The sequence below is a fragment of the Marinobacter sp. genome, assembly GCF_041690615.1.
Taxonomy (GTDB): domain Bacteria; phylum Pseudomonadota; class Gammaproteobacteria; order Pseudomonadales; family Oleiphilaceae; genus Marinobacter.
In genome coordinates this window covers 1-57,671 of sequence record NZ_JAWLGY010000015.1, presented here as the reverse complement: position 1 = coordinate 57,671, position 57,671 = coordinate 1, and the positions used below count along the sequence as shown (strand labels likewise).

Below are 57,671 nucleotides of genomic sequence, written 5' to 3'. Positions count from 1 at the left end.
TCGGTGCGCACATGGGACATCTCCACCGCCGCCCAGCCGATAGGTTCCATGGTGTTTGGCGGGGTGCTGCGGGACTCCAGGTCCAGCAGGTTCTCCAGCATCAGGTCCTGCAGGTAGACCGGTGACATGAACACCGTGTTGCCAGCCGAGGGCCAGTGGGAAACGGCGGCGCGCGGAAACTGGTCGGGCCTGTCAAACGTACTGGCCGGGCCGGTATGAAGCAGGCGCTCCTGGCGGGCGTTGTAAAAGGTGATCGAACGGACGTCCTGCTCTTCCAGCAGGGCATTGGAAAGGCTGCTCAGCAGACTGCGGTTGGCCGTGAACATGCCGTACTCGGCGGCGGCTGCCAGTTGCCTTGACAGGGAGTCACCGCGATCGTCCAGCAACTGATTGATGTTCTGGACCCAGCTCCAGGTAAAGAACAGCCCCAGCAGGACGGTTGTGACCAGCGTGGGAACCAGGGTGACCAGCAGGACTTTTTTACGAATACCCCAACGACGCATACGGTTCTTCTACCTCTTTTCCGATCCCTGGTCGGCTTCCATGGTGTGTCCGGTGCCTGTGCTCACCACGGCATACAGGACTTATAGCCGCCTGTCATGGCAATAGCGGCATCGCTTATTGGGCGATCTGCCCCGATGCGGGTATGATGCGCACCTTGGCAGTGCGCTGCCAATCGGCCTTCCCGAGCCTGCTTCAGAAGCGTCATAAGTGTAACATAGGCGGACTGAAAAGCTGTGAAGGCGTCTCTGATTCACAGGGTCACCCGATGAAGACAGCCCATCTCGACGAGGAGCGCGAACGCCATGCATTTCCCCACCATTGAGGATTATGTCGGTCATACCCCCCTGGTCCGCCTGCAGCGTATGCCGGGCGATACCAGTAACGTGATCCTGGCCAAGCTGGAGGGTAACAACCCCGCCGGCTCGGTGAAGGACCGGCCGGCTATAAGCATGATCCAGGAGGCGGAGAAACGAGGCGAAATCCGCCCCGGCGATACTCTCATTGAAGCCACCAGCGGCAACACCGGCATCGCCCTGGCGATGGCAGCGGCTATCAAGGGTTACCGCATGAAGTTGATCATGCCGGCCAACATGAGTGAAGAGCGCCGCGCATCCATGCGTGCCTATGGCGCCGAAATTATTACCGTCAGCAAGGAAGAGGGTATGGAAGGGGCCCGGGACCTGGCGACCCGTATGCAGAGAGAGGGTGAGGGTACGGTGCTGGACCAGTTTGCCAACCCGGACAACCCGCTGGCCCACTACCGCACCACAGGGCCGGAGATCTGGGAACAGACCAGGGGCCGGGTCACCCATTTTGTCAGTTCCATGGGCACCACCGGCACCATCATGGGTGTGTCCCGTTACCTGAAAGAGCGTAACCCGGATGTGCAGATCATCGGCCTGCAACCGAAGGAAGGCTCCTCCATTCCGGGCATCCGCCGCTGGCCCGAGGAATACTTGCCCAAAATTTACGATGCCAGCCGCGTGGACCAGGTGCTTGACGTGGGCCAGGACGAAGCCGAGAACACCATGCGGGCGCTGGCCCGGGAAGAAGGCATCTTCTGTGGCGTATCTTCCGGTGGATCGATCGCTGCGGCCCTCAAACTTTCTGGGCAGGTTGAAAACGCCGTGATCGTGGCCATTATCTGTGACCGCGGTGACCGTTACCTGTCCACTGGCGTATTTCCCGGCGCCTGATACTTACCGATTTCCAGAGAGCGTTCTATGAGTCGCAGACGCAGGAAACCCCTGCCCAAAGAGCCCTTGCCGTGCACTATTGAAACCCTGAGCCATGACGGCCGGGGCATCGCGCGGGAAGAGGGCAAGACCCGCTTCGTGGACGGGGCACTGCCCGGTGAGCGGGTAATGGCAAAGATGATCTCTACCCGCAGCAAATTTGATGAGCTGCGTACCGAAGAGGTGCTGGAGGCGTCCCCGGAGCGGGCCACGCCGCCCTGTGACTACGCGGACCTGTGCGGTGGCTGCAGTCTGCAGCACATGGCACCGGACGCCCAGATCCGGTTCAAGGAGAACACCCTGCGGGAACACTTTGCCCATTTCGGGGGCATTGAGCCGGAACAGTGGATCGAGCCCATGCGCTCGCCGCCCCTGGGCTACCGGCGCAAGGCCCGCCTCGGGGTGCGCTTCGTCAGCAAGCGCGACTCGGTGCTGGTGGGGTTCCGGGAGAAGCGCAACAGCTTCCTGGCGGATATCGACCGCTGTGTGGTTCTGGACCCGCGCATCGGCGAGCGCATTGACGATCTGAGAAAGCTGATCTACCAACTGGAGTCCTTCCAGAACATCGCCCAGGTGGAAGTGGCCTGTGGTGACGATGTGGCCGCCATGATCTTTCGCAACATGATCCCGCTGAGCGAGGGTGACCGTGCGGCCCTGGTAGCCTTTGGCCAGGCCCACGAATTGCATATCTATCTGCAGCCCAAGGGGCCGGATACGGTGCATCGCATCTGGCCGGAAAGCGGCGAAGAGCGGCTCAGCTACCGGCTGCCTGAGTTCGACCTGACCATGAAGTTCCATCCCATGGACTTCACCCAGGTTAACGCCGACATCAACCAGCGTATGGTACACCGTGCCATGGAGTGGCTGGATGTGCAGCCCGGCGACCGGGTGCTGGACCTGTTCTGCGGACTTGGCAACTTCACCCTGCCACTGGCCCGCCAGGCCGGTCAGGTGGTTGGTGTGGAAGGCGACGACGCCATGGTGGTGCGTGGGCGCGAGAATGCCGAACTTAATGGCCTTTCCAATGTCACTTTCCACGGCGCCAACCTGCACGGTGATTTCACCCGGGAAAGCTGGGCCTCGGAAGGGTTTGACCGGATTCTGATCGACCCGCCCCGGTCTGGCGCCCAGGAAATCTGTGAGCACCTGACGGCCTTTGGTGCGAAGCGCATTGTGTATGTTTCCTGCAACCCGGCCACCCTGGCACGGGACGCAGGCGTGATCGTCAGCAAGGGGTATCGCCTGAAACAGGCGGGGGTGATGGACATGTTCCCTCACACCACCCACGTGGAGTCCATCGCCCTGTTTGAAAGAGACTGAGAAGAAAAGGGCGTGGCCTGGCAACGGACACTAACGGCAGCGACAGCATGGTAAAGGTACGGGAAGATTACGCGGTTACCGCAGACGGACAGGTGGATATCGAGGGCTGGGTTCGGCAGATCGAAGCCCAGACCCGCCTGGAAAACCCGGATCAGTTCCGCAGGGCCTGCGAGCTCAGTGCGGAAATCGACCGCCGGGCCGTGGAGGAAGACCGGTTGTGGGCACCGGGTGCCAGCAGCTTTCTCACCGGTATTGAAATGGCCCAGGTGCTGGTGGAGCTGCACCTGGACCAGGCCAGCCTGGTTGCCGCCATCCTTTACCGGGCGGTCCGTGAAGGCCGCATCGAGCTGGAGGAGATCCAGCGGGAATTCGGCGACGAGGTCGCCGGCCTGATCCAGGGCGTGGTCCAGATGGCCGCAATCTCCGCCATTCACCACCCGCTCAAGGGCAATGTGCTGGGGCAGACCGAAGGCCAGCTGGACAATGTCCGCAAGATGCTGGTCACCATGATCGATGACGTGCGGGTGGCCCTGATCAAGCTGGCGGAGCGGACCTGTGCCCTGCGGGCGGTAAAAAACGCCGCTTATGAAAAGCGCATGCGGGTGGCCCGGGAAGTCTTTGATATCTATGCCCCGCTGGCCCATCGCCTGGGCATCGGTCATATCAAGTGGGAACTGGAAGACCTGTCGTTCCGTTACCTGCACGAAACCGCCTACAAGAAAATCGCCCGTCAGCTGGACGAGAAACGGCTGGACCGGGAAGGCTACATTCAAAAGGTGCTCAAGGATCTGGGGGACGAGTTGCGCCGGTCCGGCATCCAGGCGGAGCTGGCCGGCCGGGCCAAGCACATCTACAGCATCTGGCGGAAAATGCGCCGCAAGGGCATCGACTTCTCCCAGGTCTACGATGTGCGTGCGGTACGCCTGCTTGTGCCGGAGGTGCGGGACTGCTACGCCGCCCTCGGTATCGTCCACAGCCTGTGGCGCCACATCCCCAACGAGTTTGACGACTATATCGCCAACCCCAAGGAGAACGGCTACCAGTCCCTGCATACCGCCGTGATCGGGCCGGAAGGCAAGGTGATGGAAGTACAGATCCGCACCCACAAGATGCATGAGGAGGCCGAGTTGGGCGTGTGCGCCCACTGGCTCTACAAGGGTACCGATACCGGCAACCGCTCCACCGGTTACGAGGCCAAGATCAACTGGTTGCGCCAGGTGCTGGAATGGCAGGAGGAGCTGGGGGACCTGTCGGGACTGGCGGACCACCTCACCGGAGATATCGCCTCGGACCGGGTTTACGTGTTTACCCCCGAGGGTCACGTGGTGGACCTGCCCCAGGGTGCCACGCCGGTGGACTTTGCCTACCGGGTGCACACCGAGGTGGGCCATGCCTGCCGTGGTGCACGGGTGAACGGGCGCATAGTACCACTGACCTATCCCCTGAAGACCGGCGACCAGGTTTACATTCTCACCTCCAACAACCAGGCACCGAGCCGGGACTGGCTTAACCCCAGCCTGGGGTACATCCAGACTTCCCGGGCCCGGGCCAAGGTAACCCACTGGTTCAAACAGCAGCATCGGGACCAGAACATCGCCGATGGCCGCGCCATTCTCGAGGATGACTTCAAGCGCCTGTCCCTCTACGACGTGGACCTGGACGAGTTGGCCCGCAAGGTCAACTACCCGGCCGCTGACGATATGTTTGCCGCAATCGGGGCCGGCGACCTGAGGCCTACCCATGTAGCCCATGTGGCCCAGGAAATGCTGGAGCCCCGGGAAAAACAGCTGGACCTGAAACTGCTGGGCAACCGCAAGGGCCAGTATGAAACCGATTCCGACATCCAGATCCGTGGCGTGGGCAAGCTCAAGACCCAGGTGGCCAAGTGCTGCAAGCCCCTGCCCGGGGATGCCATCGGTGGCTACATTACCGTGGGCCGTGGCGTTACCGTGCACCGGCAGGACTGCCTGACCTTTCTGCACCACAAGGAATTCGAGCCCAACCGGATCATCGAGGTGAGCTGGGGCGGCCGGCCGGAAGCCACCTACCCGGTGGATATCGAGATCCAGGCCTACGATCGCTACGGCTTGCTGCGGGACATTACCCAGGTGCTGACAGCCTCACGCAGCAACGTGCTGTCCCTGAATACCCTGTCAAACATTGATGACAATACGGCCACCATGCTGGTGACGGTGGAAATCCGCACCCTGGAACAGCTGGCCCGGTTGCTGGCCCAGATCCGCAACCTGCCCAACATTATTGAGGTAAGGCGAAAGCGTTCATGAGCTATACCATCGACGACCTGCAAACCCTGATGGTCCGGCTGCGGGACCCGGAAACCGGTTGTCCCTGGGATACCAAGCAGACCTTCCGCACCATCGTGCCCCATACCCTTGAGGAAGCCCATGAGGTCGCGGACACCATCGAGCGGGAGGACTATGGTCACCTGAAGGAAGAGCTGGGGGATCTGCTGTTCCAGGTGATCTTCTATGCCCGCATGGGTCAGGAGCAGGACCTTTTCAGTTTTGCTGATATTGTCGATACCCTGGTGCGCAAGCTGCTGCGCCGGCATCCCCATGTGTTTCCCGAGGGCACCCTGGAAAGCCGGGTGGATCCGGACAACCGCCCCACCGATGAGTGGATTGCCGCCAGCTGGGAGCGCATCAAGGCCGAGGAGCGAGCGGAAAAAGAAGACGAAACGGAGCAAGGGCCGGCCAGCCGTCTGGAGGACATTCCTGCAACCCTGCCAGCCCTGACCCGGGCCGACAAGCTGCAACGGCGCGCTGCCCGGTATGGTTTCGACTGGCCGGATATCGGCCCTGTGTTTGACAAGCTGGAGGAGGAGATCGGAGAGTTGCGGAAAGCCTGGGACAATGCCCGGCAGGACCCGGCAGACAGGGATGCGGTGGAGGACGAGCTGGGTGACCTGATGTTTGTCTGCGTCAACCTTGCGCGCTTCATGAAGGTCAATCCGGACCAGGCCCTTCGTCGCACCAACCGCAAGTTCGAGGCACGCTTCCGGGCAATCGAGCAGGTGCTGGCCGAGCAGGGCAGGGTAATGGAGGACGAACCACTGGAAACCCTGGATGCCATCTGGAACAGCGTCAAGGGCGTGGAGCGCTCACCGGGCAAGTGAGTACCCGTTCAGCAAAAACAACAAATAAGTACAAATCGTTACCGATTTTCCCCCTTGTATTCTGCACGATTCAACTACACTGCGGGTTGAGGGAAGGTGAATGTACTTTTCCCGGCAATAGCCCTCAGAATCCAAAACAATCGGGCAGCAGTCGAAGGCAGGAGTCATTATGAAGATCCGTGATCTGGTCGCACACTGGGACAAGCACGCCAGGGGGCGTCTGACCCGTGACGCCTATTACGTCAAACTGGCAGATGTACACCACGAGGAGCTGTCCCGTCTGGCAGCCCTGTACCCCATGAAATCCCCCCAGGACCTGATGCGGGACCTGCTTTCAGCCGCCCTGGATGAGCTTGAAACCTCGTTCCCCTATGAGCAGGGTGAGAAAGTCGTGGCCTACGATGAAGAAGGTTACGAGATCTACGAAGACGTGGGGCTGACCCCCCGTTTCGTGGCCCTGAGCCAGAAGCATATGGAAGAGCTCAAGAGCCGTCAGCTCGTATCCGTGGCCTGACGGCTTATTTTTTTACAGGTCCAATCGTAGCAGATTTTACGCCCTCTCCCCTTGCGGGAGAGGGCTTTAAAGTCTGTATCAGCCTTTCTTCAGCTTGTCCTTCAACGGCGTACTCTCCGCCAGATCATCCAGCGCCGCCGCAATCATATCGTTGAGAATATCCGTCTCACTGCGCCCCGGGTACATCTCCGCCAGCGCGGCTACCCGTGCCGCGTCCTCCAGCGGCAGGCGCAGATTGTAGTCGTGGGTCCGCTCGGCGGGTTTCCTGTCTTCCTGCCAGTGTTTGGGTAAGTCAGTAACTTTCATGGTATCTCCTGTTGATCACCCTTGCGATTGGGCGGCGACGTCGTTATTAGTATCAGTAAGTATCAGTGTACTGTTCAAGGTGCGTCAATCGACATCCCACTATTAACCAAGGAAATGCCCGTGGCCGAACTGCATCCCGAATTGCGAGAGAACGTCCGTCTGCTGGGGGAGTTGCTGGGTGACAATATCCGCAACTATCCCGGTGAGGAGATCTATCAGCTGATCGAGGAAATCCGTGCCGCCGCCAAGGCAGACCGGCGGCAGGAAAGCGGCTCCGGCCAACGGCTGGTGCGCCTGCTGAGCAACCTGCGGGATGACCAGTTGCTGCCGGTCACCCGGGCGTTCAACCAGTTCCTCAACCTGGCCAACCTGGCCGAACAGTATCATGGGGTTCGCCGTAAACGGGGGCACCAGTCCGACCTGATGGTCGAGTCCCTGGGGGAAGTGTTCGGGCGGCTGCAGAGCGGCGGTGTGGACGCCGGTGAGCTGCACCGCAAGGTGTCGCAGCTACGGCTTGAATTCGTGCTTACGGCTCACCCCACCGAAGTGGCCCGTCGTACCCTGATCATGAAGTACGACGAAATGTCCGCCTGTCTGGCGGCGCTGGATCATGACGACCTGTTACCGGCTGAGCGGGACGAGGTTCTGGATCGTCTGCGGTTGCTGGTGGCAGAAGCCTGGCATACCGACGAGATCCGCCATGAACGTCCCACGGCGGTGGATGAGGCCAAATGGGGCTTTGCGGTGATCGAGAACAGTCTCTGGGAAGCCGTGCCGCGGTTCCTGCGTAGCCTGGACCAGGCACTGGACGGCGCCACTGGCAAAGGCCTGCCACTGGATGCCACACCGATCCGGATCGCTTCCTGGATGGGCGGTGACCGGGACGGCAATCCCAATGTGACCCACGATGTGACCCGCACGGTATTCCTGCTGGGGCGCTGGATGGCGGCGGACCTATACCTGCGGGATATCCAGTCCCTGCGGGCGGAGCTATCCATGTGGCAGGCCAGCGATGAGCTCAGGGAACAGGCCGGTGACAGTCGTGAGCCCTACCGGGTCATCCTCGGCAAGTTGCGGGAGCGCCTGATCCGTACCCGGGAATGGGCTGAAACGAGGGTCAACGGCGAACCGGCGGACGAGACGGACATCCTCTTTGAGAACGAGGACCTCACCGGGCCGCTGGAGCTGTGTTATCGCTCCCTTATTGACTGTGGTCTGGAAACCATCGCCAATGGGCCGCTGCTTGACACCCTGCGCCGGGCGCACACCTTCGGCCTGCCATTGATCCGGCTCGACATCCGCCAGGAGGCTACCCGTCATGCCGAAGCAGTGGCCGAGATGGTGGAGTACCTGGGCCTGGGCAACTATCTGGAGTGGAATGAGGAGCAGCGCCAGGCATTCCTGGTGAAGGAGCTGCGCGGTCGTCGCCCCCTGGTGCCCCGTAACTGGGAGCCGTCGGAGCCGGTGCGTGAGGTGCTCGCTACCTGCGAGGTGGTGGCGGGACAGACGCCGGAAGCCCTGGGTTCCTATGTGATTTCCATGGCCAGCACCCCTTCCGATGTGTTGAGCGTGATCCTGCTTCTGCGGGAAGCTGGTATGAAATTCCCCATGCGCATCGTGCCCCTGTTTGAAACCCTGGACGATCTTCGCGGTGCCCCTGCGGCCATGGAGGCCCTGTACTCCGTGGACTGGTACCGGGCGTATTGCAGCGGTCAGCAGGAAGTCATGATCGGCTATTCCGACTCTTCCAAGGACGCGGGCCAGATGATGGCTGCCTGGGCCCAGTACCAGGCCCAGGAAAAGCTGACCGAGGTGGCGCAGCGCTTCGACATGCACCTGACCCTGTTCCATGGCCGCGGGGGTACAGTGGGCCGCGGCGGCGGCCCGGCCAACCGGGCAATCCTGTCCCAGCCGCCGGGGTCGGTGAACGGCAGTTTCCGGATTACCGAGCAGGGGGAAATGATCCGCTTCAAGTTTGGCCTGCCCAGGCTGGCTGAACAGAGCCTGACCCTCTACACCACCGCGGTGGTGGAGGCCACTCTGGCGCCACCCCGGGCCCCGGAGCCGGAGTGGCGGGAAGCCATGGACTGGCTTACCGAACGGTCTCTCAAGGCGTACCGGGACGTGGTGCGTGAGAACCCCGATTTCGTGCCCTATTTCCGCCAGGCCACCCCGGAGCAGGCCCTGGGCAAGCTGGCCCTGGGCAGTAGGCCCGCCAAGCGCAAGCCCAGCGGGGGTGTAGAGAGCCTGCGGGCGATTCCGTGGATTTTCGCCTGGACCCAGATGCGTCTGATGCTGCCCAGCTGGCTCGGCAGTGACGTGGCCCTGGCCGAGGCCGAGAAAGCCGGCAAGCAGCCGTTGCTGCAGGCCATGCGCCAGGACTGGCCATTCTTCCGCACCTACGTGGATATGCTGGAGATGGTACTGGCCAAGTCGGACCTGCGGATCGCGAGCTACTATGACCAGATTCTGGTCGAGCCCGGACTGCGCCCGCTGGGTGAGCAGTTACGGGAGCGCCTCGCGGGCTGCATTGACCATGTCCTGGCCCTTAAGGAGCAGCAGACATTGCTGGAGGACGAGCCGGTATTCGCCCATTCCATGAAAGTACGCAACCCGTACACAGACCCGCTGCATTACCTGCAGGCCGAGTTGCTGCGCCGTAACCGGGAGGCGGAGCAGAACGTCGCTGCGGAGGGTTCTGACGCCGAAGTCGTGCCCATGCCGGAACTGGTGGAGCAGGCCCTCAAGGTCACCATGGCGGGTATTGCTGCTGGCATGCGAAATACCGGCTGACGCCCGCCATTCTGTGATGCGATTCACAGGGTTGGCGGGTTTGCCGGTGCCGCTCACCGCGTATCTGTCGTCGCACCGGACGCCTGTCCGGGGATGTGGTAATCTCAGCGCACCCCGGTCGTGAGCCTGCCCCTGGCAGCGTGGCAGCGTGGCAGCGTGGCATCGGGGCGGCGCAGTGACAGTATCAGTAAGGAGACCCCCGTGGCAGCGGCGGCCAGAGTCGAGCAGTATCTCAATCGCAAGGGCATTGCCCATGAGCTGATCCCGGTTACGGCGGATCCGCGCGGTGGTCTTGAAGCGGCGGTCCTCGATGCGGATGTGGAGCGCCGGCAGGTTATTCGCAGCACGGCCCTGATCGACGTGAAAGGGGTATTGCTGGTGGTCCATCCCTTTGACAGCTCGCCGGACCTGGACGCGATAGAGACCCGCACCGGCCGTCGCATGCAGCCCCTTACCGCCAGTCAGGCAGGGAAGGTATTCAGCGATTGCGCCCCGGGATTTGTGCCGCCATTCGGTTCAGCCTATGGCATACCGGTACTGCTGGAGGAATCCCTGTATCAGCTTGAGCGGCTGGTTATGGCCTGTGGTTCGTCGTCCCGCCTGCTGGCGATGGCAGGCCGGGAGTTCCGGCTCGCCATGGCAGGTGCCGACAAGGGCCATGTGACTATCCGTCACAGCGGCCAGGCCGCCAGCACGATCACTCTGGAAGAAGTTGCCGACAAGCTCCAGAAACTCTACCGCCTGCCCCCCATGCCGGCCCTGGCCCTGAAAATCCTGCGCCTGACCAGCGATCCGGAAGCTTCGGCCCGGGAGCTGGCGGAGCTGATCGAGTTCGACCCGAGCCTGACGGCGCAGACCATCCGCTATGCCCGCTCGGCGCTGTTCAACTACCCCGGACAGATCGAATCCGTGCAGGAGGCCGTCACGCGGGTGCTGGGTTTCGAGCGGGTGGCTCATATCGCACTGGGTATCGCCTCTGTACGGGCCTTTGATATTCCCCGTCAGGGCCCGCTGGGTATGGATCAGTTCTGGAGGCACTCGCTCTATTGTGCGTTTGTCTGCCAGCGGCTGGCACCCCAGTGCGGCGCCGACGCATCCCTGGCTTACCTTTGCGGGCTGTTGCATAACTTCGGCCTGCTGCTGGTGGGGCACCTGTTTCCGGCAGAATTCGAGGAGCTTAACCGTTTGCGGGCGGCCAACCCCGAAGTCAGCATGAAGGCTCTGGAACAGCAGGTGTTTGGCACTGGCAGCGACCAGGAAATGCTGACTGTGGGCCACGGTGTGATCGGCGGTATCCTGCACAAGTTGTGGCAGCTGCCGGATGCGGTGGTCAAATCCGCCGGTGTTCACCAGCAGTCCCATTACCAGGGGGAACACCGTAACTACGTCATTATGGTGCAGCTTGCTAACGGGCTGCTCAAGGAGAAGGGCGTAGGGGATGAATTCAACCCCGATGATATCGAGGCCCTGGCCGCAGAGCTCAACCTGCCAGCCACACAACTCGACCGACTGCGGGAAGACGTGGACCAGGTTGCCGACGATCTGGACAGTCTCGCCCACTCTCTGTCATCCTGACCGGCTCGCACAATTCCCGCTACCCGCGGGAGATTACTTATTGACTGCGACTGACGTCGACTTTCTCTGACGGGCCCGACTTCGTATAATGCCCGCTTTCCGAATCCCCGCAGGGGGGGTGAGAGGCTGTTGCCAAGCCTTGTAGTAGCTGGTCCAGGGTTTGGCAACCGCTTTTCAATTCAAAGACATAATTATCCAGGAAATGGGAGCACAACGTATGCGTATTATCATGTTGGGGGCGCCGGGCGCCGGCAAGGGGACCCAGGCCCAGTTCATCACTGAGCGGTTTGACATCCCCCAGATCTCCACCGGTGACATGCTCCGCGCGGCCGTCAAGTCCGGCTCCGAGCTTGGCAACAAGGTCAAGGCCGTGATGGACTCAGGCTCACTGGTCTCCGACGACATCATTATCGCCCTGATCGAGGAACGGGTGCAGCAGGATGACTGCCGTAACGGCTTCCTGCTCGACGGTTTCCCCCGTACCATCCCCCAGGCTGAAGCCCTGAAAGACCAGGGCATCGATATCGACTACGTGGTCGAGATCGCTGTGGACGACGAGGAAATCGTACAACGCCTGGCCGGACGCCGTGTTCACCCGGCCAGCGGCCGCATTTACCACGTCAAGTACGACCCGCCCAAAGAAGAGGGCAAGGACGACGAAACCGGTGAGCCGCTGGTTCAGCGCGAAGACGACAAGGAAGAAACCATTCGCCACCGCCTTGCGGTTTACCACGAGCAGACCGAGCCGCTGGTAGGGTACTATCAGGACTGGGCGAAGGAAGAGCCGCAACAGGCGCCCAGATATGTTCGCGTTGATGGCGTCGGTTCCCTGGACGATATCCGCGAGCAGATTCTTTCCAAGCTCGGATAATGACAGGTCCCGTCTGGCTATGGACCAGGCCTTGAGGGGCTTAACCACCAACCGACCAGACGGGATAATGGAATCTTGAAGTTACTGGCACTTGATACCTCCGCTGATGCCTGCTCTGTGGCGCTGCTTGATGGCAGCGAACTGAGCGGGCATTTTCGTGTCGAGCCCCGGGGCCATACCCGTCTGATCATGCCCATGGTCCGGCAGCTGCTGGATGAGCAGGGTGTGGCCCTGGCGGATCTCGACGCCCTAGCCTTTGCAGCGGGCCCGGGATCTTTCACAGGATTGCGTATCGCCACCGGGGTGATCCAGGGGCTGGCCTGGGGGCTGGATATCCCTGTGGTGCCGGTTTCCTCCCTGCAGTCGGTGGCCCTCGCTGTGGCTGAAGGGCAGGGCGCGCAAGAGGGCGACGGCATCGCCGTTGCCTTTGATGCACGGATGGACGAGGTATACTGGGGCTGTTACCGTCATACAGCTGGCCTTCCTGAGCCACTGGCGCCGGAGCGGGTTTGCCCCCCGGAACAGGTCAGTTTGCCCGAAGGGCCTTTACGATGGCTGGCAGGCGGCAGCGGATGGCGCTATGCTGAGCGCATGCCTGACGAGGTGGTGAACCGGGTAGGTTCCCCCGAACTGGATATGATTCCCGATGCCCGCTTTGTCGTTCGCCTGGCTGCCGATGCGTGGAAGAAAGGTGCAGCTGTACCGGCAGCCGATGCTCAGCCCGTTTACCTGCGGGACGAAGTGACCTGGAAGAAGCTTCCAGGGCGATAACCAGACACGGTCCGGAAACCAGCCATGATCGGTGGACTCAACCCCAACAATCCGTATATCGGTACCAGCGTTGCCCGCGAACGCAACGATGGCGCCCGTTCGCCGGCGGCCCGTCCCGAGGCACTGACGGATGAACGCCAGCAGGCCCGCCCTGCACCGGCCGGTGACGGAACCACCGACAACGCCGGAAAGTCACCGGCGGAGGACACCGAAGGCTACCTGCGCCGGGTGCAGGCCCGGGCTGCTGCCGAAGACACCCGCCTGGAGTCTTTCCGCGCCGACGACATACCCATGGCCAACCTTCGCGCCCTGCAAACCTTCGCCACCGTGGCCAGCCAGCGGGAAGGCATGGATGGCTACGACGCCGAACTGGCAGGTATCGATATCCGCGTGTGATTCGCTTTCTCCGGATTGTCCCACCCGTTGCTGCACCGGCCATAGCAGAACCTCTTTCCCATGACCCAGCCTAAGGACCAGGACCTCAATGACGCAGAACGCCTGCCACCGGTTGGCTGCGCAACCGCGGAGCTATCGGGGAGGGCGGAGACGCTTGCGACCCGGCTGGGCGCCCCCTGGCTGGGTGTGGTATCACCAAAACACATTGCTGATCATCCGAGAATACTGTTCCTGGACGAGAACGGTCTTTGCCTCCAGGCCACCGGCCGCAAGGCTCCGGGCCCGGTAAGAGCCGAATTCGTTGCCGGCAAGGCCGGCTACCGACTGGCCCACGGCGGCGGCACCGGCCAGCTGATCGCTCGTGCTGTCGGCCTCAAGCGCACCCACCAGACCCTGCACATCCTCGACGCCACCGCCGGCCTGGGCCAGGACGCCTTCGTCCTCGCCGGCCTCGGACACCGGGTCACAATGCTGGAACGGTCCCCGGTCATCCACGCCCTGCTGGAAGACGGCCTGGCCCGTGCCGCGGCAGACGAAACCACCGCCCCGGTCATCGCCCGCATGACCCTGATCCACGCCGACAGCATCCGGTGGTTACAGCAAAGGGCAGGGCAGGAGCCCGTTGCCGACGTCATCCACCTGGACCCCATGTTCCCTCACAGGGACAAAACCGCCGCGGTCAAAAAAGAAATGCAACTCTTCCGCCCCGTCGTCGGTGACGACCCGGATGCCGCCAACCTCCTTACCGCAGCCCTCGCCTGCGCCCGCTACCGGGTCGTCGTAAAACGCTCCAGACGAGCCCCGGCCATCACCGGCCCGGTCCCGGCCTTGAAGCTGGAAGGCAAAAGCAGCCGGTATGACGTTTATCCATTACAAGCGCTCCCTTCCGGCACCCAAACATGACAGCGTAATCCAGTAGCCAGAATCAGTCAGTCCGGCTTAACTGGGTAACCTGCGCAATCGCCTGCCGCTTCTCCACACTCAACACCAATCGCGCATCCTCGGAAACCTCCTCCAGCTCCCGGGTATAACCCAGACGCCCGTCGTCGCCGGCCACAATCACCCCGTTACCCGAAAGCTCGCCAATAAAGTTGCGGAACAACGTCTTGTCAAAAAACTCCGGCGCATTCAGGCCGAACAGAATCGACATACGCTCCGCCATCAGCGCACTCTCCTCTTCCAGCTCTTCGGCGGTCAGCGCCCCGGGGCCGTGCTTGCGAAGCGTCGCAATCACAATGTAATACCGCTCCAGGGTCTGGATGATAAACCGGGACAGGGTGTGCAGCTGGAGCCGCTCATCGGTGCCTTCCTCCGGGCCCATCACCCGGTCCCCGTCGGCCCGCAGTACCCCGTGGTCAGACAGGGTACTGATCCAGCGGTCCACCTCCACCCCCACCGAGTCCGGGTCATAGCGGATAAACAGCTCTGACTGGAGGTACGGGTAGATGGCACTGGCCAGGAAGATCACCTTGTCCCGTGCCATGGAGGTGCAGTTCTCGAACAGGCAGGCGATCAGTGCCGGCAGGGCGAACAGGTGCTGGATATTGTTGCGGTAATAGGTCATCAGCGTGGCATTGGTGCCGTCCAGCCCGATGATATCTCCCAGTTTCTGGGGGTAGCGGCCCACCAGGCCCATGGATTCACAGTAACGGATCCATTCCCGGCCATCCCCTTCCGGGAAGGTGACCGTTTCGGCGTAGGGGTGGGCCTTCAGCAGGTCCAGGTACTGGTCGAGCATGGTCGCCAGTTGCCGCTCATCCATGGCCAGGCGCTCGGTTGCCAGCAACAGGGTTGCCACCAGGTTGACCGGATTGATGGCGGCAGCGGAATTGATCCCGGTGGTCACCTGGCGGGCGAGGTGGTTCACGGCTTCCGGTAACCAGGCCGGGCGGGCCTCTGCGCCGACGGCTTCATGCTTCCACCCGGGCCGGGCCTGTTCCAGGGCATCATCCAGGTAAATGGCCTCGCCAAAGTTCACCGACACCTTGCCAAAGGAACTGCGCAGCTTGCGGGCGGTCCTGGCCAGGCCGACCACACTTTCCTGCTTTTTCTTCTTGCCCCGCAGTTCACCCAGGTAGGAGCGGCCTTCCATCACCTTCTCATAACCGATGTATACGGGCACCAGCACGATCGGCTTCTGGTGATCCCGCAGGAAACTGCGTACGGTCATGGACAGCATGCCCGGGCGGGGCTGCAGGGTGCGCCCGGTCCGGCTGCGACCGCCCTCCACGAAGTATTCCACCGAATAGCCCCGGGTAAATATTACATGCATGTACTCGTTGAACACGGCGGAGTAGAGCGGGTTATCCCTGAAGCTGCGACGCATGAAAAACGCCCCGCCGCGACGCAGGATCGGCCCCACCACCGGCATGTTCAGGTTGATGCCCGCCGCAATGTGGGGTGGCATCAGGCCATTGCGGTAAAGTACATAGGACAGCAGCAGGTAATCGATATGGGAGCGGTGGCAGGGGACATAGACCACGGCGTTCTCTTCCGCGACTTCCTGCACCTCACGGATATTGTTGATGCGGATGCCGTTGTAGATCCGGTTCCACAGCCAGCTCAGCAGCACCTCCAGAATGCGGATGGTGGCGATGGACATGCTGGAGGCAATTTCATTGGCGTATTCGTAGGCCCGCGCCCGGACCTTTTCCGGGTGCTCGTCCTCACCGCGGGCGGTTTCGCGGATGGCCTCACGAACGGCAGGTGTGCGGATCAGGTCTGTCACCAGCGTACGGCGGTGGGACAGGTCCGGTCCCAGCACCGCCTGGCGAACCCGGCGGAAATGGGTGCGCAGCAGGCGGGCGGTCTTGCGGCTGGCCCGGGCCCTGCTGTGGTGGTGTTCACGCACAATGTCCGCCAGTGACATGGGCTCACCGAAACGCACCAGGGTATTGCGGCCGTGCAGAAGGATGATCAGAAACTTTTGGAAGCGCCCCGCTACAGACCAGGTATCGGACAGCAGCAGCTTGAGCACGGACTTTTCCTTGTCCGGCGACCGGCCCCAGAACAGGGATACCGGCACCAGCTGGATGTCCAGGGTCGGGTCCTCCGCGGACAGGTTCACCAGCTGTTCCATCTGTGACGTCATGACCGGCGTCAGGCGGGGGCTGAAGCTGCTGCGGGCGCGGCGGTACAGAAAGCAGAAGGAGTGGTCCGGTCCGCCGTGCACCGGCATGGGTGCCCTGGCGGGCGGCAGGCCGGCGCGGGCCACCTCCTGTTCCAGTACCAGTCGGCTGGAGAGTGAGCTGTACTGCATGATGTAGCAGACCGGCCGGTCGGGATCCAGGTTCAGCTCGTCCCTGCCGGCTCCCAGTACATCGGTACGGACCCACAGGAACAGGAGTTTGCGCATCAGTGTCGTGATAGCACCGGAAACAGCCGGGAACAATCGCATTCAGTCAGACTCCGGACAGGGCGAAACAGGGCAACAAGTTTACTTGGTCGGGGCCGCCGGACAAAGGCGAGAATATGGTACATTTCAGGTTTTCAGACGACGCTGGAGTACCCGATGGCAAACTGGAACGCAGGCTGGTCCCGCAAGGCCCCGGAGGCAGATGACCTGGTCATCGCCATGAACGGCCCAGAGCTCTGGTGTCCGGAGGACGACTGGTACCATCGCTGGGGCAGTGTTGACGGTGCCCTGGACGAGGGTACCGAGCCGGTTTATGTGGGCGAGCTGGACGGCCGTAGTGTGTATGTGGCCAGCGTTGACCCGGGGATGCTTCTCTATCTGACCCGGCCGGTCCATCTCCGGGAAGCCCTGCTGACCATGCCGGATGCCCCGGCGGAAGTATTGGGCACTGCCGCCCAGGTTCAGCAGTGGTTCCGGGACCATCGGTACTGCGGCCGCTGCGGAACCGAAACCGGCTTCCATACCCATGAACGGGCCCGCTGGTGTGAGCCCTGTGGCATGCCGTTCTACCCGCGGCTGGCGCCCTGTGTGATTGTGGTGATTCGCCGGGGTGACCGCTTCCTGCTGGCCCGTTCCACCCGGGCGCGGAGTTATTTCTTCAGCCTGATTGCCGGTTTCGTGGAGCCCGGGGAGAGTGCCGAAGAGGCGGTTGCCCGCGAGACCCTCGAGGAAACCGGTCTTACGGTCACTAACGTCCGCTACTGGACCTCCCAGCCCTGGCCCTTTCCACACCAGCTGATGCTGGGCTTCTTTGCCGACTACGAATCCGGCGACCTGGTACTGCAGGAAGACGAAATCGCCGAGGCGGACTGGTTCACGCCGGACGAGCATCCCCCCATACCGCCGGAAACCACCATTGCCGGTCGCCTGATACTCCGGCTGAAAGAGGAAATGCAGGGAGAGCGCGGAGTTTGAAGCCGGGGGCTCCGGGCAGGGTGCCCGAAATACTGGTGTTTGACTCAGGCATTGGCGGTCTGAGCATTGCCCGTTGCCTGCATCGGCAGGTGCCCGCGGCGAGGCTCACCCATGTGGCTGATAACGCCGGTTTCCCTTACGGCAACCAGCCCGAGGAAACAGTGATCGAGCGCACCGTGACCCTGGTGATGGAGCAGCTCCGGGAACGTCCGTTCGATGTCATTGTGGTGGCCTGCAACACCGCGAGCACGGTGGCCCTGCCGGCCCTGAGGGCGGCTACCGACGTCCCGGTGGTAGGGGTGGTGCCCGCCATCAAGCCGGCCTCCGCCGTCTCGGAGAATCGTCGTATCGGACTCCTGGCCACCCCGGCCACCGTCCGTCGCCCCTACCTGGAAGATCTCATCGGCGACTTCGCGGCGGATTGCCGGATCGAGCGGGTAGGGCACCCGGAACTGGTCACCTGGATTGAAGACTGGGCCAGGGGGCGGCCCCTGCCGGAGCCCGCATTGTCAGTGGCTCTGCAGCCTTTCCGGGACGCCGGAGTCGACACCCTGGTGCTGGGATGTACCCACTACCCCCTGATTACCGAAGCCCTGCAGAGACTGTTGCCCGAGGTTCGCTTCTGGGTGGACTCCGGCGACGCGATCGCCCGGCGCACCCTGTACCTGCTGGAGCGGGCGGGGTTCGACGCAGATGCCTTGCAACGCTTTCAGTCCTCTGGTCACCGGTGTCTGTTTTCCGGGCCGGTGATGGATGACATTGACCGTTTCCTGGATGCCCTCGGTTTTTACCGGTCCTGATTTCGCCGGCGGTCTCCCCGGAAACCGTCTGTTGTCACGCACTGCTGGCGATGGGTAGTGCGTGGCAGTCCAGCAGTTCGGCAATCCGGTCACCCGGCTGGGCCCGGCCAAACAGAAAGCCCTGCACAAGGTCGCAATCGCTGGTGGACAGGTACTCCAGTTGATCCTGTGTTTCCACGCCTTCTGCCACGATTTCCAGCTTCAGCCCCTGGGCCATGGCAATGATGGCGTTCACGATGCAGGCGCCGTCGTTGCCTGAGCGGACACCGTGCACGAATGAGCGGTCGATCTTGAGGGTATGAATGGGCAGGTGGTGCAGGTAGTTCAGCGAGGAATAGCCGGTACCGAAGTCGTCGATCGCAATGCGAACACCGTGGCGGGCCAGCTCCCGCAGGGTATGGCTGACCTGCTCCAGGTCGTTCATGATGACGTTTTCGGTGATTTCGATCTCCAGGTTGGCCGGCGGAAAGCCAATATGTCGCAGCTGCGACATCAGCCGTTCAGTGAACATCGGGTGTTCCACCTGAACCGGGGACAGGTTGACCGCCAGGCGGAGATCCCGGTGCCCGGCGGCTATCCACTGGCCCACTTCCTCACAGGCACTGGTCAGGACCTGATGGCTGATTTCGGAGATCAGGTTGGTCTCCGAGGCAAGGGGCAGGAAGTCCGCTGGCATCAGCAGGCCACGTTCCGGGTGCTGCCAGCGTACGAGGGCCTCAAGGCCGGTTATCCGGCGGGTGCGCAGGCACACCTGGGGCTGGTAGTGCACCCTGAGTTCACCGTCGCTGATGGCCCTGCGAAGGTCCCGCTCCAGGGTCAGCCGTTCACTGGAGTCTACGGTCATGCTGCTCTCAAAGAAGCAGTAGCTGTCCTTGCCCCGGGACTTCACCTGGTACATGGCCAGGTCTGCATTGCGGATCAGCTGTTCAATGTTGTCGCCGGCTTCCGGGAACATGGCGATGCCGATACTGACACCGATAAAGATATCCTGGTTGTCCAGCTGGAAGGGCTCGCGCAGCGCATTGATCAGTTTGTTGGCGATCACTGCGGCGTCTTCCCGGTCCGGTACCGCCGGCAGCAGCAGGGTGAATTCATCACCTCCGAAACGGGAGAGCGTATCGCCCTTGCGAAGGCACTTCTCCAGGCGTTGGGTCACAGCCTGTAGCAGGCGGTCACCCACGGTATGCCCGAGGGTGTCATTGATGATCTTGAACCTGTCCAGGTCCAGGAACATGACCGCCAGCTGCTGGTGATGACGGCTGGCGTGGTTGAGGGCCATGGTCAGCCGGTCCCTGAACAGGGCGCGGTTGGGCAAGCGGGTGAGCAGGTCATGGTAGGCCTGGAAACTGATGAACGCCTCGGCCTCCTTGCGCTCGGTAACATCGCGGGCAATGCCGTAGTAGCGGGCATGAAGACTCAGGTCGCTGTATTCCCTGTCGCCCAGTGTCCGCCAGCTGTCATCACTGATGGGGAAAGCGGTAATCTCGAAATGTCGGGTCGCCCGGTCCGAGCCGCTGGCCCGCAGGCAGACCTCGAAGGAGACCGGGTGGTCAGCGCTGATGCCCGGGTCGTTAAGGGCCAGCTTGCTTCTTGAGGCCTCCTCGTCGTCGAGTAACAGGCGGAAGTGTTTTCCCAGCAGGTCTGCCGGCTGATATCCCAGCAGGTTAACGACTTTGCGGTTAAGGAAGCAGAAGCGTCCCTGACCATCCAGCATAAAGACAATGTCCGGCGAGTTGTTGACGATATATCGGTGCAGGGATTCGGACTTCTCCAGCCTTTGCTGGACATCTTCGTGGGCCCGCAGCAGCGACTGCTTGCCCAGCACGTTCTCCAGTGTGGCCAGCACTTCGTCCGGATCGAAGGGTTTGCGGATGTAGTCACTGGCTCCCCGTCGCAGGGCCCGGCTTACAGCGCGGAATGAGGTCTCGCCACTGACCACGACCAGGGCGCAGTCCGGCTGCAGGCGTGAGGCCTCTTCCATCACCTGGAAGCCATCCCTGCCCGGCATGTTCAGGTCCAGCAGCGCCATGGTGAACCGGTGTTCCCGTAACAGCTGGCAGGCCTCGCTGCCATTGCTGGCGGTTACCGCCCGGAACCCGTGATCACCGAGCAGGCTGGCAAGGCTCGCCAGCAGACGCGGGTTGTCGTCGGCCACCAGAACCTGTTGCCGGGCCCGGAGCCGGTCGGACTCAGAATCGCTTGTCTGGATCATCGCACATCGCTCATTCACCCGTGCCGGTTTGACCTCCGCCTGCCGGAGGTTGTCCTGGTACCCTGGTGGCGGTTGCTACCCTGGGGCGTTACCGGTCTTCTGTTGGTGTCCACGCCGGAAACAGCAGGCGGAACAAGGTTCCTGACTGACTGCTCTGGCAACTGATGATGGCGTCCATGTCATCCATTAACTGCTTGACAATACTCAGGCCAAGGCCGCTGTGTGCCCCGCCCTTGGCGGAGGCGACCGGTTCGAACAGCTGGCGCCTGACCGCATCCGGTAGCCCGGGGCCATTATCCTCGATGATAAGCTCCACCCACTGCCGGTTCTGTTGCCAGACCGGTGCGCTTGACCGGACCAGCACGTGAACGCCACCCTCCGGACGGCTCTCCGCAGCGTTACGAAGGAGATTCAGCAGTACCTGACGGATCGGGGCAGCCGGTACGTCGACGGCGGTGCTCTCATCGCAAAGATCAAGGCTGCAATGGGTATGCAGCTCGTGGAACAGGCCGTCCGTCAACAGGTCCGTCAGGGCCAGTACCTCCTGGTTTATAACAGCTTTGCCGAGATCTGACTGTGACAGGAGGTCTGCATCAGTGCCCTGACTGGTGAGTTCCGCCAGCAGGTCACTGGCCCTGGCCAGTTCCTCTTCGATAATGTCGATATCCCGCTCACCGCCGGAGTCTGACAGGTGAGAGCGCAGCCGGGCGAGATATTGTCGCACTACCGTCAGCGGATTGTTGATTTCATGCACCTGGCGCCGTATCTGTTCCGGGGCCACGGTGGTCGTTGCCCCCTCGATAAGGTCACCGGCCAGCAGGTCACGAACCGCGGCAACGGTCAGGCGTCGGGTTGCCCCCGGGCCGTCATAGACCGCTTTACCCGGTATGCCCATGTCACGGGCCAGGTCCAGGGTTTCCAGCCGGATACGTCGCAGTATCTCCGCACTGAGTTCCTCTTCAAGTCCGAACAGGGTTCTGGCCATGGTCAGGCCGTGGCCTTCCCTTGTCACCAGTTGCACCGCCACCGCCGTTATTCGCCCCAGGTGGCCGGCGCTCATGAGTGGGGTTGCATCTTCCAGCTGCCGGCTGAGGGCCTGCTGTATCTCACTGTCCAGACGCCAGTGTGCGGCAAGTTCCGCGCTGAGTTCCGGGTAGGGAGGAGCACCGGACCTGTCGGGTTCCGCCAACTCCCGCCTCAGAAGCAGCAGGCGCCCTGAATTGTGGAGCATTCCGGCGAGAAAGGCCGTATCGGGTTCAGAATAGCGGGTCAGCCGTGCAAGCGCACGGGAGGTCAGCGCCACAGCGAGGGCGTCATGCCAGAAGCCGTGAAGCTTCTGCCAGAACCCCTCAGCCATTTCAAACAGGACTTGCTGCAGTGCCGCCGTCAGTACCAGGTTACCGAGCCGGTCGGTGCCCAGCCTGAGCAGTGCCTGTTCCAGGGTTGTTACCGGCTGGGGCAGGTGCACTGCTGCGCCGTTTGCCAGGGTGAGAACCCTGGCGGTAAGGGCCGGGTCCTGGTGCACGATGTCGGTTATCCTGCGATAGCTGTCGTGCCCACGGCAGGCCTCCAGGGCCCTGAGATGGACCTCCGGTAGAGTGGGCAAGGGCTCGGTAACCGACGTCTGTGTCATGATGTTTTGTTAAGTTGCGTAAACAAATGTTACATGTCAGTGGCTTAGCATAGCTAATAAAAGTGACATATCAAGCTATTCCTGTCGATTAAATAAACAGTTTCACTGGGAATAGCTGAGAAGGGTATGATAGTCGGGCATTAATGCGCGCCTGTCACCTGGCGCTCGTGGAACAGGATTATGGTCCGGGATGGCTGTCAGCGAATCGTTTAGTCAGAAGTCAGATGGTCTTGCTGCTACTGGTCCGGCGAGTGGGGGCAGAACCCCTGATATTGTCGCCCTGACCGGCGGCAAGGGCGGGGTGGGCAAGACCTCGGTCGCGGTGAACCTGGCGCTTACCATGGCCCGGCAGGGCCGGCGGGTATTGTTGCTGGATGCAGATACCGACCTGGCGAACGTGAGTATCCTGCTGGGGCAGTATCCACAACGTACCCTGGAGCATGCCGTCACCGGCGATTGCCCGCTGGGCGACGTGATCATGGAGGGGCCCTATGGCCTGCATGTGATCGCAGGTGCCTCCGGTGTTCAGCGGTGTATGGACCTTGATACTGAAGACGCTGGCCTAATCCTTCAGCAACTGGCCTCCCTGGAGCGCAATTACGACATTGTGCTGATTGATACCGCATCCGGCCTGCGCCCTGCCGGGCTACACATGATTGCCCTGGCGGCCCTGGCCTGTGTGGTGATCACCCCGGATCCTGCGTCACTGACCGATGCCTACTCCCTGTTGCGAGTGCTGCAGCGTCGCGGTTACCGGCGAGTGCCGGGGGTGATTGTGAACATGGCAGCAGGGCCGTCACAGGCGCAATCAGTCTATCGCCGATTTGCCGGCGCGGTCCGCAAACACCTTGCCATGGATGTTGACTACATCGGCGCCGTCTGGCGGGACGAGTCCATCCGTCAGTCCGTGGAGCTGCAGAGGCCGGTGGCCACGCTGTCCGAGGCGGACCCCTCCTTCAAGCAGTTCATTACCCTGGCCGACCAGGTGAACCGGCACCTGATGCACCGCCCCTCCAGCAAAGCCGGATTAGCGGCTTATTGGGAACACCGCACCCGGCTTGCCGAGGTCCCTGCCGAGCGAACCCCGCCCCAGGCCGCTGCCGGGTCATCTGTTGAGTCACTCCAGGCCGATCCGGTGTTGACCAGCCCCGACCAGGTCCCGGCAGTAGCTGCCAGCCCGCCCCATGCGCGATGCCAGGATCTGTTTCGTCAGATGGAGGCGCTGCTGGAAGATCACTCCGATGACCGGGTGCTCCAGCAGGAGGCGCTGAAGGGAACGTCTGCACTGCTGTTGCGCATTGCGGCGGGCTCCGGCGACTCTCCCCAGCAGTCGGAACCCACTTACAGCAAAGCCGATTTTGGTCCGCAACAGACGTTGCTGGAGCGCCTGCGTTCAGAGCCGGACTCGGTACGAGTGGATGGTTTTCTGGCAAGGTTTTCCGGCGCTTGTGAGCAGTAAATCGACAGTTTAATTTCCGCCTGTTGACTCCATATTGTCATGGTCTCCATGGCAGACTCACGTCAGCAGATGCAGCATGAAGGTGGCGTTTCTGAACTGGCCCGCATTATGCAAATCTTCATGCAAATCTTCCGGACAGCATACGAGAAGGAGTTCAATCGACATGACCCAACTGTTTCCTGAATCCGACGACACCGAGTCCTCGGTCCGCCGTGCCCTGAAGGGCAAGCATGTTCTGATTACCGGCACCACGGGGTTCCTGGGCAAGGCTGTACTGGAAAAACTGATCCGCGCGGTGCCGGAGGTGGGAGGGGTGCATGTGCTGGTGCGCGGCAATGCCCGCCACCCTGATGCCCGCGAGCGTTTTTACAGCGAAATTGCCAGCTCCAGTGTGTTTGAGCGACTGCGTAACCAGGATAACGAGGGTTTTGAGGCCTTTCTGGAAGACAAGGTCCATTGTGTCCAGGGTGAGCTTACCCGTCCCCGTTTTGGTTTGACGGAAGCCGAACACGAGCGCCTGGCCGGCCGGGTGGACCTGGTGATCAACTCTGCCGCCAGCGTCAACTTCCGCGAGGAACTGGACAAGGCCCTGAGCATCAACACCCTTTGCCTGGATAATGTGGCAGCCTTTGCCAGGGCCGGTGGCCGCACGCCGGTGGTGCAGGTGTCCACCTGCTACGTCAATGGCATGAACAGCGGCCACATTGGCGAAGACATCATCAAACCTGCCGGTGCCGCCATCCCCCGGAGTGAGCACGGCTACTACCATACCGACGCCCTGATACGCCTGCTTCAAGACAAGGTTACCGACGTCCGCTCCCGCTACGCCGGCAAACAGCTGGAAAAGAAACTGGTGGAGCTGGGCATCCGTGAGGCCAATCACTATGGCTGGAGCGACACCTACACCTTTACCAAGTGGCTGGGTGAACAGCGCCTGATGGAAGCACTGTCGGACCAGGCCCTGACCATCGTGCGTCCGTCCATTATCGAGAGCGCCCTGAAAGAACCGATGCCCGGCTGGATCGAGGGAGTCAAGGTGGCAGACGCCATTATCCTGGCCTATGCGCGGGAGAAGGTCACCGTGTTCCCGGGCAACCGTGAAAGCGTGATCGACGTGATCCCGGTGGACCTGGTTGCCAACAGTATCCTGCTGGCCGGTGCCGAGGCCCTGGTGCGGGAGCCGGCACGGAGGATCTACCAGAGCTGCAGCGGGTCCATGAACCCCGTTTCCCTGGGCGAGTTTATCGACCACCTGATGGCCGAAGCGAAAGAAAACTACGCCGCCTACGACAAGCTGTTCTGCCGGCAGCCCAGCAAGCCGTTCATGGCGGTGAACCGGACCCTGTTCGATACGGCGGTGACCGGTATGCGGGTATCCCTGTCACTGGCCAGCAAGGCCATGAAGATGGCCGGCCACAGCCGCGAGCTGAAACTGCTGCGCAACCTGGACACCACCCGGGCCCTGGCCACCATTTTCGGTTTCTACACAGCGCCGGACTATGTGTTCCATAACGAGAAACTGATGGACCTGGCGGAGCGCATGGGTGACGCCGACCGGGAGCTGTTCTCTGTCGATCCCCGGCGGATTGGCTGGGAAACCTACCTGCGCAAGACCCACCTGGGTGGGCTCAACCGCTATGCCCTGGGCGACCGGCGTATCTACAGCCTGCGCACACGCCGCCAGCGCCGGGCGGCCGTTGCCGCCTGACGGGGCTCCCTTTCCCTCCGCCCCGGTGCTTTTCACAAGGCCCGGGGCGAACTATCCTTCCCTGTATGCAGAGCGGAGCACGCTGTCAGCGTCGCAAGGCATCTCTGGACCATTCAACGATCCCCGGTAGTACGTTGGTCTAATTCAATGGGTCGCCCTTAAATGGTCAGATAGGGCAATCCACTTATTGCAGATGCCTGTTGTCAGGAGCTGTTTCCAGAACAGGTTTGGGATTCGTGGCATCTGCCGGCCGCCGGAGAAGACGGTGTGCCGATGACAAGTTCTGTTCCAACAATTCCGACAACTCAGTAACAGACTCTGTAAAGCAAGGGGGAAACAATGACCGACAAGAAGCTATACCCGGTACCCGACCATTTCGCGAAAAGGGCACTGCTCAGCCGCGAACAGTACGAACAGATGTACAAGCAGTCCATCGATGACCCGGATACCTTCTGGGGCGAACACGGCAAGCGTCTGGACTGGATCAAGCCCTACAGCAAGGTGAAGAACACCACCTACGACTACAACAACCTGTCCATCAAGTGGTTCGAGGACGGCGTACTGAACGCTTCCGCCAACTGCCTGGACCGGCACCTGGAAAAGCGCGGCGACCAGACGGCGATCATCTTTGAAGGTGACGACCCTGCGGAATCCCGCAACGTTACCTACCGTGAACTCCATGCAGAAACGGCCAAGTTCGCCAACGTCCTGAAAACCCTGGGCGTCAAGAAAGGCGATGTGGTCACCATCTACATGCCCATGATCGTGGAAACCGCCGTGGCCATGCTGGCCTGCGCCCGCATCGGCGCCATTCACTCGGTGGTCTTCGGCGGCTTCTCACCCGAGGCACTGGGTGCCCGGGTGGAAAACGGCAAGTCCCGCTTCATTGTTACGGCGGATGAAGGCCTGCGCGGCGGCCGCAAGATCCCCCTCAAGAAAAACGTGGACGCGGCCCTGGAAGGGGACTCCGTGCCGGATGTGGAAAAAGTGGTTGTGGTTACCCGTACCGGCGGCGACGTGCCCTGGGATGCCAGCCGTGACGTTCGTTACGAAGACCTGATGAAAGACGCCTCCGCCGAGTGCCCACCGGAGCCCATGGGCGCGGAAGACCCGCTGTTCATGCTGTACACCTCCGGCTCCACCGGCGCGCCCAAGGGCGTACTGCATACCACCGGCGGTTACCTGACGTACGTGTCCATGACCCACGAATATGTCTTTGATTACCAGGACGGCGATGTCTACTGGTGCACGGCAGACTTCGGCTGGGTCACCGGTCACAGCTATATCCTTTACGGCCCGCTGGCCAACGGTGCCATCACCGTGCTGTTCGAGGGCGTGCCCAACTACCCGGACAGCTCCCGCATGGGCCAGGTAGTGGACAAGCACAAGGTCAACGTTCTGTACACCGCCCCAACCGCAATCCGCGCCCTGATGGCTGAAGGCGAAGACTGCATGAAGGGCACCACCCGCGAGAGCCTGCACCTGCTGGGTTCGGTGGGCGAACCCATCAACCCGGAGGCCTGGGAGTGGTATCACCGGGTAATCGGCAATGGCAAGTGCCCGATTGTGGACACCTGGTGGCAGACTGAGACCGGCGGCATCCTGATCTCGCCGCTGCCAGGCGCTGTGGACCTCAAACCCGGTTCCGCCACCTTGCCATTTTTCGGCGTGCAGCCGGCACTGGTGGACAGTAACGGCAATGTCCTGGAAGGCGCTGCCGAGGGCAACCTGGTCATCATGGACAGCTGGCCCGGCCAGATGCGGACCATCTACGGTGACCATGATCGCTTCAAGCAGACCTACTTCAGCGCCTACCCGGGCATGTACTTCACCGGTGACGGTGCCCGTCGTGACGAAGACGGCTACTACTGGATCACCGGCCGGGTGGATGACGTGCTCAACGTCTCCGGCCACCGCCTGGGTACCGCCGAGGTGGAAAGCGCCCTGGTCGCTCACGACAAGGTAGCGGAAGCCGCCGTGGTGGGCTTCCCCCACGACATCAAGGGCCAGGGCATCTACGTCTATGTCACCCTGGTGCAGGGCGTGGAGGCCACCGAGGAGCTGCGCAAGGAACTGGTGCAGTGGGTGCGCAAGGAAATCGGCCCCATCGCATCACCGGACGTCATCCAGTGGGCGCCGGGCCTGCCCAAGACCCGCTCCGGCAAGATCATGCGCCGCATCCTGCGCAAGATCGCTGCCAACGAGCATGATCAGCTGGGCGACACCTCCACCCTGGCGGATCCGGGCGTGGTGGACGAGCTGATCAGCGAACGCGCTTTCAAATAAGCGCCACCGATAACGGTGCCAGAGGCCCGGCCTGGTCAGCGCATTGACCAGACCGGGCACTGCCGATGCCCGCAGGGACCAACCCCCTGCGGGCATCGTCGTATTTGGGGTAGAATAGGCGGCAGCCCCGGTGGGGGGCTCGACAATCCGGCTTGCACAAAGCCGGGTCAGCCCTGCCGCCAGCCAGGTACCAAGCCGGAATAACAAGAGGATGCCCGTGGATGACTCAACACATAATCATCGCTGATGACCACCCGCTGTTCCGTGCGGCACTGCGTCAGGCCGTAAGCCAGGCAGTTCCCGACGCGGAGGTGGCCGAGGTTGAGAGCATCAAGGCCCTGCAGGCCGCCGTGGAACAGAAGCCGGACGCCGATCTGGTGCTGCTGGACCTGAACATGCCCGGCGCCCACGGTTTTTCCGGCCTGGTGTTCATGCGCGGCCAGTACCCGGGGTTACCGGTCGTGGTGGTCTCCGGCTCTGAAGACCTGCAGGTCATGCGCCGCTCCATCGACTACGGCGCCTCCGGCTTCATTCCCAAGTCCGCGCCACTGCCGGAAATCACCGACGCCATCCAGGCGGTACTGGAAGGGGACATGTGGCTGCCGGAAGGCGTCGCCGAAAAGCTTGAACAGACCCAGGCAGAAAACACCGACTTCTCGGACAAACTGGCGTCCCTCACGCCACAACAATTCCGGGTACTGGGTATGCTGGCCGAAGGCATGCTCAACAAACAGATCGCCTACGACCTGGACGTCTCCGAAGCCACCATCAAAGCCCACATCACCGCGGTCTTCCGCAAGCTCGGCGTGCGCAACCGCACCCAGGCCGTGATCGCCATCCAGCAAATGGAGTTGGATCCGTCGGATACTTCGCTGTCAGGTAGCTAGGTTTGCTTCTGACTCCGTTTTTTCAAAACTGGATCGTTGGGACTGAGGATAGCTCCACAGTTCGAGCGCGTGGGGTGAGGGCTTTTTCCGGGACCTTTGAAAAGAGGGGCCTTTTCGAAGAGCCTCCAGGGATGGATTTACGGCGTGTCCCGGCAAAAGCCCTCGCCTCGCGCGCTTTGCACGGAATCGAAGGCTGCCCCTTGTGAGTGCTTGGTGATTTAAACGTTTCCAGGATTGGTGAGCGCTCCATAACTAGCGCTTCACAAACTCCAACCGGCCGGGCGCCACCCGCAAATCCATGTCCGTCATACCCATCAGCCGCGCGCCGAGACTGGTGTCGTCCAGCCGATAAACCGGAATGGTTTCCAACATCTGGGCGACGACCCGCATGATGTTATCCGTCACCGGTGCCAGCTCACCGCTGCTGAAGTAGGGCGTGTCCACACTGCTTTCCAGCAGCTTCAGCCGGCGTATATAGATAGCCCGCTCCTCGCTGTCATACACCGGTGACCCTTCCACCTTCAACCGGATGTCAGCGGGGATCTTCGCCATCAGGGCGTTCAGGGCGACCTGGCCTGACAGATCGATAACGGCCACATCGCGACCGTCTGGCCCCAGGGTAATGTCAGCGTTGTCGAGAGAAAGGCTAAGGGGCGAGCCCGCCTGCAACTGCTGGCGGTCGTAGTTGCTGACAGCATCCTGCAGGTGGCGCTCGAGGGTTCCCTCACTGATGGTCAGGGGCGAGAAGCCGGCGCATCCCGAAAGAAGCGTCAAAACAAGGGTCAGGGCAAGCAGTGGGCGCAATATCATGGCAGTTCCTTTGGTCTTTCCGGCGTTGGTACAGGTCGGCTATAGAGTGAACGACCCACGGGCTGCCGGCAAGCACTGACCAGGCAGGTATTACCCGTACAGTGGCCATGGAGCCTGTGCAGGCGGCTATTCATTCTCCGGGGTGGCATTCAGATGCAACCCGCCATCCTCATCGAAGACCGCGTGGATCAGAATGGGCTGGCAACATACCTGGCAATCCTCCACGTATTCCTGGTCCCGCACGGAAGGGTCCACGAACACTTCCAGGGTTTCCCAGCAGTAGGGGCATTGCAGGGTGGCGGGCTCAAGCATGGCTCGTCTTCATCAGGGTCGGTCGGCCCGCTACACAGCGCTGCAGGTAGCGGGCTGGCGTATCAGGAGAGGTTGTCAGAACTGCTGCTTTGCCATCCACGGAATAATCCGGTCGAAGGCCTCCTCCAGCTTCTCACAGGTCGTCGAGAAGCTCAGCCGCAGGGCATTCTGCGTGTGCTCCCCGAAGGCGTCCCCGGGCACGGTACACACCCCGGTCTCTTTCAGCATGCGCAGGGCCAGGTCCGAGCCATCCACATGGGGTGGCAGGGTTGGGAAGGCAAAGAAGGCGCCGCCGGGCTTGTAGCCGGTCAGATGAGGCGTCTGGTCGATCAGCTCGACAATCTTGTCCCGGCGCTCCCGGTAGATATCCACCATGTCCCTGACACACTGCTGGTCGCCGGTCAGTGCCGCCACCCCGGCAAACTGGGACGGTGTGTTGGCCACCGAGGTGGTGAACATATGGTACCGGCGCAGGCTCTTGATGGTGGCCTGGCTGGATATCACCCAGCCTACCCGCAGGCCCGCCATGCTGAAGGTCTTGGAGAAGCTGCTGATGCACATGATGTTGTCCAGATCCACCGCGCACTTGAGCACGCTGGCGTAGTCATCATCGTCAAAAATCAGGTGGTCGTAGACCTCATCCGCGTAGATCTGAATGCCCCGGTAGGCGCACTCTTCCACAATGGTTTCCACGGTGGAACGGGGGTACACGGCGCCAGTGGGGTTGTTGGGGGAGTTGAGGATGATCGCATAGGTGCGCGAGCCCATGGCCCGGATGACTTCGTCCGGGTCAAGCTGATGGTCATTTTCGGGCCGGGTGGGAATGTACTTCACCTCGCCGCCGTTCATACGGATCAGGGGCGCATAGAGCAGGAACGTGGGGTCGGTAATGATGAATTGCCGGCCGGGCTGGGCGGTTGAGGTAATGGCCAGGTACATGGCCTCGGTGGCGCCGCTGGTGATCAGGATGTTGTCCCGGGTCAGCTTGCGGTTATAACGCTTGCCATAGTAATCCCGCAGGGCCACCAGCAGTTCCGGCAGGCCCGCATCCATGGTGTAGCCGGTCTGGCCGGCATTGAGGGCGTCCACATAGGCATCGATGATGTGTTTTGGCGTGGGCAGGTCAGGCTGGCCAATGGACAGGTGAATCACGTCCTTCATGGTGGACGCCATGTTCACCATGCGTCGGATACCCGGCACAGGAATCGCCTGCATCGCAGGGTTCCAGGAGGCCTTGGCCTTGCGGTATTTCACCTTGCGCGGCTGGGTTTGCCCGGTATCTTTTGCAGCCTCTGCCATAAGCACCTCTCACGGCCATGAATGGAAGTCTGGTGGGGCCTTCAGGCCCTCTCGGGCAGAGTAGTCCACCAAGTGATTCCGGTACAAGGGCTACAGCGTGCAATTGATGATTTCGGTGAAGGCTGGCTGAGTTCTCGGGTAGCAAGGAATCGGGTAGGTCTTTTCGGGATACGCTGTGAATACATCCCTGTACGCTCGGCTTCGCCAACGCACGATCCCGAAAAGACCTACCCGATTCCTTGTCACGAACTGGGTGCTGCCCGCTTATCGACAACGAGGTTGGCTTGTCACGTTGACCCTTATGGTCGCAGCGACCAAACTCTGGGAAAGCCAAAGAGACGAACCGGAGGATTCAGCACCCATGAGCCACGACCAGAAGCCTGTCATCACCGTACTGACCGCACCGGGGGAGCCGGAGCCGCCGGGTATTGATGCGGTTCGCGCCAGGGGTGAGGTCCGGCTGGCCTGGGACGAGGAAACCCTGCGGGAGGCCCTGCCTGGCAGTCGGGTGATGATGGTGACGGATTTCCGCACCGAGGCGCTGGAGGCGGCGTGGCCCACAGCGGACAAGCTGGAGTGGATCCATGCCACCAGCGCCGGGGTGGATGCGTTGATGTTTCCGGCACTGATCGACAGCGACGTGACGGTCACCAATGCCCGGGGCATTTTTGACCGCAGCATTGCCGAGTATGTGCTGTGTACCATGCTGATGTTCGCCAAGGACTTCCCCCGCTCCATGCGCCTGCAGGCCGGGCACAAGTGGAAGCACCGTGACACAGAGCGGGCAGAGGGGCGTGAAGTGCTGATCGTGGGCGCGGGCTCCATTGGTCGTCAGATTGCTCGCCTGGCGAGAGCTGTTGGCATGAACCCCCACGGCGTGGCCCGTCGTGCCAGAAGTGGTGATGACGACTTCGTGGCCGTCCACGCCAATGAGCAGCTTTTTGATCAGCTGGCGGTGGCGGATTTCGTGGTGATTGCGGCGCCGCTGACCCCTCAGACCGAAGGGCTGTTTGACCAGAAAGCCTTCGCCGCCATGAAAAAGGAAGCCCGCCTGATCAACATCGGCCGTGGTCCCATCGTGAACACCAAAGACCTGATCGATGCGCTGAACAAGGGCGAAATCGCCGGCGCCGCGCTGGATGTGTTCGAAGAGGAGCCCCTGCCGGAAGACCACCCGCTATGGGAAATGGGCAACGTCATCCTGACCCCCCACATGTCCGGCGACTTTATCGGCTGGCGCAGGGCCCTGACGGACCAGTTCCTGGAAAACTTCGACCGTTGGCACAAGGGTGACGAGTTATTCAACCACGTAGACAAGAAGCTGGGCTACGCGGGTAGTTGATGGAGGTGGTTGGGAGTGGACTCTCAAGCCACTCCCAACCACGCATACCACCCGGCCAGTATCTCATCCCCGAACCACAATGCCAGCAACCCGGCAGCCGCCAGGTAAGGCCCGAACGGAATCGGCACATCCCGCCCATGGCGGCGGAACACCATCAGGCTGATGCCTACCACCGCACCCACCAGGGATGACAGCAAGATCACTGCCGGCAGCAACTGCCATCCCAGCCAGGCCCCAATGGCAGCAAGCAGCTTGAAGTCCCCATGCCCCATGCCTTCCTTGCCGGTCACCAGCTTGAACAGCCAGTAAACGGACCACAAGGACAGGTAGCCGGCAACCGCCCCCCAGAACGCACTCTGAAAGTCCGTCAGGTAGCCGAAGTAGTTCAGCACCAGCCCCAGCCACATCAGGGGCAGGGTGATGTTATCCGGCAGCAGCTGGGTGTCGAAATCGATCATGGTCAGGGCAATCAGCGCCCATACCAGTACCAGCGCCCAGAGCGTACCCACCGAAGGGCCCAATAGCCATACGGTCAGCACCGAAAAGAGTGCAGTAACCGCTTCGATCAACGGATAACGGACCGAAATTCGTGCGCTACAACGGCTGCACTTGCCCCTGAGGAACAGATAACTGACCACCGGAATATTCTCCCAGGGGCGAATCTTGTGACCGCAGGAAGGGCAGGTAGATGCCGGCCGGGACAGGGTGATGCGCTCCTCGCTACTGCGCTCTTTTTCCGGAACCGCCAGGAACTCCTCGCACTGACAACGCCAGTCCTGGTGCATCATTTTGGGCAGTCGCAAGATGACGACGTTCAGAAAGCTGCCAATGCAGAGTGAGACGAAGAGTACTGTGAAATAGAACAGCCAGGGAGTAGTCAGTAGAGCGTCGAGAACAGCCATGGAAAACCTGTGTTATTAGGGGGCACCGCAGCGTGGCGGGAGTTAAAGATCGTTTTGCCACGGAATCCACGGCCCTTCGACAAGCTCAGGGCGATCGGGACAGTTAAAAGACTGTGATAGCCACGGAAGCACACGGAAAAGAATGTTTTTTGCACCGGACATTCACGGACCAAAAAGCAAGCTAAAACCTTGTCGGTGTGGGTCCGTGGCCAATAACCACTCTTCTTTTTGGCTTGCTTTTTCCGTGTTCTTCAGTGGGTTCCGTGGCACAAACGCTTTAAACTTCCCCGTTCGCCCTGAGCTTGTCGAAGGGCCGTGGCCGCGGATCCCGCGGCAAAAAACCAGGCGTCAACCAACCACCTGACCCATCTGGAAGATCGGCAGGTACATGGCCACAATCAGACCACCCACCAGCACACCCAGCACCGACATGATCATCGGCTCCATCAGAGCGGTGAGGTTGTCTACCATGTCATCCACCACAGCCTCGTAGTGCTCGGCCACCTTGCCCAGCATCTCATCCAGATTACCGGATTCCTCGCCAATGGCCGTAAGCTGTACAGCCATCACCGGGAATACATCCGTCTGGCGCATGGCCGCCTGTAGCTGAACACCGGAAGATACTTCATCTTTAATCTTGAAAATGGCGTCCCGGTACACCGCGTTACCGGTGGCACCGGCCACAGAGTCTAGGGCATCTACCAGCGGTACGCCGGAGGCAAACGTAGTGGACAGCACCCGACCAAATTTCGCTACCGCCGACTTGTCGAGAATTTCGCCAACAATGGGCACTTTAAGCAGATATTTGTCGACAAAGTCAGAAAACTTCTGTGATCGCCGCTTCGCCTGCCCAAACGCAAAGATAAACGCCACAATACCCAGCAGTACAACAAACCACCATTTCTGCATCCACTCCGACAGGTTGATCACCATCTGGGTAAACACAGGAAGGTCAGCACCAAACCCCTGGAACAGGCTTTCGAACTGAGGCACGACCTTCACCAGCAAGATTGCCGTCACGATGATCGCCACCACAATAACGGCAATCGGATAGGTCATCGCCTTCTTGACCTTCTTCTTGAGAATCTCCGTCTTCTCAAGGTAATTGGCAATACGATCCAGCATCTGCTCCAGCGCACCGGCCTTTTCACCGGAATCCACCAGGTTACAGTACAGATCGTTGAAGTGCTTCGGATGACGACGCAGCGCGCCGGCAAAGCTGGTGCCCGAAGCAACATCATTGCGGATAGCAATCACAAGCTCCTGTAGCCCCTTGTTGTCCAGGCCGTCGGCCACAATGTCAAAGCTCTGCACCAGGGGCACACCGGCCTTCATCATGGTCGCCAGCTGGCGGGTGAACATGGCGATATCAAAGGGCGTGACCTTCTTGCTGCCGCCAAACAGCGGTTTGGGTTTGCGCTTGACCTTGCTGGGCATCACACCCTGCTTGCGCAACTGGGCCTTTACCAGCGCCAGGTTGGTACCGGAGATCTCCCCCTTGGTCTTGTTACCCTTGCGGTCTTTACCTTCCCAGACATACGCCTGAAGTTTTTCTGCCTTCTGTGCCTGTGCCATGCTTAATCCTTCGTCACGCGGTTGGCTTCCTCAAGGCTGGTCACCCCTTCGATCACCTTGCGAAGGGCGGACTGACGCAGCGTACGGAAACCCTCTTGCTGGGCCTGGCGGGCGATCTGGATGGAGCTGGCTTCTTCCATAATCATGTTCGCCAGCGACTCGGTAACCTTTACCACCTCGTAGATGCCCACGCGGCCCTTGTAGCCTCCATTGCATTTATCACAGCCCTTGGGCGTGTACAACGTAAAGCCAGTTTCAATTTGTTCTTCTGTGAACCCTTCCTTCAAAAGGGTTTCTTTCGGCACATCCAGCGGTTGTTTGCAGCTGTTACACAGGCGCCGGCCCAGTCGCTGGGCAATGATCAGGCTGACCGATGTGGCGATGTTGAACGACGGTACGCCCATGTTCATCATCCGGGTCAGGGTCTCTGCCGCGCTGTTGGTGTGCAGGGTGGACAGTACCAGGTGGCCGGTCTGGGCTGCCTTGATGGCGATATTGGCGGTCTCCAGGTCACGGATCTCACCCACCATGATCACGTCCGGATCCTGCCGCAGGAAGGCCCGCAGGGCTTCGGCAAAGCCCAGGCCTACCTTGTTGTTCACGTTGACCTGGTTAATGCCCTCCAGGTTGATTTCCGCCGGGTCTTCCGCCGTCGAGATGTTGATCTCGGGCTGGTTGAGAATATTCAGGCCGGTGTAAAGGGATACCGTCTTACCGGAACCGGTGGGGCCGGTCACCAGGATCATCCCCTGGGGCTGCTTGAGGGCGTTCAGGTACAGTTCCTTCTGGTCTTCCTCATAACCCAGCGCATCAATACCCATCTTCGCCTGGCTGGGGTCCAGGATCCGCAACACAATCTTTTCACCCCACAGGGTCGGCAGGGTGTTGACCCGGAAGTCAATGGCCTTGGTCTTGGACAGCTTCATCTTGATGCGGCCGTCCTGGGGCACCCGGCGCTCGGAAATATCCAGCTGGGCCATAATCTTTACCCGGGCGGAAATCTTGGGGGCCAGTTTGATGGAAGGGCGGGATATCTCTTTCAGCATGCCGTCAGTGCGGTAGCGCACCCGGTAAACCTTCTCGTAGGGCTCAAAGTGAATATCCGAAGCCCCGCCGCGAATGGCGTCCAGCAGTACCTTGTTGACGTACTTTACGATGGGAGCGTCGTCCACATCCGTGGTTGCAACGACAGCGTCATCGTCATCCTGCTCACCGCCCTCTGTTTCCACCCCCTCCAGATCGGCATCGTCAAGATCGCCCATGGCGTCTTCAGCGGATTCCAGGTACTTGTCGATGGCGATTCGCAGCGCCGCATCATCCACCAGGATCGCATCGGTACTCAGGCCAGTGTTGAACTTGATCTCATCCAGGGCCTGGATGTTGGTGGGGTCCGATACGGCAATAAACAGCCGATTGCCTCGTTTATACAGGGGCAGGGCGTTGTGCTTGCGAACCAGCTTCTCGTCCACCAGCTTTTCCGGCAGCATCTCCGGCAGAAAACTGTTCAGGTCCAAAACGCTGACGCCGAACTCCATGGCCGCTGCAAAGGCCAGCTTCTGGCTGTCCGCCAGGTTGTTCTGGACCAGGTAGGTAATCAGGGGGATGCGATTATTGGCTGCCTGAAGATACGCATCCTTGGCGACAGCCTCCTCTAACAGGCCGTCCTCCACAAATCGCCGGGCCAGGCCCGTGAGCGTTACATTGCTTTTATCGGTTGCCATAAAGTTCGAACTTTTGTCGGTAACACGCTGACAGGCAGGTGAATGGCCTGCGGTGATCGGGTGACAGTGAGTTTAGATGTCCCAAGTATGATTGGAAAGACCGGTGGTTGACCATTTGTGTCACTCAGGCATGTGAGTGGCTTCGCAGTGTGACGCTACGCGTCAGTGAGCGACCGTATAGGGCATGTGAAGGGTTCCGCAAAACCATCGCCCAGGCAACCGCTATGGGTTCATAAGGTCATGAAAAGACGCTGATAATTGTCCTCTGTCAAAAACTGGCACGGCAGGTGCTGTACTCTTCGCAGGCTCATACCGGTTCGGGGGCAAAGCTCCGCCGGCCCCGGAGCCAGACGGGAAAAACGCAAAACACAGAGGCATTGTTATGAAAAACATTCAGATGAATCATGGTCAGAAGGGTTTCACCCTGATCGAACTGATGATCGTTGTGGCGATCATTGGTATTTTGGCGGCTATTGCTATTCCGCAGTATCAGAATTATGTGGCCAGTTCCCAAGTCGCCCGTGTGATGAGTGAAGTGGGCTCGATGAGGACGGCCGCAGAAACATGCCTGTTGAATGGTCTTGACGAAACTGAGTGTCAATTCGGATGGACTGATAGTAACTTGCTTGGGGAAGACAGCGGCGGTGATAGCGGTGGTAGTGGCGGTACTGGTGGTGAGGCGCTGCAATCAGGTGCTGATGGTGCCGGGCTTGTCGTAACTTTTGGCAGCGATACCGATGGGGATACAGTAAACTTCACTGCAACATTTGGTGGCAATGCTGGTGGCCCCATCCGTGGTGAGACTCTCTCTTGGGATCGTGATGGAACTGGTTCTTGGGCTTGTACTACGTCTGTCGATGCTGGCTACGCTCCTGCTGGTTGCGAAGCAGATGACGCGACTTAATTAGTGTCATTATGGACAGGCAAACCTGTCCAGATTCGAGAAAGGCCTGGTGGTTTCGCCCCGGGCCTTTTTCGTGTGCGCTAGGCATGGCCCGCAGTACCTTGGAGCTTAATGCCGGGTGACGTGGCGGCTTGGGGAACTATGGACGGGCACAAGTGAGAAACGGATCCAAACCCGTAGGCTCAGTCGCCTGTAAAATGTAGTGGCATCTAACCCCACCCAGCAAGGAACTCAGTGGCCGTGTCGATTTTGAAAAAGTCCCGCCTTAAAGACCTGCTCCTGGTCATCGTGATGGTGGCTCTGGTTGCAGGTGTTGCACACTTCGTTATTACCAACCCCCTGGGCTCGTCGAGGCTGCTGTATTACATCCAGGTCCCTGTTACCCAATGGAATACTCGCTGTTCAGAAAGTGCTCCGAAGTGGATGGCCGAAATCCAGCGTTACGCGAGTAGGAATATGGCGGCTCCGACCAGTCAGTTGGCGTATGTGTCGCCGGAGGGCGAGCTGCATCATTGTGAAACTGGATGGAAGGATGGAATTTTCGGTGACACACCGCTGACAGCGGATACCCGCTTTCGCTATGCCAGTACTACAAAGACCGTTACTGCGGCAGCGGTTCTCGATTTAATCAACCAGGGCAAGTTGACTCTGGGTGAGGCCATTATTGACGTGCTCGAGTTGGAGGGAGAGCTGAGTGATCCCAGGATAGCCGATATTACTATTGAACACCTCCTGTCTCACCGGGCTGGCTGGGACCGGGAGCGCACTCAGGACGTAATGTTCCTGATGAACCGTAAGCCCTGGTGCCCGGATAATCCTCAGAAATTGCGGCAGTCGGGCCTGATGTACGATCCCGGTGAGACGGAGCTTTACTCGAATCTTGGATATTGTTTGCTGGGGCTGGCAATCGAGAAAGTTTCCGGACAACCTTATCGCGAATTTATGGCATCCCATTTTGATTTTGATAGCTCCACGCTCGAGTTCATCGACGGTCCCTTCCGCCCGGACGAAGTAGAGTATGACTTCCGCTTTGAGAACTTCTACACCGATACCTATCACGAGAAGTTCAACTTTCAGGCTTTGTCCTCGTCAGCGGGGCTATCGGGAAGCGCGAGCGACTTGGCTCGACTTGTGAGTAATGCACTGGACTCGAGGCCCCTGACAATTCTCGATGGTGATATGGAAAGCGGCTGTGACCCAGGAGACACTCAGTCCTGTTATGGCTATGGCGTTTATCGCTATCAGCCAGAGGGAGCGGAGATACCTCTTTATATCCATGGTGGCAAACTTCCAGGTAACCCGTCAGCCATCGTAGTGGACCCGGCAGGCGGTGTTCTGGTCTGGCTCGGCGCCGGAGGCCCCCGCCCAAACGGTAACGCAACCAGGGGCTTCTACGATTACCTGAGAGGTATGCTGGCAAATCATTATCAGCACCAATAGCTCATTAAGCCGATGGCCCTGGTAGTTGGCATGTTGATGCGACCAGACTCTCAGTCTAGTGGGGCCTCGCACGCTGGATCATAAGCTTCCACAAGGCCAATCGACGAGAGGTTAAGCTCTATGCAAGCAAAATCTAGGTCAGGTCGGGTATTTGAACTCCCTTCTGACGAAGAAGAGGCCGATATCAATGCCGGAATTGCTTCTGATCCTGACACCCGTGAGCTGACGGATCAGGAGTTTGAGGAGCTTCGTCCAGTTGGGCGGCCAAAGGCCGCGGTTACCAAGGAACGGATTACGATCCGCTTGTCCCCGGAAGTTGTCGCCGAGTTCCGCGCGACGGGTAGTGGGTGGCAAACACGAATGGATAAGGCATTGCAGGAGTATCTGAACACTCATACCCGGGCCGATATTGAGCGGTTAGGATAGCCGTGCGGTACGGTGAAATGTATCGAGTTTCACAAAGATTCAGAACGCCAACCTTTGTTGGCCTGAGGTTTGCTGAGCTTGAACCATCACGGTTCTTAAACAGCTCACAAGGCAGTACCACATGGTTCAAACCAATAAAGGTTTCACCCTTATCGAACTCATGATTGTGGTAGCGATACTCGGTATCCTGGCCACGATTGCCATTCCGCTTTATCAGGGCTATGTCGCCAAAACCCATGTTTCCCGGGCCGTGGGCGAACTAGGCCAGTATCGTACAGCCATCGAGGATGCAGTTGGTGGAAGCAAGCCCGTCACCAACACAGCGATCGGCTATATACCTTCCAACATCACCACCGGCACCAGCGCAACCGATATCGCCACTTTGAATGCTGACGGATCAGGGCAGCTACAAGTGACGCTGGGGGGCAATGCTCACCCCAGAGTGTCAGGGGTATTGATCACGTTTCAGCGAAGCACGGCGGGAAGCTGGGAGTGTGTCATCGACAACTCGGCCAACCTGTCGGGGTGGCACGATAGCTACCTTCCGCCGGGATGCAGGCTGTAACGCCCGGTCGGATCATGGTATTCACAACAGACAGCCTTTCTGTGTCCCGGGACTATCCGTTCAGTCGGCAATAATAGTTGATAACGACGAGACCATATTATTCTCCCCGTGAATTCTATCGAATAAGTGATATGAATTTGTATCCCGTGCACGGTATGCATAACCTGCATGAACTTTAAAGCAGCCCGGAGGAACCATGGCCTTACCAGAACTCGAAACAACCCAATATGAAGTAAAGGACGGCATTGCCACCATCACCCTGAACCGCCCGGAAAAGCTCAACGCCTACAACGCCAAGATGCGTGAGGAACTGCTGGCGTTGTTCGATGAAACGGACGCCGATGATAATGTCCGGGTCGTGGTCATCACGGGCGCTGGCCGCGCCTTCTGTGCCGGCGCGGATTTGTCGTCGGGCGGCGACACCTTTGACCGCAAGGCGCAGTCTGGCAACCTGTCCCGGGAGTCCCTGCGGGTAGGGGATGTGTACCGCGATGGCGGTGGCACTAACACCCTGCGTATCTACCAGAGCCTGAAACCGGTTATTGGCGCCATCAACGGTCCGGCAGTGGGCATCGGCGCGACCATGCAGCTGCCCATGGATTTCCGCATGGCCGCTACGACCGCCCGTTTTGGCTTTGTGTTCGTACGCCGGGGCATTACGCCGGAAGCTGCGTCATCCTGGTTCCTGCCCCGCCTGGTCGGCATGCAGACCGCTGTGGAGTGGACCATGACGGGCCGTATCTTCGGCGCCGATGAAGCCCTCAAACATGGCCTGGTCAGGTCTGTGCACGAGCCGGAGGAACTCCTGCCAGCAGCCTATGAATTGGCCCGGGAAATCGCAGACAACACAGCGCCCGTTTCGGTGGCCCTGGCCCGGCAGATGATGTGGCGCATGTCTGCCGCACCGCATCCGATGGACGCTCATCGCATCGACAGCCGCTCCATCCAGGCCCGTGGCGAGTCTGCCGATGCCCACGAAGGCGTCACTTCCTTCCTGGAAAAACGCCCGGCCGAATTCCCCAACAAGGTTTCCACGGACATGCCGGAGTTCTTTCCCTGGTGGGAAGAGCCGGTGTTTGAATAAACGCCTGGTTCCTGAAGGCCAGCATTAAAGTACGGGAGTCAGCCAGCGGTACAGGCAGGCTCCCGGCTTGACGAGGCGCGACACTCGCCGGGTTGGCGACTTTGAAACGCCCCCAGCTGACACGGGGGTTGCTCAAGAAATCACCGGTACTGCCGATAACCGAAACAGGTTACAAGAGGCCAGCTCACCGTGATTTCATCCAGCCAGATTTCTCTCACATCCAACGGTACCCGCCAGGTTTCGATGCTGGACACCAGCCAGCTACGAATCAATCAGCGTCTCTCGGGCCCCTTGCAAAGTGGGCAGCAGGCCAATGGCACGGAGTTGTCCCTGTTCCGCCAGGCCGCTTACCGGTACAGCAGCCAGGAACAGCTGGCGTTCAGCAGCTCGTCCCAGGTCAGCGGTAATGGCCAACAGGCATCGTTCAATAGCGCGGAGCTGATGGAAAAATCCTCGGAGCTCTTCCTGTTGGGTCAGCAGGCGCTTACCGTCAGCCGGGCGGCCTTTGGTGAGGGTGCTGGCGCCGAGACGAGGGGCGAGTTAACGGTGACGGCAGGCCAGTACCTGTTCTATTCGGAGAGCGAGAGTCGCAGTTTCGCGTCCACTGGCAGTATCACCCTGGATAATGGACAAACGGTCGACTTCACCTTGTCACTCCGACAGTCGCAATCCCGGACTTACGAATACTCGGAGTTGGTGCAGATCCAGGAGCGTCCGCTCACGGACCCTTTGGTGATCAACTTCGGCGCGTCCACAGCCCGCTTGAACGACACCCTGTTCGAGTTCGACCTGACCGGAAACGGTGAAACCGGTGAGTACGCGTCGCTGGGAAGTGGCAGTGGTTACCTGGTGTTTGACCGTAACGGTAATGGCAAGGTTGATAACGGCTCCGAGTTGTTCGGGCCACGGTCTGGCTCCGGTTTCAGTGAGTTGGCCAGCTACGATGATGACGGTAACCGCTGGATTGACGCCAATGACGACGTCTTCCAGTCTCTTTCCGTTTGGGTGCAAACGGCGGAAGGGGACCAGCAGCTAAGATCCCTGGCGGAGGTCGGTGTCCAGGCGCTGTATGTGGATAGTGTGCAAGACCGCTTCACCCTGACCAATCCCCAGGGTGTACCACTGGGGCAGATCACGGCGTCGGGCATCTATCTCTCAACGGACGGTGAGGTTCGTACGCTGGAAGAGCTGGACCTGGCGGAGCAGAATACGGAGCAGGCCCCGACAGTAACCACGTCGCTGGGTGCTACCAGAACGGATGGGCAGCAAGCCGGAGGAGGACGCGCTGACGCAAGGGTTGAGGCCATTCAGCAGGCACTGGGAAAGCTGAACGACATTCGCGAGAAGCAGCAGGCCTTTATCGAGCGGGCAAAGGACGAGGGTGAGAAAGCATCTCCCCTGAAAGACTACTTCCGTATTATCGACAGGCTGCGCCTCGAACTACTGAATAGCCAGGATGAAAAGAAACAGGCTGCCAGCAGGTACCTGGAGTTTGCCAGGCTCTGAACCTGGCACTGATCCGGGTTGGTGTCAGTACTGGAAGGCCTCCATCATGGAGGCCTTTAACCATGGTCCGGTTACTCGAACGTCCTCGGCCGCACGGTATCCGGCTTCAGGAAGTCTTTCTCACCCGTGTTGTCGTGATCCCCAAGGGTCTCGCCGGTGGCTTCGCTGGCCTGGCCGTAGAGCGAATGCTTGTGGAAGGTGGGGCCATATTTTTCCAGGGTTTCCTTTACATCACCGGTGTAACGGGGGTCCTGGGGCCGTTCCTGGTTGCTGATGTAATAGGCAATGTCCCAGGCTTCCTGGTCACTCAGTGACAGGGGCTGACCCAGCGGCATGTTATTCTTGATAAAGCCGGCTGCCGTAAACACCCGCACTATCCCGGCGCCCCAGTTGTTGGAGCCGTCGCCCCAGGGTGCGGGGAAGACCGTCTTGCTATCCACCTGCAAGCCTTCACCATTTTCACTGTGACAGACGGCGCACTGCTCCTGGTAAAGCTTTTCACCATTGGCGTAGCTCAGCTCTTCCGGACGTTCCGGGGCCGGGAAGCCACGGCCGTAAATGGGCTTCTCCGGATACATCTCAACACCCTTGGCCAGCCACTGGTGATAGGCGGCCAGGGCCAGCATGTTGTCACTGCCATACTCCGGAGGCTTGCCGTTCATGGAATAGGTGAAACAGCCGGCGATGCGCTCTTCAAGGTTGTTGACGTGGCCATTCTTGCCACGAAAGCCGGGCAGGGTGACCGCAGCGGGCCACACCGGGGCACTGAAGGGCATGCGGCCCTCGCCCAGGTGGCAACTGGAGCAGTTCATGTCGTTGAACACGTTCTCGCCGCGCAGTTGCTGGGTGTTGGTGAACAGGTCATGGCCACGGCGGATGACGCGCTTGAACTCCGGGTGCATGTCGGACGCTTCCAGGTCCTGCATGGTCGGCGGGATGTGCACCAGCTCATTCTCTTCGGGGGCGGGATATCCCAGCTCCGTCAGGGTGTTCAGGTAGTCTTCGGTGCGCTCGTTGGCGGCAACTCCCCCGGCAATCAGGAGAGAGCCAGCCAGTGCTGTGATGGCAAACGTCGGATTCATGGCTTCATCTCCTCTCAGTTGGACTGCGGGGGCTGGGTGGACAGCCAGGCGGCAACCGCGCGGATATCCTCGTCACTCATGCGCCGGGCAATGGTGCCCATCAGGTCCTGCGGGTCATTCTTGCGGGTGCCTTCCTGCCAGGCTTTCAGCTGCGCTTCGATATACCCGGCATGCTGTCCGGCAATACCCGGGAACACTTCGCCGGCGCCCTGATTGTCCGGCCCATGGCAACTTTTGCAGGAGACGATGTAGTCGGACCAGTCACCACGTTGAGCGAGCATTTCACCCCGGGCGAGCGTGGCTTCGTCCGCATCCTCGCCCCCCTGGCCCTGCTCAGGCGCAAGCTCGCTGTAGTAGGCCGCCACATCGGCAATCTGTTGCTCGGAGAGCATATTGGCAAAGGGCTTCATGGTGCCGTTTTCTCGTTGCCCGGATTTGTAATCGTTCAGCTGCTTGGCGATGTAGGCGGCGTCCAGTCCCGCCAGCTGCGGCCAGGACTCTCCGTCCGGGTTGTTCTTGCCGGTACCGTCAGCCTGGTGGCAGGCAACGCATACCCCGGCGGCTTCCTTACCCTTCTCGGCATCGCCGTCGATGGCGGCGGTGGCCCAGCCAGGCAAGATTACGGCGCCTATGGCAATCAGGATGGTTGGCAGGAGTTTCACGGTCAGTTCCCTCTCGTCGGTTGTTATAGGTACCAGTGTGGGCCATACAACGAGATTTTGCCGAGGAACCTGACCGCAAGTTGACAGCTATCAACAACGGACGGCCAACAACGGACGGCTTCCAGTCACCGCCCCCTTCTGGTGGAACGGGTCTGAGAGGGCCGACCGGTATGCCGGTTCAAACCTCCACTTCCTCAAACAGCTCCGGCACCTCACAGTCCCAGCCGAACCGGTCACGCACCCGCTTGCGCATGACATCGGCCGCCACCATCTCACCGTGGGTGATGTAGACCTTCTCGGGCTTCAGCTGACCCTGACCCAGCCACTCGAGGATCTCGGCATAGTCACCATGGGCCGAAAGGGAATCCAGGTTGTGAATCTCCGCCTTCACCGGCCAGTACTCACCGTGGATCTTGACCGACTCCACGCCATTCACCATGGCATCACCCCGGGTGCCGGGGGCCTGGAAGCCGGCAAAGACAATACTGTTGCGGGGGTTGGGCAGCAGCATTTTCAGGTGGTGGAGCACCCGGCCGCCGCTGGCCATGCCGCTGGCGGAAATGATGACGGCGGGGAACTTCTTTGTGGTCAGTTCAATGGACTCTTCCACGGAACGAACAAAATGAGTGTTCTCATCGATCAGTTCGCACTGGGCCTGGTTCAGCCGGTGCTCCTTGTGGTGCTTGCTGAAAATCTCGGTGGCGCGGATGGCCATGGGGCTGTTCAGGTACACCGGCAGTTTGGGAATCTTGCCCTGGGCCATCAGCTTGTGCACCAGGTACAGCAGCATCTGTGCCCGCCCCACGGCAAAGGCAGGCATTAGCACTACGCCGCCCCGGGCCGCTGTGGTGCTGATAATCTCGGTCAGCTCATCCTCTGGGTCGGTTTCCCCGTGCAGGCGGTCACCGTAGGTGGACTCACACACCAGTACATCCGCTTTCTGGATGGGCTCCGGCGGTCGCATAATGATATCGTTCTGCCGACCCACATCGCCACTGAATACCACGGTGCGGTCGTGGCCAGCGTGGTGTACGTGCACGCAGGACGAGCCCAGAATGTGCCCGACTGGCGTAAAGGTCACATGGAAACCCTTCACCGGTTCGAATTCCTCGTGGTAGTGCAGGGACTCGAAGTGCTTCAGGGCCTCGTAGGCGTCTTTCTCGGTGAACAGGGGCTCCGGGTGTGCGTGCTTCGAGAACTTCTTGCGGAAGGCGTACTTGGCGTCTTCTTCCTGCAGGTAGCCCGCATCCGGCAGCAACACCTTGCACAACTCATGGGTCGCCTTGGTGCAGTAAATCTTGCCCTTGAAGCCATTCTTCACCAGTGCCGGCAGATAGCCGGTGTGGTCGATATGGGCATGGGTCAGCACCACCGCATCGATGGTCTTTGGCTCCACGGGGAAGGGCGCCCAGTTACGACGTCGTAACGTCTTTACGCCCTGATACATGCCACAATCCACCAGCATACGGTGCTTGTCATCGCTGAGCAGATAGCGTGAGCCGGTAACGGTGCCCGTGCCGCCAAGGAACTGTAATTTCATCCGGGTATCCTTATGGAGAGTTGTGTTGTCACTATGGAGCATAGCTTGTCCGCGAGCATTGATCTGGTGCAAAGATGTGAGTCGCTTCCTCCGGGCTGATAAACTTATTGCCTTGCCGATAAACGCTTCAACGAATCAGGAATCTCAATGAACCACGAATCCCTGCTGGACAAAGTCCTCGAGATCGCCGACACCGCAAGCCGCAAGGTCATGGAAATCTACCAGACGGATTTCGAGGTGCAGACCAAGGACGACAACAGCCCCATTACCGCCGCCGATATCGCCAGTCACCACGTCATTGTGGACGGTCTCAAGGCGCTGACGCCAGACATCCCGATCCTGTCCGAAGAATCCGCCAATGCCCCCTGGGACGAGCGCAAGGACTGGACCCGCTTCTGGCTGGTGGATCCCATTGATGGCACCAAGGACTTCACCAACCGCACCGGCGAATTCACCGTCAACATCGCCTTGATTGAAGACGGCGAGCCGGTCATGGGCGTGGTCACCGCCCCGGCCCTAAACGAAGCCTATTGGGGCATCAAAGGACAGGGCGCGTGGAAGCGCGAGGCAGACGGCAGCATCCGCAAGCTGGAGGTGGTCAATCCGCCGGAAGCCGTACGTGCCGTTGCCAGCAAGAATCACATGAACGAGGAAACCCGCACCTTCATCGAGCAGCTGGGTAACCACGAACTCGTCCAGGCCGGCAGCAGCCTGAAATTCTGCCGCATCGCCGAAGGCCAGGCCGACATCTACCCACGCCTGGGTCCCACCTGCGAATGGGACACCGGCGCAGCCCACGCCGTGTTGGTCGCGGCCGGCGGCAAGGTCACCCAGCTGGATGGCACGCCGTTGGCGTACGGAAAGGAAGATGTGCTGAATCCGTACTTTGTGGCATCGGGTGCCTGGTACTGACTCGAGAGCCATAATTTTCTGATTTCGCCACGGAATCCACGGAAGAACACGGAAAAAGATGAAATGATTTTTAGGGCCACTAAATCCACGAAATCACACGAAAAATGAACTGTCTTTAGAGATATCCCTGTTTTTACTTTCGTGTTCTTTCGTGGGTTTAGTGGCAAATAGCTTTGTGTTTTTCTTTTTTCTGTGTTCTTCCGTGGATTCCGTGGCAAAAAACTGACAACCCCAGTCACGCAGTCGGGGCATGAAGCCAAATATGGGGCCACCCCCATAACCATCACCAGGAAGGTAACCGTGGAAGCATTCAACACCCTCAGTATTTCCCGTGGGCATCTCGAAGGGCTGGTCAAGGTCAGCGGCGCCAAGAACTCCGCGTTGCGCCTGCTGGCGGCCAGCCTGCTGACCGATGGTAACGTTACCCTGACCAACTACCCGGCTGGCCTGCTGGATGCCCGCATCCACGTGGAAATGCTGGAAGCCCTGGGTAAAACCACCGTACAGGCGGGTGATGACACCATCACCATCGCCGAGAACGACCCCCTCAGCCAGCGGCTGGAATGGGACGGTCGGTCCATTCGCAATACCCTGTTGATTCTCGGGGCGCTGACAGCCCGCACCGGCGAGGCGGCCGTACCCTTACCCGGTGGCTGCAAGCTTGGAGAGCGCAAGTACGACCTGCACGTTATGCTGCTGGAAAGGCTTGGGGCAAAGGTCTGGGAAGACGGCGACTACCTCTGTGCCAGCGCCCCGGATGGTCTGAAAGGCACAGATATCCATCTGCCCCTGCGCTCAACCGGCGCCACCGAAAACGCCGTGATCACCGGCACCCTGGCACGGGGCGTCACCCGCATCTGGAACCCCCACATCCGCCCGGAAATCCTCGACCTGATTGCCCTGCTGAGGGGTATGGGCGCGCAAATCCGGGTATTCGGCCAGGAGCATATCGAAGTCACCGGTGTGGAAGGCCTCAACGGCACCGAGCACCGGGTCATCCCGGACAATATGGAGGCGGTCACCTGGCTGGCCGCCGCGGTGATCACGGAAGGCGACATCGAAATCGAAGACTTCCCCTACGGCGACCTGGAAGTGGTGCTCGCCCACCTCCGGGCCGCCGGCGCCAAGCTGTACCAGGGTGACAACTCCCTGATCGTAAGGGGTGGCTGCTGCTACCCCATCGAAATCAGCACCGGCCCTCATCCGGGCATCAACTCCGATGTACAGCCCATCCTCGCCGCCTGGGGGGCGAAGGCCAGGGGTGAGTCCCGCATCGTCGACCTGCGCTTCCCGGGCCGCTACGGTTACGCGGAAGAAATGGCCAAAATGGGGCTGCACTACGAAGTGACCGGCGACATGCTGCGCATCCACGGTAATGGCGGTGGCCTCTACGGTGCCACCGTCAAGGCCCTGGACCTGCGGGCTGGGGCAGCGCTGGCGCTGTGCGGACTGACGGCCGATGGCGAAACCACCATTACGGATGCCTGGCAAATATCCCGGGGCTATGTGGATTTCGCGGCCAAGCTACGCAGTCTGGGGGCGCGGGTGCGGGAGAGTTGAGGAGCGTCCGAGAGTATAAAGGGGGGGATATTAAGGGGAGGCGTGGTCACGCCTCCCCAGTCAGTTATCAGGGCAGTTCGACCAATACCATCAGGCCGAGTTCGTTGAATCCGGCCGAGCCTGCGCCATCCGGGTCATATGAGGTGCGCAGCAGCGCGAGAGAGCCGTCTGCGTTCATGAAACCGTCAAGCGTTGTTACTCCGCCCTCGTCGTCGGAGGCCGTGAGTGTCAGGGCACCTTGACCGTCGCCGGATACCGCGAGTGTATCTTCCAATGTGGAGGTTTCCACACCCACTTCCCCTGCGAGGCCGCCCCCCTTCACGATGGAGGCCTGGTTGCCGGAGATGGTTGCGGCTGTCTCGCTGTCAAAGGTGATGGTGGTATCGAACCCGGTATTATTCAGGGCGATATCGCCGCCGCTGTCGAAGGTTACTGTCATCAACATCGCGCGGTAGGTCCGGTTGCTGAGAGCAGGAGCTGAGCCTTCTGGCAGTTTGACCATCAGCGTGTGCTGGGTTTCGGCGAAATCACCGGTGCCAGTGTTGGCGCCGTCAAAGTTCGGTATAACTACCAGGTCGAACGTATCATTAACGAAGCCGGCAGCTTCGCCCTCGCCAATAATGCTGATGGTGCCGTCTGCATCCAGCGTGACGCTCAGGTTTGGCTCGTCAGTAGCAGCTGTATGCAGGCTGGATGGCGCCCCGGAGGCCTCCTTCGCGATCTCAATCAAGTCCCCGCCAACGACATCAAGGCTACCTGAGCCGTCAAACGTCGCTGTGCTCACTTCACTTTCGATACGGATCGCAGAGCCCTGTTCAAGGTAGGTCCCCAGGCTGACCAGGCCGAAGTCTCCGCTCAGGTCACTGGCAGTAGCGCTATCCGGCAGACGGGCAAAGAACTCCAGTGACCGCATGACTTCATCGCCGTCTTTCTGGTCCGGGTCCACGGCATCTTTTTCACCATCGTCGTTGGTGTCCACGGTCCGGTACCGAACAACGGCTTCCGGGGCCAGCAGGACGAAAAGGTTTCCGGCAAGGTTCTGCTGCAGCCGGTAAGTGGTCGGCGGGAAGCGGAAGCCGAAGTCGCCGTCGATATCCTCTTCGAACTCTCCACTGATCGTCAGCACGCCGTTATTGCTATAGGTAGCCGTAAATGACTCGACCTCGTTGTCGGCCAGTTCCGGGTAATACTCAACCATGGAGTTGGCGATATCATTGCCACTTAGGTAGGCATAGGCTGACGGCCCGGATGTCAGCGTTACCCCGACCTCACCGTCGCCATTATCGGTAAAACTGAAATTATCGCTGTACAGGTCAGTGGCGAAGCTGCCGTAACCCTGGCCATCGGAGTCGTGTAGCCCAAGGTTAATGGCCGAACTGCGGAAGTCACCGGCAATTTGCGTTACATCACCGTCCGGGGTGGAAATAACATCCACCTGGCCTTCAATAAAGTCACCCAGTTGCTCATCAAGCCTGGCAAACATGGTGGCAAGGTCTGCCTCAGCGGCCAGGTCAAACTCATCCGCCTGGCCCCTGAGCTTGACAACCTTGTCGGTTTCCAGGGACTCCAGGTCTGCACCCCGATCGATAAATTTCTGCAGCACGAACTCGGAAATCGGATCGATATCCACTTCCTGGTCGACCACCTGGGCCCTCAGCTGGTTATTATTTGCACCCGTGATGCGAACGATAAGGTTGCCCGCCAGGCTGGTGCCCGCCGGGACCGTCAACGTGTAGTCGCCGGTGATTGAGGTGGTGGTGCTGGCCAGCACTTCACCGACCTGGTTGCCGTCATTATCCACCCGGATCAACTGGACTTCGGCGCCTTCAACCGGGTCAAGTCCGATAATCGCTGCGGCCGCAGGTGGAAAGAAGAATTCCGAGGCCAGCTGGAGAGGAGACGTCGGTTTGAACTGGGCCACCTGGCCACCCGGAGCGCTCACCGTACCGGTCACTTCGGTGCCTTGTTGCTCCGTGGTGTCACCATCAGTCGAGCTACTGCTCGATGATCCGCCACACCCGCTCAGTGCCAGTCCGGCAGCAATTGCCGATAATAAACTTAACTTTCTGAAATTATTCATACGTACTGCCTTTTTTTGTGTTGTTGTTGAGACAAACCCTTGTGATACCTAAATGACTGGGCAGGTCACATAATAGACAGTGTGAGTAAATAATCGACATATAAAGGTGAGTGGAAGCGTTACGTCGTGTAGCTTTATTTTTCAAGCGATTACAGTTCGTTACGTTGCCAAAAAACCGTCAGAAACGCCTGCCACAAACAACAACCGGCTAACAGTTTTGCTGACGCTGGCCCTCTAGGATGGAACCCTGAATTTCCCTCCGGAGGTGCTTCATGGTTGTCGCCTGTTTCCCCAGACTGTTGCTCGCTGCCAGCTTATCGATGCTGCTCTCTGCCTGTGGTGGTGGAGGTGGTGGCGGTGGTAGCGACACGGCCGCCTCCCCGTCCGGCTCAGCCAATACGGCTGAAACCGCCAGTGACGAAAGAGCCATCAATGTTTCCGGGTACGCCGTAAAGGGCGTTATTTCAAACGGCATTATTACCGCCTGGGGCGTCGAAGATGATGGATCCCTGGTTCGCCTGGGCGAGTCGGTTCGTACCGGCAAGACAGGTTTCTATGACCTGGATCTTTCCACCAGCGCCGAGCTCATCAAGCTGGAACTCAGCAGTGACGGCAACACCCGCATGCGTTGCGATGCCGTGGATGGCTGTCAGGACTACGGTGGCTCAGCCACTGCCGCATTTGGGGAAGATTTCTGGCCCGGTCCCAACCTGCAACTGGAAACCATGGTGTCCGTTGGTGTTGACCAGGAGCAGCCCGGTGGGCACCTGACCCCGCTGACCACCCTGAGCACCAGCCTGTTTGAATCAACCGGCGCAAACACCGGCTGGCAGGGCTTCCTGCAGGCCCAGCGCAAGGTAGAGGGCTGGTTCGGCCTGCAGCAAGGTGCGGTTGGACTGACTCCGGTAGATATCACCAGCGTCCTGCCGGCGGATATTGACCAGGCAGAGCTGGAAGCGGCACTGGTCAACTCCGCATTTCTGGGCCTGGCCGTGGAATTTCCTGTAGAGGGCGTTCAGGGGGTTATCGACGCTTTCCGGAGCCAGCTCCTGACAACCGGGGTTATCAGTGATGATGGGCCCGAAGGGCAACCGGGAAGTGACCGCATCCAGCAATACGCCGCCTTCCATGCCTACACACTCGCCCAGGACGAAACCTCGTCCGCCACAGCGGTCCTGGCGTCAGCTGGTGATCGGCTGAGCAGTGGCGTGGATATCGCCGACGACAGTGGCAGCCAGCCGGACAGTGACCCGGTCGCCGGCACGGATGGCGGTGCAGCAACGGATGACTCTGACCAGGCGCCAGCGCCGGAACAGGACGTGGTGGAATCCCCGGCACCGCAGCCTGAAGGCAATGTTGAGCCAGCGCCTGAGCAGGATCCAGCAACAACCGCAATGACCGCCACGCTCACCTGGCAGGCCCCGCAGACCCGGGCAGACGGAACGGGGTTGGCCATGGGTGAAATCGGCCAGTACATTGTTCGTTACGGCACCCAGCCGGATGTGGAAGCCATGACCAGCGAGGTCATCGTCGAGGACGGACAGGCGATGGAAACCGAAGTCACCGGCCTGGCAGAGGGTACCTGGTACTTCGCCATGCGTACCGTGGACCAGAATGGCCTCGAAAGCGCCTGGTCAGAGGTGGCCAGCAAGACGATTACACGCTAGGGCGTTAAGCAGGAGTAAAAACAGGGCCTGGTTGGGGCCAACTCCCAGTTTCGGGTTCACTCAACCAGCAGATCGTCCAGGTCGACTGCAAGGGCTCTCGCCAGTGAACTCAAAACCCTGACCGAGCCGCTCTTGCTGCCGGCTTCAATCTGGCTGATGTAGGATTTACCCACGCCCGCGTAACTGCCCAGCGCTTCCTGCGTGAGGCCGCGATACTCCCGCCAGACCTTCAGTGGGTGTTCTTCCCCGGCAATCAGGCGCCGGGCAATTTCTGCGGGGATAGCCTCATCCTCACCGCTGGCCAGTTCGCGCTCTGCCTCCCGGGCGTCTGCCAGGTCTTGGGCGTCTTCTGCCAATTCCAGTAGTTGCAGGTATTCATCGTAGGGTAGAACGGCGTACTCCGGTTTGCCTTCACGTTCAATAAGTTGTGCGGTCATTTGTAAACATCTCCCCTTGAGCCGACCTTGACTACAAGAACCAACAGCTCACCATCATTAATGCTGCAAATCGCCCGGAAACTACCTTGCCTTAATCGCCAGTATGGCTCGCCCCGCATCGGTTTCCAGTCGCCCTGATAGGCATAGGGCGCACTGGCTATCGCTTCCAGTTGCTGCTGGAGTCTCTCAGCTTGTGCCTTGGGCATTTTTCGGAGCGCTTTCAGGGCCGCTTTCTTGTAGGCCAGTTGGTACATGGATCAAGTTTACTTTGCGTGTTTACTATTGGTCAACAATTTTGCTGGCCAGCTCGCAGTAGTTTCCTGCAACACGTTGCGGAGAGGGTACTGATTATCCGGCATGAAGCATCAGATTACTGAACCAACCACCAGAAAGAACAGTCCTCAGTTCACAAATCCTCCACTTGAACCTTACGCTCAATCAAAGCGCCCACCAGCGCTCCGATCAGCAAGATGTAGTTGAGCGGCTGCAGTAGGCCAAACGGAGCGGACCGATAATTCACCAGCCGCAGGGTTTCTGGTATGCTGATGTTTCATAGATCTGTGAAACAAGGAGCCCCTATGGAAGCCACCACGCGAGATTTGCGCCTGCATACAAAAGAGGTGCTCTCTGCCACTCGTCGGGGAGAGGACGTGATCATTACCTACCGGGGTAAACGCACTGCGCGCCTGGTACCGATTGACGAGGAACGTGCCAAGGGCAGAAACCCTGGTTTCGGAATGTGGGCGGACTATCAGGAGCTGGACGTAGACCAGCAGGTTAGAAACATGAGGAAGCGCAGAAGGTTTGAGTGATGCTGATAGACACGGATGTTTTGATTTGGGCGTTCAGGGGTAACGAGAAGGCATCGGACTTGCTGGACAACAAGCCGGGATTTGCGATTTCTATAGTCACCTACATGGAGCTGATACAGGGAGCACGAAACCGTGCCGAAATGCAGCTGATCAGGAAGACTTTGCGGTTCTGGGATGCACACATCGAGCAGATCGACGAGGCTATATCTTCTCGCGCTGCGTTCCTCGTAGAGGAGTACTCCCTGAGCCACAGCATGGAGATGGCTGATGCGCTGATTGCTTCGGCGGCACTATCAATGGGTGAATCATTGCTGACCGCCAACGATAAGCACTATCGCTTCATTCCGGACCTGGAACTCGAGATCTTCCGCCCATGAATTGCCAGTTGAACCTTACGCCCAATCAAAGCGGCCACCAGCACCTCGATCAGACAGATGTAGTTGAGCGACCGCAGTAGGCGCCTCTTAACTCGCGCCCGAATCCTGCAACTGCAGACTTTCAGTATTGGCAAAAATTGGCAATAATTGGCATTCGGGTAACGCAATGTGAGGTGTTCATGGCCACAATGAACGTATCGCTGCCAGAGCCGATGAAAGACTGGGTTGAGGCCCAGTCCAGAACAGGCCGGTATGCCAACGCAAGTGATTATGTGAGGGATCTGATCAGAAGAGACCAGGATCGGGCTGAAAAGATCGCGCAAATGCAGCAACTGGTCAACGAGGGCCTTTACAGTGGTGAAGGCTCCAGAACGATGGATCAACTGCGTGAAGACGCCATAAGGATGGCCAAAGGATAGTTAATACAATGGATTATGTACTTAGCCGTAAGGCTGAGGAGGATGTTGTAAATATCTTCTTGCCGGGAATCGAGGATTTTGGCGTTGCTCAGGCAGACAGATATCACCGTAAGCTGGAAGAAAGTTTCCGTTTTCTGGCAGAAAACCCCCTGGCAGCGCCTGAGCGGAAGGAATTAACACCGGCTGTTCGAGTCCATTCGATTGGGTTTATCTGATCATTTACAGCCTGGAGCCTTAGTCTGATCGGATTTTGATCATTCGTGTCAGGCACAGTAAAGAGGACTGGGCGAGCTAGGCCGCAGCCTCACACCCCCCCCCATTGTTTCCATATTTAACAGTAAATTACACACTTTACATTGCCACCTTCCGGTTAGCTCCGTACTGTTCCTGCAGTCAGAGACGACACTCTGGCGCAGGGACTGTACATCAGGGACGACGCCGCACCCCACGCGATTCCCCGATCTGCATTCCCTTCTGAAACCATCCGCGCACCTGCGTGGTTACTGAACGCAAATCTGTACGACAGGACAGGAAATCCGATGCTGAAGAAAAAGAAAACCCTCCTCCAGATGGCCATTGCGACTGCATTAACGGCTGGTTTGACCGCCTGCGGCGGTGGTAGCTCATCTTCCAGTGACTCATCTACTAACGATGGCGGTGATACCGGAGGTGATACAACGACCTCCAGCGGCCAGGAACTGACCGGGCAGTTTGTAGATAGCCCCGTCGGTGGCCTGGAGTACACCCGCTCGGACAAGGGGGGCGAAGTCTTTCTGACCAGTGACCAGGGTGAATTCACCTACCTGGAAGATCGCACGGTTAACTTCCGGATTGGCCAGCTCACCATCGGCAGTGCCGCGGGCAAGGCCGTGCTCTCTCCAAGGGATCTTGCCTCCGACGCCGGGGCCACCAACATTGCCCGGGTGCTGCAGACCCTGGACGACGACGGCAACCCCGCCAATGGCATCACCATTTCCGCGCAGGTGCGTAGCAATGCGGCCCGGGCAGCCACCCCCGTCAACATTGCAGAAACGGCTGACCTGGACAGCATCGAGAAGGACATTACCGACCTGGTTGGTGACGGCCGTCAACTGGTCAGTGCCGAGGACGCCATCGCCCACCTGGAAGAAACCCTGACCAGCATCCAGGGTTCCGAAATCACCAGTTGCTCAGATGAGGCTGCGGGTGAGCTGTCTGCCAGTGACCTGAACGGCCTGACCGTTGGCGCCATTGCCGACGACGAAATCCTGCTGTTCCAGTTCCGCTCCGACGGCACCTTCACCGAGTTCAATAGCGGCGATAACCCCAGCAAAGGCGCCGTAACCTGGGACGGCACCTGGGCGTGGGACACAAGCGCCCAGCGCCTGGCCCTGGAATTCCAGAACGAATATGGCGAGCTCGAAAGCGACGAATTCCCCCTGTGTGATGCCGGCAACCGCCTGATCGCAGAAGCCGAAGACGGCGTTGGAGAGCTCTACCGGCTCAACAAGCAGGTGAAAGACCGCCGCGCCGATGGCACCTACCTGCTCCAGTACCCGGATGAGACCGGAGCGGTTATGACGCTTATCTTTGGGGAGGTTGAGTACTTCGAGGGTGAGTCGATGCCCTTCTCAGCCGAAATCACCTACGGCGAAGGCATGACCACCATCAACTGGAGCGGTGAGTCGGACGACGAGCTCTACTTCCTGGCTGGTATGCCCACCCGCACCGCTATTTACCTGGACTTTGGTGAAAAGAGTGGTGACTTCCAGCGCATTGGGGTAGCAACCGCCACGGCGCCAATCACCAATAGCCTTCCCACGGTGGATGACATGGCCGGCAAAACCTTCCTCTATCGCAACGATGAAGACGACGAGGTAGTCACCATCGAACTGAAACAAGACGGCACCTACACTTCGTTCTACAACGACAGCTACGAAAACGACGTGCGCCAGGCCGCAGAACGCCGGGAAGACAGCTGGACCCTGACCGACGGTGTTCTTTACCTGGATGAAGACGGTGGCACCGAAGAACGCTGGCGTGTCGCGCTGGCCAAAACCACCGCCTACTGGGGCCTGAAGGCGGATGAAAACCCGGATGAAATCAACAAAATCGATTCCGTCTCCCTCGCCAAGCCGCTGACGGCTGACAGCTTCCCTGGGCGTTACAGCATCAGCATTCCCACCGAGAAGGGGCCTGAGACGCTGACCATTTCTGAAGGCGACAGCTGTGAGTTCTCCGGCTCAGGCTGTAACTGGACCATTGACGAGAATGGCAGGGGCGTCATTACCTTCGGTTCCGGCCAGAGTGAGAGGGCCCTTGTCTGGCAGATGGCCGGCCGGGCCAACGGGTATATCTTCGTGATGACCCACGACGATGATCCCAGCGATGTAGAGCCGGGTTACATGACCCGTAACTGAGACTCATCAAAACCGGCCCGCCACCAGGCGGGCCGGTTCTTCACAAATCCCCCAACCGAACGCGGACCGCCTGCTGCTTCTGCATAAACGAAATCAGCACAATCGCCCGCTCCTCGCCCTCATAGGCCTGGAAGATCCCCTCCACGCCCCGGAAGGGCCCCTCCTGAATCCGTACCTTCTCGCCCTTCTTCAGGCCGCCCTGTTCCTCAACCGCTGTCAGGCCGTCATGGATATACTCGATAACCTCATCTGGCACCGGTACCGGTTTGCCACCAAAGCCCACCACCCGCAGCACCCCGCGGGTAGACCGCAGCTTGCCCCACAGTGGGTCAGACTCATCAATATTGATGAACAGATAACCGGGAAACAGCGGCTCCAGCCGGGTGGCGCGCTTGCCGGCGCGTATGCGCTCCACCGTAACCTTCGGGTAAAAACAACGGGCGTCCTGGTTCTGCAGGTTTTCCAGTGCCCGGTCCCCCTGGGCGGGTTTGTGTTGGATCGCGTACCAGGGCATGGAACCTTCCTTGTGGTCAAAGCGTCAGTGTAAGTGAAGCCTCCCGGCCAGATAAGCCGTGCCAGCTGAGGGCCGCAAGGGTACTCAGCATCATTGCAAAAACAAATGCTATTTCAAAGCTTTGACAATGGTTAACCAAAAGACACAGCAAAAGTCCGGGTTTTCACTCCGGCACTCTTGTTGTTTTTGTTCCGTGACGTAGAATTGCATCACATTTTTCCGGGCCCAGACTGTTGGCGCGCTATTGTTTTTCAGACTGGCCAGCTTGAAACAAATATTTGCTCACCGCATCCGGGTTCGACATACAAACTATTGCCAGAACGCACTGTTAACGGGTCGGTGGGGCGGTAGCGTGCCCTGCCGTCAAACCGCTTAGCGCTGTTGAGTATTGCTATAGCGGGTCATTGCAACTACCAAGCAGGCTCTGAGATGAATATTGGACGAGTAGGCTCTGGAAGTGGTTTCCCCCTGACTGACAGTGAGGCAGGTTGAGGTGGACCCAATCAGTTGGACAACCTGATGGTGTCACTAAGCTATGATTCGATTGTGTGCCTGGCTCAGGCCGCCAAGGTTATGGGTTGCCTGTAG

At 59.9% G+C, this 57,671-nt stretch carries 50 protein-coding genes (1 of these 50 running past the window's edge); 32 read left to right on the top strand and 18 right to left on the bottom strand.

The genetic code is table 11. The features are described 5' to 3' along the window. Positions 1–503, bottom strand: the beginning of a protein-coding gene (locus tag ACESMZ_RS11810; protein WP_372956756.1) for an ATP-binding protein. The gene continues 2,374 nt to the left of window position 1, outside the view; 503 of the gene's 2,877 nt are visible here — the first part of the coding sequence; it begins with the start codon at positions 501–503; the stop codon falls past the left edge of the window. A gap of 303 nt (positions 504–806) precedes the next feature. Here ACESMZ_RS11810 and cysM point away from each other — a divergent pair, with 303 nt between their 5' ends. The 5 genes from cysM (at position 807) to ACESMZ_RS11785 (ending at position 6,709) form a co-directional block, all read left to right on the top strand. Continuing rightward, on the top strand, positions 807–1,700 hold the full coding sequence (gene cysM, locus ACESMZ_RS11805) for a cysteine synthase CysM (RefSeq protein ID WP_372972667.1): 894 nt from the start codon (positions 807–809) through the stop codon (positions 1,698–1,700). A gap of 27 nt (positions 1,701–1,727) precedes the next feature. Beyond that, a complete protein-coding gene (rlmD, locus tag ACESMZ_RS11800) occupies positions 1,728–3,059 on the top strand; it encodes a 23S rRNA (uracil(1939)-C(5))-methyltransferase RlmD (RefSeq protein WP_372972666.1) in 1,332 nt (443 codons plus the stop codon). 47 nt (positions 3,060–3,106) lie between these two features. Continuing rightward, entirely contained in the window at positions 3,107–5,344 is a 2,238-nt protein-coding gene (relA, locus tag ACESMZ_RS11795) for a GTP diphosphokinase (RefSeq protein WP_372972665.1), read from the top strand. Further along, on the top strand, positions 5,341–6,195 hold the full coding sequence (gene mazG / locus ACESMZ_RS11790) for a nucleoside triphosphate pyrophosphohydrolase (RefSeq protein ID WP_372972664.1): 855 nt from the start codon (positions 5,341–5,343) through the stop codon (positions 6,193–6,195). The genes relA and mazG overlap by 4 nt, the downstream gene beginning before the upstream one ends. A gap of 169 nt (positions 6,196–6,364) precedes the next feature. Beyond that, on the top strand, positions 6,365–6,709 hold the full coding sequence (locus ACESMZ_RS11785; protein ID WP_372958409.1) for a pilin assembly protein: 345 nt from the start codon (positions 6,365–6,367) through the stop codon (positions 6,707–6,709). Positions 6,710–6,787: 78 nt separating this feature from the next. On the opposite strand, the gene ACESMZ_RS11780 is transcribed toward ACESMZ_RS11785, so the two are convergent. After that, positions 6,788–7,015, bottom strand: a complete 228-nt coding sequence (locus ACESMZ_RS11780) for a hypothetical protein (RefSeq protein ID WP_372958410.1) — start codon at positions 7,013–7,015, stop codon at positions 6,788–6,790. 120 nt (positions 7,016–7,135) lie between these two features. Here ACESMZ_RS11780 and ppc point away from each other — a divergent pair, with 120 nt between their 5' ends. From ppc to ACESMZ_RS11750, 6 genes are all read left to right on the top strand, one after another. Beyond that, positions 7,136–9,808 (top strand): phosphoenolpyruvate carboxylase, encoded by a 2,673-nt coding sequence (gene ppc / locus ACESMZ_RS11775; RefSeq protein WP_372958411.1) that lies wholly within the window; start codon positions 7,136–7,138, stop codon positions 9,806–9,808. Between the two features lie 201 nt (positions 9,809–10,009). Next, positions 10,010–11,383 carry an HDOD domain-containing protein gene (locus ACESMZ_RS11770; RefSeq protein ID WP_372958412.1) on the top strand — a complete coding sequence of 458 codons (1,374 nt, stop codon included), beginning with the start codon at positions 10,010–10,012 and terminating at the stop codon, positions 11,381–11,383. A gap of 217 nt (positions 11,384–11,600) precedes the next feature. Beyond that, a complete protein-coding gene (gene adk, locus ACESMZ_RS11765; RefSeq protein ID WP_372958413.1) occupies positions 11,601–12,254 on the top strand; it encodes an adenylate kinase in 654 nt (217 codons plus the stop codon). A 72-nt stretch (positions 12,255–12,326) separates the two neighbouring features. Continuing rightward, on the top strand, positions 12,327–13,025 hold the full coding sequence (gene tsaB / locus ACESMZ_RS11760; protein WP_372958431.1) for a tRNA (adenosine(37)-N6)-threonylcarbamoyltransferase complex dimerization subunit type 1 TsaB: 699 nt from the start codon (positions 12,327–12,329) through the stop codon (positions 13,023–13,025). 24 nt (positions 13,026–13,049) lie between these two features. Next, a complete protein-coding gene (locus tag ACESMZ_RS11755; protein WP_372958414.1) occupies positions 13,050–13,421 on the top strand; it encodes a UDP pyrophosphate phosphatase in 372 nt (123 codons plus the stop codon). 60 nt (positions 13,422–13,481) lie between these two features. Further along, positions 13,482–14,324 carry a class I SAM-dependent methyltransferase gene (locus ACESMZ_RS11750; protein ID WP_372972663.1) on the top strand — a complete coding sequence of 281 codons (843 nt, stop codon included), beginning with the start codon at positions 13,482–13,484 and terminating at the stop codon, positions 14,322–14,324. A 22-nt stretch (positions 14,325–14,346) separates the two neighbouring features. On the opposite strand, the gene plsB is transcribed toward ACESMZ_RS11750, so the two are convergent. Then, a complete protein-coding gene (gene plsB, locus ACESMZ_RS11745) occupies positions 14,347–16,818 on the bottom strand; it encodes a glycerol-3-phosphate 1-O-acyltransferase PlsB (RefSeq protein ID WP_372972662.1) in 2,472 nt (823 codons plus the stop codon). A 114-nt stretch (positions 16,819–16,932) separates the two neighbouring features. On the opposite strand from plsB, the gene nudC reads away from it, so the two are divergent. Then, a complete protein-coding gene (gene nudC, locus ACESMZ_RS11740; protein ID WP_372958417.1) occupies positions 16,933–17,751 on the top strand; it encodes an NAD(+) diphosphatase in 819 nt (272 codons plus the stop codon). Further along, entirely contained in the window at positions 17,748–18,551 is an 804-nt protein-coding gene (gene murI / locus ACESMZ_RS11735; RefSeq protein ID WP_372958418.1) for a glutamate racemase, read from the top strand. The genes nudC and murI overlap by 4 nt, the downstream gene beginning before the upstream one ends. A gap of 34 nt (positions 18,552–18,585) precedes the next feature. On the opposite strand, the gene ACESMZ_RS11730 is transcribed toward murI, so the two are convergent. Both ACESMZ_RS11730 and ACESMZ_RS11725 read right to left on the bottom strand, forming a co-directional pair. Further along, positions 18,586–20,763, bottom strand: coding sequence for an EAL domain-containing protein (locus ACESMZ_RS11730; RefSeq protein WP_372958419.1), 2,178 nt, complete (start codon positions 20,761–20,763; stop codon positions 18,586–18,588). An 88-nt stretch (positions 20,764–20,851) separates the two neighbouring features. Next, positions 20,852–22,396: an HDOD domain-containing protein gene (locus ACESMZ_RS11725; protein ID WP_372958420.1), complete on the bottom strand. Its 1,545-nt coding sequence runs from the start codon at positions 22,394–22,396 to the stop codon at positions 20,852–20,854. Positions 22,397–22,586: 190 nt separating this feature from the next. On the opposite strand from ACESMZ_RS11725, the gene ACESMZ_RS11720 reads away from it, so the two are divergent. The 4 genes from ACESMZ_RS11720 (at position 22,587) to ACESMZ_RS11705 (ending at position 28,736) form a co-directional block, all read left to right on the top strand. Further along, positions 22,587–23,855, top strand: a complete 1,269-nt coding sequence (locus ACESMZ_RS11720) for an AAA family ATPase (protein WP_372958421.1) — start codon at positions 22,587–22,589, stop codon at positions 23,853–23,855. Positions 23,856–24,018: 163 nt separating this feature from the next. Further along, on the top strand, positions 24,019–25,563 hold the full coding sequence (locus ACESMZ_RS11715) for a fatty acyl-CoA reductase (RefSeq protein ID WP_372958422.1): 1,545 nt from the start codon (positions 24,019–24,021) through the stop codon (positions 25,561–25,563). Between the two features lie 339 nt (positions 25,564–25,902). Continuing rightward, the gene (gene acs / locus ACESMZ_RS11710) at positions 25,903–27,849 is read left to right on the top strand and encodes an acetate--CoA ligase (protein ID WP_372958423.1); all 1,947 of its coding nucleotides are present in this window, start codon (positions 25,903–25,905) and stop codon (positions 27,847–27,849) included. A 221-nt stretch (positions 27,850–28,070) separates the two neighbouring features. Then, entirely contained in the window at positions 28,071–28,736 is a 666-nt protein-coding gene (locus tag ACESMZ_RS11705) for a response regulator (protein ID WP_372958424.1), read from the top strand. Positions 28,737–28,988: 252 nt separating this feature from the next. Here ACESMZ_RS11705 and ACESMZ_RS11700 read toward each other — a convergent pair whose 3' ends face one another. From ACESMZ_RS11700 to ACESMZ_RS11690, 3 genes are all read right to left on the bottom strand, one after another. Further along, positions 28,989–29,546 (bottom strand): DUF1439 domain-containing protein, encoded by a 558-nt coding sequence (locus ACESMZ_RS11700; RefSeq protein ID WP_372958425.1) that lies wholly within the window; start codon positions 29,544–29,546, stop codon positions 28,989–28,991. 126 nt (positions 29,547–29,672) lie between these two features. Then, positions 29,673–29,858 (bottom strand): CPXCG motif-containing cysteine-rich protein, encoded by a 186-nt coding sequence (locus ACESMZ_RS11695; RefSeq protein WP_372958426.1) that lies wholly within the window; start codon positions 29,856–29,858, stop codon positions 29,673–29,675. Positions 29,859–29,933: 75 nt separating this feature from the next. Continuing rightward, positions 29,934–31,157 (bottom strand): pyridoxal phosphate-dependent aminotransferase, encoded by a 1,224-nt coding sequence (locus ACESMZ_RS11690; RefSeq protein ID WP_372958427.1) that lies wholly within the window; start codon positions 31,155–31,157, stop codon positions 29,934–29,936. A gap of 361 nt (positions 31,158–31,518) precedes the next feature. On the opposite strand from ACESMZ_RS11690, the gene ACESMZ_RS11685 reads away from it, so the two are divergent. Beyond that, positions 31,519–32,499, top strand: a complete 981-nt coding sequence (locus ACESMZ_RS11685; RefSeq protein ID WP_372958428.1) for a D-2-hydroxyacid dehydrogenase — start codon at positions 31,519–31,521, stop codon at positions 32,497–32,499. Between the two features lie 23 nt (positions 32,500–32,522). On the opposite strand, the gene ACESMZ_RS11680 is transcribed toward ACESMZ_RS11685, so the two are convergent. The 3 genes from ACESMZ_RS11680 to pilB form a co-directional block, all read right to left on the bottom strand. Next, complete coding sequence (locus tag ACESMZ_RS11680) at positions 32,523–33,401, bottom strand: prepilin peptidase (RefSeq protein ID WP_372958429.1); 879 nt, start codon at positions 33,399–33,401, stop codon at positions 32,523–32,525. Between the two features lie 348 nt (positions 33,402–33,749). Further along, complete coding sequence (locus ACESMZ_RS11675) at positions 33,750–34,976, bottom strand: type II secretion system F family protein (RefSeq protein WP_372972661.1); 1,227 nt, start codon at positions 34,974–34,976, stop codon at positions 33,750–33,752. A 2-nt stretch (positions 34,977–34,978) separates the two neighbouring features. Further along, entirely contained in the window at positions 34,979–36,697 is a 1,719-nt protein-coding gene (gene pilB / locus ACESMZ_RS11670; RefSeq protein WP_372972660.1) for a type IV-A pilus assembly ATPase PilB, read from the bottom strand. A gap of 382 nt (positions 36,698–37,079) precedes the next feature. On the opposite strand from pilB, the gene ACESMZ_RS11665 reads away from it, so the two are divergent. From ACESMZ_RS11665 to ACESMZ_RS11640, 6 genes are all read left to right on the top strand, one after another. Beyond that, the gene (locus ACESMZ_RS11665; protein ID WP_372972659.1) at positions 37,080–37,601 is read left to right on the top strand and encodes a pilin; all 522 of its coding nucleotides are present in this window, start codon (positions 37,080–37,082) and stop codon (positions 37,599–37,601) included. Between the two features lie 240 nt (positions 37,602–37,841). Next, a complete protein-coding gene (locus tag ACESMZ_RS11660) occupies positions 37,842–39,041 on the top strand; it encodes a serine hydrolase domain-containing protein (RefSeq protein WP_372972658.1) in 1,200 nt (399 codons plus the stop codon). A 120-nt stretch (positions 39,042–39,161) separates the two neighbouring features. Then, positions 39,162–39,467, top strand: coding sequence for a BrnA antitoxin family protein (locus tag ACESMZ_RS11655; protein ID WP_372972657.1), 306 nt, complete (start codon positions 39,162–39,164; stop codon positions 39,465–39,467). 121 nt (positions 39,468–39,588) lie between these two features. Continuing rightward, the gene (locus ACESMZ_RS11650) at positions 39,589–40,032 is read left to right on the top strand and encodes a pilin (RefSeq protein ID WP_372972656.1); all 444 of its coding nucleotides are present in this window, start codon (positions 39,589–39,591) and stop codon (positions 40,030–40,032) included. A 196-nt stretch (positions 40,033–40,228) separates the two neighbouring features. After that, the gene (locus tag ACESMZ_RS11645) at positions 40,229–41,116 is read left to right on the top strand and encodes a crotonase/enoyl-CoA hydratase family protein (protein WP_372972655.1); all 888 of its coding nucleotides are present in this window, start codon (positions 40,229–40,231) and stop codon (positions 41,114–41,116) included. Positions 41,117–41,305: 189 nt separating this feature from the next. Continuing rightward, positions 41,306–42,622, top strand: coding sequence for a hypothetical protein (locus tag ACESMZ_RS11640; RefSeq protein ID WP_372972654.1), 1,317 nt, complete (start codon positions 41,306–41,308; stop codon positions 42,620–42,622). Between the two features lie 71 nt (positions 42,623–42,693). Here the strand turns inward: ACESMZ_RS11640 and ACESMZ_RS11635 are convergent, their stop codons facing one another. The 3 genes from ACESMZ_RS11635 to ACESMZ_RS11625 form a co-directional block, all read right to left on the bottom strand. After that, positions 42,694–43,704: a c-type cytochrome gene (locus tag ACESMZ_RS11635; RefSeq protein WP_372972653.1), complete on the bottom strand. Its 1,011-nt coding sequence runs from the start codon at positions 43,702–43,704 to the stop codon at positions 42,694–42,696. Between the two features lie 14 nt (positions 43,705–43,718). Next, positions 43,719–44,366, bottom strand: coding sequence for a c-type cytochrome (locus tag ACESMZ_RS11630; protein WP_372972652.1), 648 nt, complete (start codon positions 44,364–44,366; stop codon positions 43,719–43,721). Between the two features lie 178 nt (positions 44,367–44,544). Further along, positions 44,545–45,906, bottom strand: a complete 1,362-nt coding sequence (locus ACESMZ_RS11625) for an MBL fold metallo-hydrolase (protein WP_372972651.1) — start codon at positions 45,904–45,906, stop codon at positions 44,545–44,547. A gap of 147 nt (positions 45,907–46,053) precedes the next feature. Between ACESMZ_RS11625 and cysQ the strand changes: the two genes are divergently transcribed. Together cysQ and ACESMZ_RS11615 are read left to right on the top strand one after the other, a co-directional pair. Then, the gene (gene cysQ, locus ACESMZ_RS11620) at positions 46,054–46,818 is read left to right on the top strand and encodes a 3'(2'),5'-bisphosphate nucleotidase CysQ (RefSeq protein ID WP_372972650.1); all 765 of its coding nucleotides are present in this window, start codon (positions 46,054–46,056) and stop codon (positions 46,816–46,818) included. 300 nt (positions 46,819–47,118) lie between these two features. Next, positions 47,119–48,378, top strand: coding sequence for a UDP-N-acetylglucosamine 1-carboxyvinyltransferase (locus tag ACESMZ_RS11615; RefSeq protein ID WP_372972649.1), 1,260 nt, complete (start codon positions 47,119–47,121; stop codon positions 48,376–48,378). Between the two features lie 67 nt (positions 48,379–48,445). Here ACESMZ_RS11615 and ACESMZ_RS11610 read toward each other — a convergent pair whose 3' ends face one another. Next, positions 48,446–50,458 (bottom strand): hypothetical protein, encoded by a 2,013-nt coding sequence (locus ACESMZ_RS11610; protein ID WP_372972648.1) that lies wholly within the window; start codon positions 50,456–50,458, stop codon positions 48,446–48,448. 272 nt (positions 50,459–50,730) lie between these two features. On the opposite strand from ACESMZ_RS11610, the gene ACESMZ_RS11605 reads away from it, so the two are divergent. Then, positions 50,731–52,125 (top strand): hypothetical protein, encoded by a 1,395-nt coding sequence (locus tag ACESMZ_RS11605; RefSeq protein WP_372972647.1) that lies wholly within the window; start codon positions 50,731–50,733, stop codon positions 52,123–52,125. Between the two features lie 56 nt (positions 52,126–52,181). Here the strand turns inward: ACESMZ_RS11605 and ACESMZ_RS11600 are convergent, their stop codons facing one another. Both ACESMZ_RS11600 and ACESMZ_RS11595 read right to left on the bottom strand, forming a co-directional pair. Next, positions 52,182–52,562: a helix-turn-helix domain-containing protein gene (locus ACESMZ_RS11600; protein ID WP_091852273.1), complete on the bottom strand. Its 381-nt coding sequence runs from the start codon at positions 52,560–52,562 to the stop codon at positions 52,182–52,184. Next, on the bottom strand, positions 52,559–52,816 hold the full coding sequence (locus ACESMZ_RS11595; RefSeq protein WP_091852270.1) for a type II toxin-antitoxin system RelE family toxin: 258 nt from the start codon (positions 52,814–52,816) through the stop codon (positions 52,559–52,561). The genes ACESMZ_RS11600 and ACESMZ_RS11595 overlap by 4 nt, the downstream gene beginning before the upstream one ends. 324 nt (positions 52,817–53,140) lie before the next feature. Between ACESMZ_RS11595 and ACESMZ_RS11590 the strand changes: the two genes are divergently transcribed. From ACESMZ_RS11590 to ACESMZ_RS11570, 5 genes are all read left to right on the top strand, one after another. Next, positions 53,141–53,374 (top strand): type II toxin-antitoxin system Phd/YefM family antitoxin, encoded by a 234-nt coding sequence (locus ACESMZ_RS11590; RefSeq protein ID WP_372972646.1) that lies wholly within the window; start codon positions 53,141–53,143, stop codon positions 53,372–53,374. Beyond that, positions 53,374–53,751, top strand: a complete 378-nt coding sequence (locus ACESMZ_RS11585) for a type II toxin-antitoxin system VapC family toxin (RefSeq protein ID WP_372972680.1) — start codon at positions 53,374–53,376, stop codon at positions 53,749–53,751. The genes ACESMZ_RS11590 and ACESMZ_RS11585 overlap by 1 nt, the downstream gene beginning before the upstream one ends. Positions 53,752–53,930: 179 nt before the next feature. Further along, positions 53,931–54,170 (top strand): type II toxin-antitoxin system ParD family antitoxin, encoded by a 240-nt coding sequence (locus tag ACESMZ_RS11580; protein WP_372972645.1) that lies wholly within the window; start codon positions 53,931–53,933, stop codon positions 54,168–54,170. A gap of 8 nt (positions 54,171–54,178) precedes the next feature. Then, on the top strand, positions 54,179–54,385 hold the full coding sequence (locus tag ACESMZ_RS11575; RefSeq protein WP_372972644.1) for a type II toxin-antitoxin system RelE/ParE family toxin: 207 nt from the start codon (positions 54,179–54,181) through the stop codon (positions 54,383–54,385). 324 nt (positions 54,386–54,709) lie between these two features. Then, on the top strand, positions 54,710–56,569 hold the full coding sequence (locus ACESMZ_RS11570; RefSeq protein ID WP_372972643.1) for a hypothetical protein: 1,860 nt from the start codon (positions 54,710–54,712) through the stop codon (positions 56,567–56,569). A gap of 40 nt (positions 56,570–56,609) precedes the next feature. On the opposite strand, the gene rfaH is transcribed toward ACESMZ_RS11570, so the two are convergent. Next, positions 56,610–57,083 carry a transcription/translation regulatory transformer protein RfaH gene (gene rfaH / locus ACESMZ_RS11565; RefSeq protein ID WP_372972642.1) on the bottom strand — a complete coding sequence of 158 codons (474 nt, stop codon included), beginning with the start codon at positions 57,081–57,083 and terminating at the stop codon, positions 56,610–56,612. Positions 57,084–57,671 lie beyond the last annotated feature (588 nt).

Coding starts and splice junctions, on each gene's coding strand:
- cysM (WP_372972667.1), top strand. CDS start 807: ATGCATTTCCCCACCATTGAGGATTATGTCGGTCATACCCCCCTGGTC.
- rlmD (WP_372972666.1), top strand. CDS start 1,728: ATGAGTCGCAGACGCAGGAAACCCCTGCCCAAAGAGCCCTTGCCGTGC.
- relA (WP_372972665.1), top strand. CDS start 3,107: ATGGTAAAGGTACGGGAAGATTACGCGGTTACCGCAGACGGACAGGTG.
- mazG (WP_372972664.1), top strand. CDS start 5,341: ATGAGCTATACCATCGACGACCTGCAAACCCTGATGGTCCGGCTGCGG.
- ACESMZ_RS11785 (WP_372958409.1), top strand. CDS start 6,365: ATGAAGATCCGTGATCTGGTCGCACACTGGGACAAGCACGCCAGGGGG.
- ACESMZ_RS11780 (WP_372958410.1), bottom strand. CDS start 7,015: ATGAAAGTTACTGACTTACCCAAACACTGGCAGGAAGACAGGAAACCC.
- adk (WP_372958413.1), top strand. CDS start 11,601: ATGCGTATTATCATGTTGGGGGCGCCGGGCGCCGGCAAGGGGACCCAG.
- ACESMZ_RS11755 (WP_372958414.1), top strand. CDS start 13,050: ATGATCGGTGGACTCAACCCCAACAATCCGTATATCGGTACCAGCGTT.
- ACESMZ_RS11750 (WP_372972663.1), top strand. CDS start 13,482: ATGACCCAGCCTAAGGACCAGGACCTCAATGACGCAGAACGCCTGCCA.
- plsB (WP_372972662.1), bottom strand. CDS start 16,818: ATGCGATTGTTCCCGGCTGTTTCCGGTGCTATCACGACACTGATGCGC.
- nudC (WP_372958417.1), top strand. CDS start 16,933: ATGGCAAACTGGAACGCAGGCTGGTCCCGCAAGGCCCCGGAGGCAGAT.
- ACESMZ_RS11730 (WP_372958419.1), bottom strand. CDS start 20,763: ATGATCCAGACAAGCGATTCTGAGTCCGACCGGCTCCGGGCCCGGCAA.
- ACESMZ_RS11725 (WP_372958420.1), bottom strand. CDS start 22,396: ATGACACAGACGTCGGTTACCGAGCCCTTGCCCACTCTACCGGAGGTC.
- ACESMZ_RS11720 (WP_372958421.1), top strand. CDS start 22,587: ATGGCTGTCAGCGAATCGTTTAGTCAGAAGTCAGATGGTCTTGCTGCT.
- ACESMZ_RS11715 (WP_372958422.1), top strand. CDS start 24,019: ATGACCCAACTGTTTCCTGAATCCGACGACACCGAGTCCTCGGTCCGC.
- acs (WP_372958423.1), top strand. CDS start 25,903: ATGACCGACAAGAAGCTATACCCGGTACCCGACCATTTCGCGAAAAGG.
- ACESMZ_RS11705 (WP_372958424.1), top strand. CDS start 28,071: ATGACTCAACACATAATCATCGCTGATGACCACCCGCTGTTCCGTGCG.
- ACESMZ_RS11700 (WP_372958425.1), bottom strand. CDS start 29,546: ATGATATTGCGCCCACTGCTTGCCCTGACCCTTGTTTTGACGCTTCTT.
- ACESMZ_RS11695 (WP_372958426.1), bottom strand. CDS start 29,858: ATGCTTGAGCCCGCCACCCTGCAATGCCCCTACTGCTGGGAAACCCTG.
- ACESMZ_RS11690 (WP_372958427.1), bottom strand. CDS start 31,157: ATGGCAGAGGCTGCAAAAGATACCGGGCAAACCCAGCCGCGCAAGGTG.
- ACESMZ_RS11685 (WP_372958428.1), top strand. CDS start 31,519: ATGAGCCACGACCAGAAGCCTGTCATCACCGTACTGACCGCACCGGGG.
- ACESMZ_RS11680 (WP_372958429.1), bottom strand. CDS start 33,401: ATGGCTGTTCTCGACGCTCTACTGACTACTCCCTGGCTGTTCTATTTC.
- ACESMZ_RS11675 (WP_372972661.1), bottom strand. CDS start 34,976: ATGGCACAGGCACAGAAGGCAGAAAAACTTCAGGCGTATGTCTGGGAA.
- pilB (WP_372972660.1), bottom strand. CDS start 36,697: ATGGCAACCGATAAAAGCAATGTAACGCTCACGGGCCTGGCCCGGCGA.
- ACESMZ_RS11665 (WP_372972659.1), top strand. CDS start 37,080: ATGAAAAACATTCAGATGAATCATGGTCAGAAGGGTTTCACCCTGATC.
- ACESMZ_RS11655 (WP_372972657.1), top strand. CDS start 39,162: ATGCAAGCAAAATCTAGGTCAGGTCGGGTATTTGAACTCCCTTCTGAC.
- ACESMZ_RS11650 (WP_372972656.1), top strand. CDS start 39,589: ATGGTTCAAACCAATAAAGGTTTCACCCTTATCGAACTCATGATTGTG.
- ACESMZ_RS11645 (WP_372972655.1), top strand. CDS start 40,229: ATGGCCTTACCAGAACTCGAAACAACCCAATATGAAGTAAAGGACGGC.
- ACESMZ_RS11635 (WP_372972653.1), bottom strand. CDS start 43,704: ATGAATCCGACGTTTGCCATCACAGCACTGGCTGGCTCTCTCCTGATT.
- ACESMZ_RS11625 (WP_372972651.1), bottom strand. CDS start 45,906: ATGAAATTACAGTTCCTTGGCGGCACGGGCACCGTTACCGGCTCACGC.
- cysQ (WP_372972650.1), top strand. CDS start 46,054: ATGAACCACGAATCCCTGCTGGACAAAGTCCTCGAGATCGCCGACACC.
- ACESMZ_RS11610 (WP_372972648.1), bottom strand. CDS start 50,458: ATGAATAATTTCAGAAAGTTAAGTTTATTATCGGCAATTGCTGCCGGA.
- ACESMZ_RS11605 (WP_372972647.1), top strand. CDS start 50,731: ATGGTTGTCGCCTGTTTCCCCAGACTGTTGCTCGCTGCCAGCTTATCG.
- ACESMZ_RS11600 (WP_091852273.1), bottom strand. CDS start 52,562: ATGACCGCACAACTTATTGAACGTGAAGGCAAACCGGAGTACGCCGTT.
- ACESMZ_RS11595 (WP_091852270.1), bottom strand. CDS start 52,816: ATGTACCAACTGGCCTACAAGAAAGCGGCCCTGAAAGCGCTCCGAAAA.
- ACESMZ_RS11590 (WP_372972646.1), top strand. CDS start 53,141: ATGGAAGCCACCACGCGAGATTTGCGCCTGCATACAAAAGAGGTGCTC.
- ACESMZ_RS11585 (WP_372972680.1), top strand. CDS start 53,374: ATGCTGATAGACACGGATGTTTTGATTTGGGCGTTCAGGGGTAACGAG.
- ACESMZ_RS11580 (WP_372972645.1), top strand. CDS start 53,931: ATGGCCACAATGAACGTATCGCTGCCAGAGCCGATGAAAGACTGGGTT.
- ACESMZ_RS11575 (WP_372972644.1), top strand. CDS start 54,179: ATGGATTATGTACTTAGCCGTAAGGCTGAGGAGGATGTTGTAAATATC.
- ACESMZ_RS11570 (WP_372972643.1), top strand. CDS start 54,710: ATGCTGAAGAAAAAGAAAACCCTCCTCCAGATGGCCATTGCGACTGCA.
- rfaH (WP_372972642.1), bottom strand. CDS start 57,083: ATGCCCTGGTACGCGATCCAACACAAACCCGCCCAGGGGGACCGGGCA.